Source organism: Lactiplantibacillus nangangensis, from assembly GCF_005405065.1.
Taxonomy (GTDB): Bacteria; Bacillota; Bacilli; order Lactobacillales; family Lactobacillaceae; genus Lactiplantibacillus; species Lactiplantibacillus nangangensis.
In genome coordinates this window covers 57672-115342 of sequence record NZ_BJDI01000002.1, presented here as the reverse complement: position 1 = coordinate 115342, position 57671 = coordinate 57672, and the positions used below count along the sequence as shown (strand labels likewise).

Genomic DNA, 57671 nt, shown 5'->3' with positions numbered 1-57671 from the left:
AATTGACGTGGTAAGACATCTTCCTTGTTTCCAACCAATAAGACGGGATTATCTCCCACAAACCGTTGTAACCCGGGAATGATACTACCATTCAGGTCAAAAATATCAACCACATAGACGACTAAGGCATCGGCTTCACGAATCGTGGCCAACAAATGGCGAAAATCGTCGTCAGTTAACTCAACTGGCACGATTTCGTTGTAGTGGCGCAACCGAAAACACCGTTGACAATATAAATCTTGGGACTCATTTGCCAACGACTTTTTCAAGGCTGAAGCCGGCGTGTAACCCGCTGCTTCGGGGTCGGTCGTTTGAATCGCCGCCCCACAGCCAATACAATATAAAGTTTCTTGAGTTGTTTCACTCACTATTTAAGTTCCTCCTGAAAATGCTTTTCTGGATACACATGGGCTAATCTTGCTTTGATAAAACGTTCAAAGAAACGATTGATTCGCGTATTCCACGCGTCCGTTTTGACTAACGGTTGGACCAATACACTTTGAACGCCGGCCGAATGAGCGGCCCACATATCGGTAATATATTGATCACCAACCATGATCACTTCATTTTTGCGTAGCCCAAGATTGTGCCGGGCCTTTTGAATCCCAAACGGTAAAGGTTTCAAGGCACGCGAAACAAATGGCAGTTCGAGTGCCGTTAAAGCCTTGGCAATCCGCTTTTCTGAATTATTCGAAACGACAACTAGTGGAATGCCCGCGTCTTGCAACGCGTGCAACCATTTTTTCAGTTCCGGGGTACCATCTGGATTATCCCAAGCAATAAGCGTGTTGTCGAGATCGGCAAACACCGCCTTGATGCCCTTTTCACGGAGTTGCGCTGCGGTAATATTATAAATTGCTGGTATCATCCAAGTTGGTTTAAATTGGTTTATCATCGTTTTCCCCTTCACTTCTGCTGTCATTGGTGCTGGTTATCAGCCAGACCTCACCTGCTTATTTTATCATACTCGTAACCCCTTTTAATAGCAGGGGTTGGGTCCCATTTTAATCAGAGTCCACCGATAAAATCAGTTATCTTTTAATAATAGATGCTTTTAAATAAATGTGCAACTTTTATTAATCAAGCCACTATACTAACCGCTAATATTTGCTATCAATACGACGTCCCACATCAACCAAAAGGCCACAACTATCAATTGCGAGGACTATACTTTTTTCGCAATTGTCAACCAGTTCACAATCATTTACCGAAAGCGTATATTTAAGCTGTAAAAATAAATATCATTATATTATAAGGAGGAAGTTTAATGGAGAAAAAAGAGACCGTTGATAAAGAAGCCGTCGTGAATGAATATGTTACAGACAATTTCTTTAGTAAGGGCCACTGGTGGACTAAGATTTGGCAAACGCTCATGGCAATTGTTTTTTGGATCTGTGTTGCGATTCCGGTCTACTGGACGATTTCATCAACCTTATTGATTAACAATACGCACTTCTTACATGCTTGGCGTTACCAAGAAGGTCGGACCCTCTTCTACTTTTTTGACCGGTTCTTTATCATCGCATTTATTATTCTAGCCGTTATTGTCATTATTTCGACGATTCACAATAATCACCGCGTCAAGGAACACGTTGAAAAAGATATTCAATATGATGAACCACAAATGCTGGCACGTAAGGCTCATTTGGAAGCTTTCTACACAGAACGCTTTGGTAACAAGGCCTACCGCGAAAACGTCCGTAGCTACCATGTTAAGCCAGAGCAAAATCTGGATGTTAATGAAATTCACGAGTTATATAAAGAGGAGGAGAAAAAGTAGATGGAAGTCCTCCAAACCTTAAAACCATTTGAAAGTATTTGGAACTTTGTGTTGCTCTTATTGGTTTCTTATCCGATTCTGGGCGCCTTTGCCTGGTTTATGGGTGTCATTTGTTACCAAACGGTTTACCGGCATCGTCACAAAGAATTCTATTACTTAGAACCTAAGAAGCAGCCATTCATCACCATTATGATCCCTGCGCATAATGAAGAAGTCATGATTGCCCACACGATCGACTACTTAATGAACAGTTTAAACTACGATAATTTCGAAGTGTTGGTCACCGATGATGGGTCAACGGACGACACGCCACAAATTTTGGCCGAGTTGCAAAAGAAATATACCAACTTGCGAGTCGTGACGATCGAAAAGAACCAAGGTAAAGCCCATGCCTTCAACGTCGGCGTCAGCTTCGCTAAAGGTGAATTTATTTTAAGTAATGATGCCGATTCGATTCCAGAACCAGATGCACTTTGGAAATACATGAATTACTTTGTTGGTGAAGAACATACCAACGTCGCCGCTGTTACGGCCAACATGGATGTCCAAAGCCGGAGTAAACTGATTGCCAAGTCGCAAACCGTTGAATTTTCAAGTATCGTCGGGGTCATCAAACGGAGTCAAGTCAGTGCCTTAGGGAATATGTATGCTTATAGCGGCGCTAACACGATGTATCGGCGTGATGCCTTGATCGACGTTGGCCTCTTCCGTCAAGACCGTGCGACCGAAGATATCAGTATTGCCTGGGATCACCAACTGAACGGTTGGACAACGGTCTTCTCACCAGACATTCTCTTTTACATGAACGTGCCTGAATCCTTGAAGGCCCTCTATCATCAGCGGAAACGTTGGGCGAAAGGTGGGACCGAAGTTTTACTCACCAACTTTGGCCGTGTCATGCGTCATCCAATTCGTTACTTGAAACAGATGGCTTTCATTTTGGATCAATCGCTGAGTATCATTTGGTCGTTATTCTTCTTTGTTTCAACGATCTTGTTCATTTTGTCATTTATCATGTTCATCTTTACTGGCAACTACGAACGACTTTATCACATGTTCTGTATGGCCTTTATCTTCGTCACCTTTGAAATGTTTGCGGGATTATTGCAACTCCTCTCCGCTTTAATCGTTGATGACCGGGGTCGTAAGTTAAAATATCTTATTTTCATGCCGCTCTACATGCTCGTCTACTGGCAAGTTAATGCCCTCGCCTTAGTGATGACATTAATTCCTGCCATCAAAACGATTCTGGGCTATGGGAGTGGGACTTGGGTCAGTCCTGTGCGAAAACATACGACCTGAGTTGAGAAAATTTATGAGCGTGCCTGTTAATCAGGTGCGCTTTTTTCATGTCATCATTTTATCTTGATGGCGGACACAAAAACGCTACCAGAAATAGTCACTTTTGGTAGCGCTTTCGTTTTCAATTGGAACTTGTGACCAAGCTCGGCCTAATTGTACATACCGAACAAGAATTGCACCCCACCCAAAATAAGAATGATGCCAAATATGAATCCGGCCCAAACTGCCAGTCCAACAAAATTTGACGTTGCAGCCGTTCCGCTGACTTTCAATTGCTTGAAATAGCGCTGTGAAGCCCATATTTGATAGCCACCTAAAGCCATCACACCTAATCCAATCATGAGTTGAAAAAATAAGTTTGACATGTGATCTACCCCTTTTTTCACGATTATAACGAGACAACTTTCAACCAATCTCAGAAACGATCATCAATGGCACGACTTTTGAGTGTTAACCGATGCATCTAGCCTAACTACACCACCATCTTCACACGTGGGTAGCACTAAAAACAATTATTTGAGACTTACTGCAAATTGATTATTCCGAGCCACGATCACGACTGAGTTGTCCGTATGCACGATCTAAAGTAAGCACCCAATAACTGACCGTCTATGATTGTCACTAAATACACGATATGATTACCTCATCAAATGAATGGTGAGGTTTTTATTATGGATAAACAGGATATTGTCAAAGTTGAAATACCACACAAAGTTAGGTCGGCGGCGCCACAGGCGACGGCGACCAAAGCAGTTCAGCTTCGTGTGGGACAAAATAAGTCGGTCATCATTTACAACAAAGCAAACAGTTACATTGTTGATGCGGTTTTAAAGGCGGTGTTCAACAATGCTCATTAATATGGATGCAGTTCATCAAACTTACATTGTTTGTAGAAAAACAGATTTACGCCGTGGTATTGTGAAATTCAATAGTTTCAAAATCAAATGGATTGTATTATATTAAAGCTGTACACATTTAAAACGTATCGGAGGGAAAAGGATGAAGGGATTAGGCTCATTGCATCAATACGTCAAAGATAACTACGAAAAGGGAAATTATCAGGCAGCGTCGGAAGCATACAAAACTTGGAAAATGGAAAACTCATATAGTCAAGAGCGAAATAATCAAGCGAGCTCAACTGATGATTACCAAGCAGGTTTTAATCAAGCTAAGTTTGATTATGAAAATGAACATCATTTTAAAAGGTTCCCCAGCAAATTTATTAAACTAATAAATTTGCTTTCTGATGACAAAGCGTCTGAAGTATCTAAATTCATAGAAGGCTACAACGCCTACAAAGAAAAACACTAGAAGAATAATATGTATAACTCAGCAAAACAATAGTACCATGCGATAATGGGGATTGAACGTAAGCACCCAATAACTGACCGTATTGAATAGTGAAAAACACCCTGAACTCTCTTTTTTTGAGAGCTCGGGGTGTTTTGTCCATGCATCTAAGCGACTATGCTTTGTTGGCTATCGCCGATTATTTTAGATCCTGGTTTAAAGTTCCATGGCAAATAAGCTTCTAGATCTGCCGAATTCGCAAATGTTGGAAGTTGCGGAATGTTTTTCAATAAATATTCAAGATAAGCTGACGGATCAATGCCGTTGGCCTTGGCCGACTCAATCAAAGTCATCCAAATCGCATTGGCTGGTGCTGAACAACCAATTTTTACGCCCGATGACCAAGGTCTTCATGTTTCTCTCCGACGCGTTGTTACTCCAGTCGACGGAATCATTATTAATGATTTGATTCAACGAGGCTCGTTGATTTCGAGCATAAACAACGGCCTTGCCTAATCGGCTCTTAGGTAAAACATCGACCGCATCAATCCAACGCCAAAAACGTTTTAATAGCTTTCGTTGTTGACTGCGGCGACGTCGGCGTCTTACTCGCGGTGATAAGTGTTGCCATTCGCGCTCATTGTGAAACATTTTATTGAGTAATGCTAATGGTGGGCTCATCTTAAAGCTCTTGCCGGAATTAGCGGCGTCATAGAATTTCCGTCTGACATGAGCCCAACAACCGACTCTGGTGACTGAATCACCTAGGATGTTATAGCCGGAATAACCGTCGCATTGAAGTGTTCCTGTAAAACCAGTATAAAGTGATTTAGCGAAGCTGCCCGCACGACTAGTGCCATAAGCGTAAAAGACACCTCGCTGTGCCTGGTGGGTAACACTGCGCATTACCCACATATAGGATTCCGCTTTGGCGATTTTTCCAGGTTCGTGTAACACCTCGATTAGTGTCTCATCACCTTGTAGACATGGTTGTTGAACCAGTTGCTGACGCAACTGCTGGTACAACGGCTCCATAAGTTGGCTAATCTTGATCACCCAATTAGCGATAGTTGTTTCGCTTAGATCCACGCCGAGACGCTTCCAATCTTGAAGCTGTCGATATAAGGGTACGCCTAGTTCAAACTTTTTATGTAAAATTTCAGTTATGACTGCAATTGATGCCAAACTATGTAGTATTAACGCTTTTGGAGCTTGTGATTGAATTAGATGAGCTAAACCATCCATTAATTCACATGAGGGGCATTTATATGTCGTCGTGTAGATTCTTTCTAAGTAGAGCTTGGCCGGCCGGAAGTGGAGTTCTTCACGTGCAAGTTTTTTACCGACGGCAACTAAGCCGTGTCCGTTTGGACACAGCTTAGTTGGCAGCTCAATGACAGTCTCTTGAACGGGAACGTTTGAATTTACGATTGCTTGCCGCGTCCGCTTAGCTTTCTTCGTTGGCTGTACTTGATTTGATTGGTTTTCTTGGCCAGTTTGCTCTGGTTGGCTAAAAACACTATTGTCCTCATCAAACAAGGAGGTTTGATCGGTATTGATTTTCTCTGACTTTTGACCAAATAGTCGCTTGGTCAAGTAGTCAATAATCTCAGCCTGTTCTTGAATCTTCTTTTTTAAGTCGGCAATTTCTTCTTCTGACGTCATAATATAACCACTCATTCTATGTTTTCTTGTTATTGAGTTTATCATAGTCTGACACCGGTAGAAAGCGCTTTATTTACTTTTGGCGGTTTGATTTTATGAATAGTCGAATCCAGTGACCATCCTCCCAATAGTCTTGATAATTGGAGATAGGTTAGCTTTCGGACTTCGTCTTGATTGACCGGCCACTGTAGTCGGCCGGCTTCAATCCGTTTATAAAGTAATAGAAAGCCATCTCCATCCCAATATAGCGCTTTGAATCGGTCTTTGCGGGTACCACATAAAGCCTGATTGTATGGATCTAAGGCAAATTGTTACTGTACGACGGCCGCCAACCCATCAATGCCACGGCGTAAATCTGTTTTTCCACAAACAATATAAGTTTGATGAACTGCATCCATATTAATGAGCATTGTTGAACACCGCCTTTAAAACCGCATCAACAATGTAGCTGTTGGCTCTGTTGTAAATAATAACCGACTTATTTTGTCCTACACGAAGCTGAACTGCTTTGGTCGCCGTCGCCTGTGGCGCCGCCGACCTATCTTTTTGTGGCATTTCAACTTTGACAATATCCTGTTTATCCATAATAAAAATCTCACCATTTATTTGATGAGGTAATCATATCGTGTATTTAGTGACAATCATAGACGGTCAGTTATTGGGTGCTTACGATCTAAAACCTTCCCTTATCAAAAAAACGCCATCCGAAGATGACGTTTTTTTCCTACAGACGTAGGATTAATATTCTAATTAAGCTGCAAGAGCTTTCTTAGCTTCTTCAACCAATGCCTTGAAAGCATCAGCATCGTTAACAGCTAAGTCAGCCAACATCTTACGGTTCATGTCGATGTTAGCAAGCTTCAAACCATGCATTAATTGACTGTAGCTAATGTCGCTCATACGGGCAGCCGCGTTGATCCGGGCGATCCAGAGACGACGGAAGTCACTCTTACGCTTCTTACGATCGCGGAATGCGTATTCGTATGACTTCATTACTTGGTCCTTAGCAACCTTAAATTGGATATGCTTAGCACCACGATAACCTTTAGCTAATTTTAAAACGCGCTTACGACGTTTGCGTGTTACAGTTCCACCTTTTACTCGAGCCATCTTATTTCCTCCTAGATTTAACTAAAACGTGTTAATTATTTTTGTAATAACTTGTGATATGTTTTGACCATTGGCTTTTCAATTACAGCCGTACCACGTAATTGGCGACGTTGTTTCTTAGTCTTACCATGGAAACGATGACTGGTGAAAGCGTTGGCGCTCTTAATGTTACCTTTAGCGGTTACTTTGAAACGCTTAGCAGCAGCGCGGTTTGTCTTTTGTTTTGGCATAATCAATAATCCTCCTAGAAATTACTTCTCAATTTTTGGTGCTAGCACTAAGAACATGCTTCGGCCATCCATCTTAGGATAAGCTTCAACCGAGGCAAATTCTTTCGTTGCTTCGATCATTCGGTTCAAGACTTGGCGACCAATATCCTTATGAGTAATGGCACGTCCCTTAAACCGAATCGAAACACGAACCTTGTCACCTTTTGACAAGAACTTTTCAGCATGTTTCAGCTTCGTGTCAAAGTCATTGGTGTCAATGGTTGGGCTTAAGCGAACTTCCTTAATGCTAACAACCTTTTGTTTCTTACGGGCTTCCCGTTGTTTCTTTTGTTGCTCGAAACGATACTTCCCATAATCCATAATTCTGGCTACGGGTGGTTTCGCTTTCGGTGCAACTAAAACAAGATCTAAGCTCGCATCTTCTGCAATCTGCATTGCTTCTTGTCGTGACTTGACACCTAATTGTTCACCATCACTGGCAATCAAACGTACTTCGCGAGCACGGATGCCGTCATTAACCATCGAATCTTTAGCTATGGTAATTCACCTCCGTAAAATTTCGAGAAATCCACAAAAAGAGCGGGCGCATAACACGCCCGCTCACTCCCGTTAATGGGAATAAATTCATTCGTTCATCTGCCCGATAACTTGACGTTACCAAGGCGAGAAGCGGGTGCTTCTGCTTTTTTTCTCAACTCCAATACTATATCAGAATTGAAAACTGGTGTCAACTAATTATTTGCTGGCGCCACGACTATAGTTCTTAACTTCTTCCGTGATCGCCCCGATAAACATGTCGACCCCTTCGGATTCAGTGCGTTCCTCACCGTATTTACGGACAGAAACAGAACCATTTGAGACTTCTTGATCCCCGACCACAAGCAAGTATGGAATCTTCTTAGTTTGTGATTCACGAATCTTGTAGCCCATCTTTTCATTCCGATCATCGATGCTGACCCGAATACCGTTTGCAGCTAAGCGACGACGAACGGTTTCAGCATAGGCACCATGGGCACCATTGTTAACTGGGATGATTGTCACTTGCTTAGGGGCTAACCAAGTTGGGAAAGCACCCTTGTAAATTTCAGTCAAGTAAGCGACGAAACGTTCCATCGTTGAAACTAACCCACGATGAATCATCACTGGACGATGTTCTTCACCATCAGAACCAACGTACTTCAAATCGAAGCGTTCTGGTAATAAGAAGTCTAATTGGATGGTTGACAAGGTTTCTTCACCACCAAGGGCCGTCTTCGTTTGAACGTCCAATTTAGGACCGTAGAATGCAGCTTCCCCTTCAGCTTCGAAGTAATCCAAGCCCATGTCATCCATAGCGGACTTCAACATTTTTTGGCTTTGTTCCCACATTGCGTCGTCATCGAAGTACTTCGCTTTGTTAGCTGGGTCGCGGTAACTCAAACGGAACCGGTAATCAGAAATATCAAAGTCTTTATAAACTTCAACCATCAAAGCCAAGATATTCTTGAATTCAGCTTCGATTTGGTCCATGGCAACGAAAGTATGACCATCATTCAGAGTCATTTCACGGACACGTGATAACCCAGTCAAGGCACCAGATTTTTCATAACGGTGCATCATCCCAAGTTCAGCAATCCGTAATGGTAATTCACGGTATGAACGAATGTGATGGTTGTAAATTTGAATATGTGATGGGCAGTTCATTGGACGTAATTCCAATTGTTCGCCGTCACCCATGTCCATTGGTGGGAACATGTCTTCACGGTAGTGATCCCAGTGACCAGACTGCTTGTAAACATCCAAGTTAGCTAAAACTGGGGTGTAAACGTGCTGGTAACCGTTAGCAACTTCCTTGTCGATAATGTAACGTTCGATTTGACGACGGATCGTGGCACCATTTGGCATCCAGTATGGTAAGCCATTCCCAACCTTAGGATCAACGAAGAATAAATCAAGTTCATTCCCAATGACCCGGTGATCGCGTTCACGCGCTTCTTGGCGTTTCTTCAAATCTTCATCTAAGTCTTTTTGCTTTAAGAAAGCTGTCCCGTAAATCCGTTGGAGCATTGGATTACTGGACTTACCTTGCCAGTAGGCCCCGGCAACCGACAAGAGTTTGAAAATCTTAACTTTACCAGTTGAAGCTAATTGGGCACCATCTGATAAGTCAACAAAGTCGCCTTGCTTGTAAACGACCACTTGGCCATCATTTTCAGCGGCCCGGTCGTTAACCAAATCTTGTTGGTAAGGATCGTCGCCAACTAAGGTTAAAGCATCAGCCTTGGATAAGACCTCACGTTCGATTGGCAAATCTTGTTTGATGAGGGCTTTCATCTTTAGGCTGATGGCTTCAAGATCATCTTCACTAATTTGTTTGCCGTCAGCATCTGGATTGTCGGTATCGAAGAAGAAGCCATTGGCATTACCTTCACCACTCCCAAAATGAACCTTAGGAAATAGTTGTTTGACCGCATGAGCTAGAACTTGGGCAGTCGTTTGACGTAAAACTGCCATCCCTTCATCACTGTCAGCGGCGATAATTTCAATCGCACCATCAGTGGTTAAAGGTTGACGATAATCAACGACTTGATCGTTGAACTTCCCAGCAACTGACCGTTTAGCCAATGAGGGACTAATTGATTTTGCAATTTCTTCTGTGGTAACGCCAGCATCAAATTGCTTTTCGGCGCCATCAGGGAACTTTACACTAATACTTGCCATAAATTGACACACTCCTTCAAAATTTACCCATTCACCAAAACACCGCGCTGGGACGACAAAAAGTCCCTAATGCCAGACTAAACTAGCATTAGGGACGTGATTGACGTGGTTCCACCCGATTTTTCAGTACAATAAAATGCACTGACTCATTAGCGCTAATAACGGAAGCGTTCCGGCTCAATTGAGCATGTTCACAAAAGTGGTATCTCAAATAATCTGGTCTCAAGCTTCCAGAACTAGGCTTGGGTCTCTGTAATCCATGAAAATCGAGCATGTCTTTTGCATCTGTTTTTATTAAACCACTTTCGGCCTAAATGTCAATACTAATCGGTGGGATTTAAGCGGCGATTCCGACCAATCATTTCGATCTCTGTTGATAAATAACGAACTCGTTGCATGATTCGTTGCGCCTTGATAGGTTCTTCGTCACCCTTTTGTGAGATGGTTAGATAACCGTCCTGCAATTCTTGCATTGAAAAGTTAGACGAAAAACAAGTTGGTAACTCCTCTTGCATCCGAAATTCCAAAATAACGCCGAGCACATCGTCACGAATCCAAGTCGACGAGGCATCCGCCCCAATATCATCGATCATCAAAATTGGTGCGCGTTTAATCGCATCAACCTTATCACCAGAAGTATTGTTACTAATGGACCGCTTCATTTCGACCGCAAAGCTTGGAAAATGAATCAACGTCGTCTGAAATCCCTTGGCCGCCAACGCGTTGGCCATCGCACCTAACAAGTACGTCTTCCCAACGCCAAACGACCCATACAGATAGAGACCGCGATGGAACCGTTTGGGCGCCTGCGTGTAAGCATCAATAAAATCTAACGCTGACATCAGTGCCGTCGCCCGGTCACCATCTTGGTCATAGGCTTTCAAATCGGCAGTTTCAATATTTTTAGGCATACTGATTGACCGCACCCGCTGCTTCAATTCGCGTTGCGCTTGGGCTTCTTGATGTTGTAGCGTTGGTTGATAGGCAATATCGATCAGATGATTGCTCATAACCAATTCTGGCTCATAGCCTGGAACTTGGGTCGGTTCATGTCGCGCCAATTTACGCTTTTCCTGACAAAATTCGTACAGTTTGGTTGCACTGCGCTCCATCGCATCACTAGAGAGTTCCTGCTGATGAGCAGCTAAAAACTGACGAACATCCGAATCTTGAAATACCTCAGTCATGAGCGCTTGATATTGATGATTTAAATTACGCTTATTCATCAAGATTTTTAAAGTCTCAGAAATATTCTCCATATTTTAGTCTCCCTTCTCGGCATTTGAGTCCAGCTTGGCCAAACGCTCCGCCAATTGTTTGCGTTGTGCCTCAGTAATTTGATTTCCAGTTGTCTTGGTCGTCCCATTAGCTTGCTTTTGTGCCCACTTAGGGACGATTTCTTTGCGCGGTGTTCGCCCATTGCGAGCCCGTGTTGGCCGTTTAGGCGCCGACGACTTAGGCTGTTGCCGTTCACGAACGTACGCTAAGGCAGCTTCAGGCGTCATCAAATCATGTTGTTGCCAATCATTGGCAACTGTTTCTAATAAATTCTTATTTAACGCGGCTAAGTTGCGATTTTCAATCAAATAGTACACAAGCATATTGATCACGCCATTTGGAAGCACGCCTCGATTCACCAAATCGTGAATGAGCCGATTTTCGCCACTCGTGACAAAGCCATGCTTTTGCTTTTTCAATTCATCCAAGAACTCATATGGCGTCGTCTCATTCGCATAGGCCACCAACTGTTGCTCAGATGCTGACAGCTTTACCGTCGCGGCAGGCACAGACACACTCGCCGCAGTTGCCCGCGTCGCCAATTGGTCTTTAGCATCAGCGGTTGGCCGCTCATAACGACGCGCAATCAATAACTTCAATTGACCTTCATCGAACTGACCAGTCGTTAAACTGGCCACTTCACTGATCAGCTTAGCCATTTCAATCTCACTGATGCCGTAGACCCGGCTTTCCGTCATGATTAATTGCCGCGCTCCGGCGACCTGTTTCAAATCAACATAATTTTGTCTCAAAATCTGACCCAGCACCTGCCAGTCAAAAGCTTCATCCGTCAAATCCGGCATGACTGGTGGTGTGGCAGCCGAAGTTGCTTGCTCGGCACGAACCGTCTGAATTTCAGTCGGCACATGGGTCACTTTCTGACTATCAATGTGAAAGACATCTAGTAAATTAGCAGAAACATTCTGAGCCTGCTCAACATTGACTACCGGTGGCGTAAACTGGTCGGCCAATTGTTGATACCGCAACTCACCAACTGTATCTAGCAGCAACACACTTAACAGATCATCCGCAAAAAACTTCGTGGCCGACATCGGTGACTGCAACAAATAGAGATAGACTTCGCCTAAATCATCTTGTTGAAAATACGTTTTCAGTAATGCCGTTGCTTCGAGCTTTTGCCGCGCCGCGACCATCGTTGGTAGATCAACGTTTAGAATGCCAAGTAGTTCGGTATGGCTGCGCCGATTGCTTAGCTCCGTGTTGGGTGACTGCAAGCCGCGTAACGCCGCGAGCAGACTGTAGGCGACCGGCCCAATCAACGGTAAATAGAGTTCAGCCAAGACGGCCTGTTCGGCAGTGCTTAACGCCGGCGCTTGCGGCACAACTAGCCCTGTTTTAGGCGTTAAACTCAACTCATTTTTAGGCATGTTGCTCACCATTCTTCATTAATTATCTTTTTTCGTTTTCGGCGCGCGATGAGCCGACTTCGCTGGTGTTTTCGCCAGCTTGACTTTATCGCGTTCCATCATATCTTGGAGTTCATTTAAGAAGACGTGCATATCCTTAAATTGCCGATAGACACTGGCAAAGCGAATGTAGGAAATTTCATCGATATCCGCAAGTTGTTCCATGACGTATTCACCGATAACTTGACTGGAAATTTCATTTTCACCCAAGGAACGGACTTTATTTTCAACGTCATCCACGACTCCTGTCATCGTTTCCATGCTGACTGGCCGTTTTTCCGCCGAACGAATAATACCGCGTAAAATCTTCTCACGGTTAAATTCTTCGCGGGCGCCATTCTTCTTGATCACTAATAATGGTGTCGCTTCGACCCGTTCAAACGTTGTGAATCGGAACCCACAGTTCTCACATTCCCGCCGACGTCGAATGACGCGACCATCATCAGTGGGCCGACTATCAACTACTCGCGAGCCATTATGATGACAATGTGGACATTGCATAGACTTCTCACCTCATTTTTAACTAATCTTCTAAAAGACATCAGTTTTAATTAATCATTGTTTTCAGCCATTTTAACACGGCAGTTCTTGTTTTATCAACGTTTTCCCCGTTATCGATCACGACATCCGCCCGTTGGACCTTTTCAGCGAGTGGCAATTGACTCATCATCCGCGCCCGCGCATCAGCTTCAGATAAGCCGTTACGTGCCATCAATCGTGTCAATACCACGGGTTCAGGTGCTGCCACAACGATGACTTGATCACAAATATGATCCCAGCCACCTTCATATAATAAGGGCACATCTAAGACGACTGCCGCGGGACGGTTGGCACCCGCCGCAACAATGGCAGTGAACATTGCTTGCTGGATGGGCATCCGGGTGATTTTTGTCAATGCGGCTAACTTATCTGCATCGTGAAAGACCTGTTGCCCCAACCACTTGCGGTTCAAACTGCCGTCTGCCAGTAAAGTCTTCGGGCCAAAATGAGCAGCGAGCTTGGCGGTGGTCGGTTGTCCAGGCCCTTCAACTTGCCATGCAATCTTATCCGCATCGACAATTGGCAGTCCAGCTGCTGCTAACATGGCCGAAACGGTTGATTTACCGGTGGCAATCCCACCAGTTAAGCCAATAATTTGTGTCATTGGCACACCTACAACTGCTGCTCATGGGGGCAAAAGTGCGTGCCGCGTTGCGCGACTTTGATTTTTTCAATCAACGTGCCACAACGTTCGCACGGTTCGCCCTCACGACCATAAACGTGCAAGTGATTTTGAAATTGACCCGTTTCACCGAACGCATTTGAAAATGAATGCACTGTCGTCCCGTGCCCTTTAATCGCCAGCGCCATTTCATCAATGATATTTTGTCGCAATTCAGCAATTTCGTCATCGGTGAGTAAATTAGCTGGCCGCATCGGATGAATTTTACTCATCCAGAGCACTTCATCCGCGTAAATATTGCCAATCCCCGCAATCTTACTTTGATCTAATAAGAGTGGCTTGATCATCTTTTTGGACTTTTGAAAAACTGCCGTCAAATAATCAATTGTCAACTCACTCGCAATTGGTTCTGGTCCCATCGTTTTCAAGCCACCGACTGTCATTTCTTCACCAGTCGGGACTAAGGTCATCCGTCCGAATTTACGCGTATCGTTATAAAGCAAGTCACGATCATCGGTCAAATGGAACACAACGTGCGTATGTTTGGTGCGACCTGTATCTTTCGGCATCACACTGTAATTGCCTTCCATTCGAAGATGTGAGACCATCGTGAGCCCGGCACTGAATCGGAATAACAAATACTTGCCACGTCGGTCAACCGTTTCAATCGTCTGATTTTTGAGTCGCTGTTTAAAGCTGGCCAAATCGTTGTTAATAATCTTCGGCCAATAGACATCAATGCCGGCAATCGTGGCGCCCTTAACTAATCGATTCAAGCCACGCCGAACCGTTTCAACTTCTGGTAATTCAGGCATTCTCGTTCACTTCCTATTTTGCATCGTACCAAGTATCGCCAAAGTGGCTTTCCACTTTCAACGGCACTTCCAGCTTCACGGCAGAATCCATGACAGCTGGGACCAATTTTGCTAACGTTGGGATTTCTTCTTTAGGGGCTTCAAAAATCAATTCATCATGAACTTGCAACAACATGGTTGCTTTCAAACCCGCCGATTTCAGTTTGGCCTGCATATTGATCATGGCGATCTTAATAATATCAGCCGCACTCCCTTGAATTGGGGTATTCATCGCAGTTCGTTCAGCGAATGACCTTTGATTGAAACTCTTCGCATGAATGTCTGGCAAGTAGCGCCGCCGATGTGAAATCGTCTCAACATAGCCTTGTTCATGGGCTTGCGCGACCACATCAGTCATATACTGCTTTACACCAGGATATTCTTGGAAGTAAGCATCAATAAAGGCTTTGGCTTGCTTCCGTGTGATTCCGATATTTTGAGACAAGCCGTAATCACTGATTCCATACACGATCCCGAAGTTGACCGCCTTCGCTTGCCGCCGAATATTTGGGGTCACTTCTTCCGGTGACTTCAAATTAAAGATTCGCATGGCTGTCGCCGCATGAATATCGTCGCCTTCTTTGAACGCCGCTTGCAAATTCTTATCATGGGTAATGTGCGCCAGGACCCGTAATTCAATTTGCGAATAATCAGAGGAGAAGATTTGCCAACCTTCGTGGCTAGGCACAAAAGCTTGGCGAATCTTGCGGCCCTCTTCCAAACGAACCGGAATATTTTGCAAGTTAGGATCGACTGATGATAGCCGACCGGTCTGGGTCAAGGTCTGCAAATAACGCGTATGCACTTTTTGATCTGAAGAATGGATGGCATCCAGCAAGCCCACCACATAGGTCGATTGAATCTTTGAAATTTGACGATATTGTAAAATATTTGCCACGATTGGGGCTTCTGGTGCTAACTTTTCAAGCACGTCGACCGCCGTTGAATAACCGGTCTTGGTCTTTTTAATGACTGGCAACTTCATGTCTTCAAATAGGATCTTACCAAGTTGTTTTGGCGAATTGATATTGAACTCTTGACCAGCTTCATGATAAATCGTTTGTTCAATCTCACTGAGCCGTTCCTTGAACTGACTACCCATTGCTTGCAATGTCTGGCTATCGACGGTGATCCCGGCGATTTCCATCTGCGCTAAAACAATGGCCATCGGTTTTTCGATATCATCGTATAACGGCGTTTGTTCGTTTTCATCGAGCTTCTTCATTAAGTCGGCATGTAAGGCCGCAATGGCAGCCAATTTACGTGCCAAGTGACTAAAGAATAACTGATCATCATCCGGAATCGCCCGTTTCACACCTTTGCCATAGACTTCCTCATCCGTTGGCAGATCAAGATAACCATGTTGTTCTGCGAGGCTACCCAGATCGTTGCTATTATCATTCGTATCGAGTAAATATGACACGAGTAAGAGGTCAAAATCGACCGCATTTAAGGTGAGTCCTAGCCGATTAAGGCCAACAATCGTCCGTTTCATGTCAAAGACATTCTTTTGAATGGTCTCACTGGCAAGAATCTCAGCCACAGCTGGTTGTAATAACAATTCAACGTCCCGGCTGATAAACCAATGCCCCTCATGACCAATCGCAAAGCCCGCAAACGCGGAGGTATGGTAATTGGCGGTCGGCATTTCAAGATAGAATTCTACGGCTGTCTTGAATTGCACTAGTTCAGCCAAATTGGCTTTCGTTAACACCGTATAGTCAATTGGTGCCGCTGGTTCATCATTGGCTACTTTTAGTTTTTTCAAGAAAGATTGAAAGTCCATCGCTTGATAGAATTCCGCTAACTGATCAATGTTTGGCCCCTTGTATTCAAGATCCGTCACACTGACCGTAATCGGCGCATCCCGCTTGATGGTTGCCAGCACTTTAGCGCGGGTGGCTAATTCATGGTCTTCAATCAAGTGTTCCTTCATCTTGCTCTGTTTCATCGCGTCCACGTTTTCGTACACGCCTTCAATTGAGCCGTATTCTTTCAATAATTTCAGGGCAGTCTTTTCACCGACCTTAGTCACACCAGGATAATTATCAGAAGTATCGCCAGTCAACCCTTTCATATCAATGATCTGGGTTGGCGTAATGCCTAATTTTTCTTGCACATGTTCTGGCGTATAACGTTCAACTTCAGAAACCCCTTTAACGGTAACTGCCACGGTCGTCTGATCTGTGGTTAATTGGGTCAAATCACGGTCCCCGGTGACGATGGTCGTGGTATAGCCAGCGGCATCCGCTTGACCGGCCAGCGTCCCAATAATGTCATCAGCTTCGTAGTCTTTTAATTTGTAGTGTTGGATCCCATAAGCATCGAGTAATTGCTCAATGTAAGGCATCTGTTCAGAAAATTCACTAGGAGTCTTCGCGCGACCGCCTTTGTAGTTATCAAACATGGCCGTTCGAAAGGTCGTCTTCCCAGCATCAAATGCAACCAACATATCGGTCGGTTCCACAGCCTTGATCATGTGATCAAGCATCGTGTTAAAGCCGTAGACGGCATTCGTATGCAACCCATCCGCATTCACAAAGCGGTCAAGTTGATTGTGCAACGCGAAAAACGCCCGAAACGCCACGCTATTGCCATCAATCAATAATAATTTTTTAGCCATTAATTTGCGCACTCCTTCAAGTCGAGTTATTTATTTAATTGTACCAAACTATTGCAGTCAACGGGACTCAGACGATTAAAAAACAAGGGCCCGACAATTGTCAGCCCTTGTTTTTCAAAACGATTAAATTCTAATGATTAGTTCCGGCTAGAACCACCGGCAAAGATTTGGACGAAGTATAAGAACAAGTTAACGAAGTCCAAGTAAAGCGTCAAGGCACCACTGACTGCAAGTCCAGTCGAAGAAACTTGATCACCATATTGAAGATACATATCACGCATCTTGTTCGCATCCCACATTGATAATCCGGCAAAAATCAAAACACCGATAAATGAGAAAACATAACTGATCATGGTACTTTGTAAGAACAAGTTAACGACTGAAGCCACGATCAACCCAATCAAAGCGGCAAATAAATGCGTGCCTAAACGCGACATGTCCCGCTTACTAGTTGTCCCAATGACAGCCATCGTTGCAAAGACCGCACCGGCTGAAATAAAGGCACCGGTAATCACTGCCCCAGTATATAAGGCTAACATGACAGACATTTCAACCCCGAAGACAACAGCGAACAGCATCAACAAGGTGAAGCTCATCGCTGGGTTTCGGGTGGCATTCTTTTGAATCCCACCGATCATGGCAAACATGCTGATCATGAAAATAATTAACGCAATAATTGGGTGTTGACCAAAGAGTGCATTAACTTGCGCTGCAAAAACATTAATCGATAAATAAACTGAAACCGCCGAAACTAAAACGGCTAAAGTCATGTATCCGTACATTTTAGTTAAGAAACTCCGTAACCCAACTTGGGTGTTAATTGTACGTGGTTGCGGATCTTGCTGATAATTATTCATAGAATCCCTCTTTCACCTAAATTTTAACTACAACCCTTCAAATTCCGAGTTGAAGGTCGCGACTGGTGTCTCATAGCTTGCACGTCACTAGTAGTTGCCAGTGACGCCACTTAGGCTAATTTTTCAATTGACGAGTCTATCCACAATCTCAAAGACATTCCAATCAGTCACCTCAGCTTTCTTGTCATCTAGTGTATCAGATTAGTCAAAGAAGGTAAAACAGTTTGGTCATGAGAAAAATATAAGTTTTTCTTAGTTTTTGAAATCGGATTCAGAAGTTTACTTCTACAACGACAATTACCACTCGTGCACAAACTATTTTTGATCATCTTGTTGCCAGTTTTTAGCAATTTCTGTCATTGCCTCAACAGATTTGGCCTGTGCTTGGTCACTCATTAAATGGCCAAATTTATCGGCAGCTGGTGCTGACTTGGCTGGGGCAATATGGGGTTGCGTCGCTGTCTGATGCGGCTGCTTTGGTTGCGGCGTTGTAGTCGCAACTAAATCCCCCTGGACGGGCGTGACAGGTCGGCCGGGTAAGTTTGCCGTAGCATTTTGGACTGGAACTGGCTGCCCTTTAGTCATTTGATCCATGGTTTGATTCAACAACTGATCAACTAAATTATTACCAGCCGTCGTCGCGTGCCCTTTGACCCATTTGAACGCTAAATTGGTAAACTGACTTAAAGCGGTATCGATGAGCCGCCAGAGTTCACTATTGGCAAGTGGCTGATTGCCAGCACGCCGCCAACCGCGCCGCTTCCAACCGTGTAACCAGCCCTTTTGAATCGCATCTAAGACATACTTGGAATCCATGATAACTAAAATATTGGACGTGGCCTGCTTAGCGGTTAACAAATAGCTTAAGGCTTGCAATAACGCCATGATCTCCATCCGGTTATTAGTAGCGCCCCATTCACCAGAAGTCCCGGTAATCGTCCGACCACCCATGGTGATTTGGAAGGCCCAAGCCGACTTATCCGTTGGCTTCACTTGGCCGCCTTGAACATTACCGGTATTACGGTTCCCGCCATCAGTATACACAATGATATCCGCCGCCGGCATGGCCGCTGAAGTTGACGTCTTTGACGACGACCTTTTAGGGGCTGATTTTGGGGTTGATTGCCCAGTTAAATAGGCGTCTGCTTCACTGCGGCTAGTAAAACTTTTATATTGAGCCCCCGAAAAATGATTGATTTGCGCCTGACATTCTGCCCAAGTCAGATAGATTCCTGGTTTACGGCCGACCCTGACGGCATAAAATTTACTTTTTGGCATCCTAATCCCTCACTTTTGTCGAAAAAAGCATTTAGACGGTGATCATCTAAATGCTTTTTCAAATTCAATTACTTTGTCTTTAAATCAGTATAAATCTTTTCGTATTTTTGAATGTCGCCGGCACCCATAAAGACGACAACCGCATCATGATAAGCCGTCAAAGCTGACATATCATCCGTGGTGATGATTTCACCGCCATTTGACAATTTGTTTGCCAAATCTTGTGAAGAAACATCGCCGCTCTTTTCACGCGCTGAACTAAAGATATTCGTTAAGAAGACATGATCCGCCTTACTTAAACTCGTGGCAAAGCCGTCCATTAACGCCTTAGTCCGTGAGTACGTATGTGGTTGGAAAACGGCCAAAATTTCCTTATCTGGGTACTTTTGGCGAGCGGCGTCCAAAGTTGCTTTGATTTCAGATGGATGATGCGCATAGTCATCAATCATGGTCATGTCGCCAACCTTGGATTCAGAGAAGCGCCGTTTAACGCCACTGAAGTTCAATAATTCACGCCGAATTTCGTCCAAATCGACCTTTTCAAAGTAGGAAACGGCAATCACAGCCGTACTGTTTAAGACGTTATGTTCACCAAACAATGGAATTTCGAATTCACCTAATGACTTGTTTTTATAAGTCACTTCAAACGAAGACCCTTTAGTCGTCCGTTTGATATTGATGGCTTGGAAATCATCGCGATCCTTTGTCCCATAATAATAGATTGGTGTCTTGATGTCTAAATGACGTAAGCTTTCATCGTCACCCCAGGCAAAAATCCCCTTCTTAACTTGGCTCCCAAATTGTTCAAAAGCCGACTTCACATCCGCTAAGTCTTTGTAATAATCAGGGTGATCAAAATCAACGTTAGTCATGATGGCATAGTCTGGATGATAGGCCACAAAGTGACGCCGGTATTCATCCGCTTCAAAGACGAAGAAACGTGCATCTGGCGTGCCTTTACCAGTCCCATCACCGATTAAATAACTCGTAGGTGCGATATTACTTAACACGTGTGAGAGCAAGCCAGTCGTTGACGTCTTCCCATGAGTCCCAGCCACACCAATACTCGTGTAGCCTTCCATGAGTTTACCTAAGAATTCATGGTAACGATAAACTGGTAAGCCCATTGCGCGCGCCTTTTTAATCTCAGGATGTTCATCCGTGAAGGAATTCCCAGCAATGACCGTCAAACCGGCATGAATATTGTCTTCAGAGAATGGCAACATCTTAATTCCAGCAGCTGCCAAACCTTTTTGTGTAAAGGTATATTGTTCAATATCTGAGCCTTCAACTTGGAAGCCTTTATCGTGCAAAATCAAAGCTAATGAGCTCATGCCTGAGCCTTTGATCCCAACAAAATAATAAACCGTCTCTTTATCCATGATTCTAATAATCTCCCATGTTTAGGATTCATCAACTAAGCGGTGAATCGTTAATTTTTAATTATGAATTAGCTTGTAATTTAGTTAAATCTTCCGCCGTGAAATAAACATCACGGGGTTTGGAACCTTTGGCCGGTGACACGTAGTTGCGATTCTCTAAATCGTCAATGATGTTCGCTGCTCGATTGTAGCCGACGGAAAAGGTCCGTTGTAACTTCGAAGTTGAAACGGTCTCCTCATTCGCCAAATAGGCCAACACTTCCGGCATCAACTCATCTTGACTCTTAGCCGCTTCTTCGTGTTTCATCAAGCTGTCCGGCTGAAACTCATAATGTGGCGCGGCTTGTTCCCGCACGAATTGCGCAATATCATCGATTTCGCTCTCAACGTAGGTCCCTTGCAACCGAATCGGCGTACTTTGGCCATTGCCGAGGTACAACATGTCCCCGCGACCAAGTAACCGTTCCGCGCCGCTCGTATCTAAGATCGTTCGTGAATCGATTTGACTCGCGACCATGAAAGCAATTCGCGTTGGAATGTTATTTTTGATCAAACCAGTGACAACATCGACACTCGGCCGCTGCGTGGCAACCAACAAGTGAATGCCGGCAGCCCGCGCCTTTTGCGTAATCCGTGCGATATAGTCTTGAACTTCACTTGAGGCAACCATCATCAAATCAGCCAATTCATCGATCACAATCACGATATATGGCATCTTCAAGCCGTCCTCGTGATGTTCAACTGCCATCTCATTGAATTGTTCAATATTTCGAGCGCCACCCGCAGCCAATTTCTCATAGCGATTGTCCATTTCATCAACGACCCATTTTAGGGCAGCTGAAGCGGCTTTCGGCTCGGAAATGACTGGCGCCAACAAATGCGGTACTTTGTCATACGGCGCGAGTTCGACCGCCTTAGGATCAATCAATAAGAGTTTAACTTCTTGCGGATTGGCCTTATAGAGCAATGACACTAAGATACTGTTGATGAAAACTGACTTACCAGAACCAGTGGCCCCAGCAATCAGACCATGCGGCATCTTCCGCAAATCAGTGACTTGTGGTTGGCCGAACAAGTCGACCCCCAATGCCACCGTCAATGGTGATTTACTCTCTTTAAATTTCTTTGAATTCAAGACTTCGGATAACATGACCGGTCGAGATTTCTTATTTGGAATTTCAATACCGACTGTGTTGCGACCAGGAATCGGCGCTTCAATCCGAATATCTTTCGCCGCCAATGCCAGCTTCAAATCATCATTTAAGTTCGTGATTTTGCTGACTTTGACGCCGCGAGCTAACTTCACTTGGAACTGGGTCACCGTCGGACCAACCGTCCAGTCAACCACATTCGCATCCACACCAAACGCATCCAAGGATTCGTCCAGTGCACTCGCTTTACTTTCAATCCAATCATCCATTTCGGATTCATCTGGCACGACTGGGGCTTTAAGCAAGTCTAACGGTGGAAAATGATAAGCTGCTAATTCTTTATCAGCTAAAACAGGCGCAGCCGACGTCCCAGAATGAACAGCCGAAACTGGTTCAGCATCCTGACTGGTGGCACTCGTTGGCGCTGCTTGACTAACTGGTCGTGGTACAGCCGACATTGACGTCTGTGACCGTGGGCGACTGCCAACCGGCTGATACAGTTCATCGTCATCATTGGCCGCGATTGCAGCAGTTTTCGTTGGCGCTGATTCAGGCTTATCTTTGAATAAGGCCAAATCAGCTTGGGCGTTATGTTCTTCTGTCATAATCGCATCTAGCGAAAGTCCGAGCCCGCGACTCGCTTTGGGCTGTTCAGATTCTGCTGATATTTCAGCTTCACTGGTTACAGCAACTGAATCAGCCTCAGAAGTCGATGCTAAACTAGCCAATTCAACAGCAGCAGAAGTTGCCGCAGCCGAGTCATCAGTCACACTGGCCTGTCTTTCGACTTCAACCGCAGACGACGGCTCAACACTTGTCACACTGTCGTCAACTTCAGGCGCACTACTTGCCACACTAGCCACTTCAGATGGTGCTGCTGACACAGTCGTTGCAGAATCAGCGCTGGTTGGCGCCGACGATGGCGTAAAGACTTCAGTCGGTGCTGTACTAGTCACCGATTGGGGCGCCGGAGCCGCACTAATTGGCGCCGTTGGTTGAAAGACTTCGGTCGGTGCTTGGCTGTCATCGGGCTCTGGCACAAAGCGCTCAGTTGGGGCCGGCGCAGTTAAATTGACCACCTCGTCAACATCATCGGTCGCAGTCGTAAATAAGAAATAGCTCTCAACTGGTTTATGCAAGGTCGCTTCAATTTCCAAATAGTTCGTTTGATCAGGTGGAAACGTGACGCCAACCGCCGCATTAGAGCGTGTTAGTTGGGCTGGAATCCGGGTGGGATGAAACTCGCCATGGGTTCCGCCATTAAACGGTTCATTTGAGGCTGGCGCACTCACCGTTGACTGTGGCCGCGCAACGGCCGAATAAGCAGCGACTGAACTGGGCGCCGCTGACACGGCGGCTGAAGCCGGCTGTGACGCTGCACTGGTTGATTGACTGGCCGCGGCCGAAGTCGGTTCTTTAGTTATAAAATCTCGATATTTCCGGTAAAATGCCGGGCCATCATAATGGTTCATTTTCAATCATCCTATTTTTAATGTTCAGCTTAAGCCGTAAATAATGTTTGCGCACGATCAAAGTCAAAGGGTTCGCCAACTTTTTGATAGTCCGCCGGTAAAATCAAGGCACCGGGATGTTGGGGCGCATTTGGCAACTTTAATTCACGTCCGGAAACGATCATGCCGTCACTTTCAACCCCACGAAGTTCACCTGGCCAAATAATCAAACCATCCGGCATCATGGCACCAATTTTAGCCACCACGACTAAAATGTCGGCTTGCATGTTTGGTGACCCGCTGACGATTTGTAGCGTTTCGCCCTCCCCTACTTCAGTCTTGGTCACTAATAAATGATCAGACTTGGGATGGGCTTCAGCACTTTCAACGTAGCCAACAACAAATTTGTCAGCTGTATCTAATTCTAGATCAGGTTCAAAATCAGTTGCTTTTAATAAATTATTTAATTGATCAACTTGGTCAGCTGTCAAGTGAACTTGACCATTGACAGTTAACTTTCCGAGGGTCTTTGAAACTTCAAAAAAGTTGTAACCGAGCGTTTCGCCGGTTGCGGTGTCACTAATCCGGGTGACATTTTGATGTGTTTCGATTTTTTGATCAGCTGTATCTGGTCGTAAAATAGCGATCAATGTATCGCCTAATTCGGTTGGATTATAACTTGTAATTAACATTTGAAACCCCTTTACTCTCATTCTAAGCGTTCAATTAAACATTATAGCCTATTTTAGTGGATTCTTACTGATTAATTATGACTTTTATTTGTAAAATTAAGGGCTACTACAATAGAATAACATAACTCGTCCAACCGTTGATGTATCACGGTTATAAAAATCATCGTACGTACTATCTACAGATATTTGCACCCAAATCTATAAGTATTTTTGGTTAGAGAGGAGTTGATAAACATTATTTAACCTTACACAGATTATTTCTAACGAATAGAAAGTAATTTTCTTTATCGTGTACTTTATGAATAGTTTTCCTTTCAACCCGTAATCTAGAAACATCTCTACAATCACTAATTGCCTAATTATAATATTTAAGAACCAATCAAATATGCTTGTTGACCATCTTATACGAGAACTGTACAATTAAAAAATGCTTTTTACTAATTTCAAATAATAACAATTGAAAAATAGTCTATTAAATCTCCAAAATAACGATACAAAAAACGTATTCGATTTTTATCGACCAAAAACTTAAGTCGTAAAAAGATGAAATTATTTTTGGAGGAAATATCATGACAAAGCGTACATATCTACATAGGGTGACAAACATATTGTTTGTACTATTTTTTACGGTAGCATTATTGGCCGGGTGCTCACAAAAGAACCATTCTGAGACAAAATATTATGATAAGGATTTTATATCGTCCCTGGAAAAAGGACTCCAGAGCCGCTGGGATATCAATAAAGCTTCAAGCTCCAAACCTTTAAAATCTAAAGAAGCATTAACAAAATCTGTGAACGCAGAGTTTAATACCGTTAAACCATATAAGAATAAAAGGTTTAAAGATGACAAACTCCACGAACAAGTTATTACATATCTCAATGCACTGGAAGATCAAAAAAAAGCACTTGAACACTTTGAGAAATCAAAATACATCACCGAATGGAACAAAGCATATAATACTAGAACAGAAATGCTTTTGAAAATCAACTCAAAGTACAAACTAACCGTTGCTTCCAAGTATCAACCAGATTTAGACAAGCTTATTCGTAACGGAGATGCCGTTGTAAATAAGAACAATAAAAGAGATGCCGTGAATATCCTAATTAAAGCTTTCAAGTTTGAAAAATCACATGATAATGGCTATATTGGAAAATACACTGCAATAGTTAAAAATACATCCGGTTATGCATTCAAAACATTTAATGCAAAAGTTAAGCTGATAGACTCCAATAAAACAGTTGTACAAACACGACACATAAGTGCAGATGCATGGGACAAGGATCAAACGAACCAATTTGAATTCACCACTGACAAAGAATTTAGCACCTATGAAATCGTCTCTGATTTTATAGAATAATTTTGAAAATAATTATATGTCTACCGATATGAGCATTCCACCTATATGTGCAACACAAACTATTCATTTTAATTTTTTCATTCGGTAATTTTTAACTTATAAACTATGAAATATTGTTAGTATCAAATTAATTAACACCGAACGGATGTATAATCCAATATATCCATCTGCATAAAGATAAAAGCGTAATCGAAATGATACAAAATTTCTTAATTTTAAAATTTTTTCAAACTATCCTTTCGACCAATGATACTAAAAAATGGCTCTATGTTCTCGACTTTTATTTGTATTATCGTCAATCATTGGTATACTAATTTTGAACAAAAAAATCCCACATTCAGTTGGTCGAAAGGAGCACGCAACATGAATAAACAATTACAATACGGCGGCTTGTTAGCTGTTGGGATGGCCGGTCTCGCTGGTGGATTCTCCGTTGGCGGGCTATTGAAGCGGTTGCGCCGACCAACCCCCAATCAGATCTTAAACCAAGTCAAACGGGCTTTCTTAAAGGAAGCACCCATTGAAGGCTCTTGGATTGAAATGAAAAAAGCCCCACTACAAAAGTTCGCCTTACGAACCGATGTCTATTATGGCGGTATTACCCGTTATGAAGACGGCCAACTCGTTCAATACGAATTTTTAGCAGATGCGAATACCGGTAGTATTTTAGATATTTATCGACTCTAATCAAAAAATGTTCACCCGTAATTGTGGTGAACATTTTTTATTGTGCTTAGCTATTAAAATAGTGATTCAATTTTCAAATTTGGCTAGTATTTCAGCCGCTAATTGAATCGCTGGTATCACAGCACCAGCTCCCCATTTGCGCGGGTCATGTCGTGTCAAATCAGCTAAAGAATCCGCGGTATAAAGTAGCTGACCAAACTCAATCTGCCGAAATTCCGCGCACGCTGCCAAAGCAGCACACTCCATTTCAACCACCTCGCAACCAGCCAATTTCACACTAGCAATTTTGGACTGTGTTTCACGGAAAATGGCATCAGTTGTCCAAGTTTTCACTTTGCTGACTGGCACGTGCCGCCGTTGTAACCCCTTTTGAATCGCTGCGACCATCGTTGGTGCAACGGAAACCCACTCACTCGCAGGCAGATAATGAAAAGAAGTTCCTTCATCACGTAACGCTGCCGTTGGAATTAAAAATGCATTTTCCGGCAAAACAGTCAAGACGCCACAACTGCCAACACTTAGAACTTTCCGAACACCAAACGCAATTAAAGACTCCAGAGTCATGACTGCGCCGGGTGCGCCAAGTGGTGCTTGCGCGATCACCATCTCTTCACCCTGCACTCGAACTTGATAAACCCGAGCAGCCTTTGTGATTGTGTCAAAGTGTGCAATCTCAACGCCATGATAGTACGTCACAATTTGTTGAAAATGGTCATCATCCGTCAATAACAACAGCGCTTTTCCGGGTAGTTGAAAATCGCCTTCAGAACTTGGGTCTAGCACCGCTTCAGAATCTTTATCAAAAGTCATTAAAGTTAACTCGTCCTGCATATGCTCATCTCCAAATTGCATGCTACCAGGCATAAGCTTCCGGCGCTGAACCACCAGGACCAGGGAAAATATCATCTAGTTTCGCTAAGGTTTCGGGCGATAACTCAATCTCGACCGCATGCACGGCATCTTCCAATTGTGCCACACTACTTGGCCCGATAATCGGCGCCGTGATTGCTGGATTTTGTAACAGCCAAGCTAAAGCGACGTTGGAAGCTGATTCTCCCAGTGACTGGCACAATGCTTCATAAGCTTCAAATTGTTGTCGCTGTGCTGGTGAAAGTTTGGCGGCTTTTTCCGCCCGTCGTCCAGTTTTGACTGTCAACGCGTGATCGGCCAGCAAGCCGCTCGCCAGTGGGCTCCAAACAATGACTCCCATACCTAAATCACGCGCGGTTGGTAGTAATTCTAGTTCCGGCAAGCGTTGCGTCAAGTTATATAAATGCTGTTCGCTCACTAAGCCTAAAAAGTGCCGTTTTTCAGCGGCCACGGCCGCAAAGGCTAAGTGGCGCGCGCCAAAATTGCTCGACCCCGCATAATAAACTTTACCTTGCGCCATGACATTTTCATACGCTTGAAACAGCTCATCCCAGTTAGCGGTATGATCAATATGATGCATCTGATATAACTCAATATGATCCGTTTGCAACCGTGCCAAGGATGCGTCCAAACTTCGATACAGTTTATAAGCCGACACTCCGGGCGCATCGTTGGGACCGTCCAGTTCATTTTCCATATCGTTATAAAATTTAGTTGCTAAGATTACTTTTTCACGCCGGTGATTACCTTGTGCGAACCAACGACCCACGATTTCTTCCGTCCGACCATGATGCCCAGAGCCACCATACTCGTTCGCCGTATCAAAAAAATTGATGCCTAGTTCCAAAGCCCGGTCCATAATGGCATCCGCAGTCGCTTCATCCGTCCGAGTGCCAAAATTCATCGTCCCGAGCACTAACCGGCTCACACGCATCCCAGTTTTTCCTAATTGTGTATACTTCATCTGTTAAAAGCCTCTTCTTATTTCATTGATACTAATACCTTATCACAGTAGCAATGAAAGCGTTACCCATTTTTGTGGTTTCAAGATTTAAATTCCGCGACAGAGCCGAAACTGAGCTAGCCACAAAAAAAGAGACCCAATTTCTGAGTCTCCGTAAATCCCTTAATCTGCCGTTTTTGCAGCTGGGAACGTTGCAATAATTTTATAAATTGGCCCGAATTGACTGAATTTTTGTTCATATTCGGTTTCAACATTTTCTTCAGGCGTTACAGCCGCATGCAAATCCAACCAGACTTGTTCGAATTGCATCCCAAAGTTATTCATACTGGTCAATGAGAATTCAAACAAGCCCCGATTATCGGTCTTAAATTCAACTTGCCCATTGGGTTTCAAAACTTCTGCGTAACTCGCCAAAAATGACTTGTACGTTAAACGCCGTTTCGCATGTCGTGACTTTGGCCATGGATCGGAAAAGTTCAAGTAGACCCGATCAATTTCATTGGGTTCGAAAAAGGCCGTGACAGCTTGACCATCCGCATGAGCTAATTGTAAATTAGGCAATGGTTCATCGACCAACTTACGCAAAATCACCGCAATAACTGACGTTTGAATCTCAATGGCAATATAATTGATTTCTGGGTGGCGTTTAGCCATTTCAATGATGAATTGACCCTTACCACTCCCAACTTCAATCTGAAGCGGCTGAGGGGTCTTAAAACGGCTTTGCCATTTTCCTTTAAAATCAGTTGGTGTTTCCGTGATCAATTCTGGATGGGCATTAATTAATTTTGGTGCCCAAGGTTTGTTCCGTACCCGCATGTGCTTTACGACTCCTTTTATTTCTGCATCTCAACAAAAACGCTGCGAATTCCGCCTGGGACTCGCAGCACCTTGTTTAAACCTACAATTGATATTGTGATAACTCTTCTAAGAAGATAATTTCATGATTCATTTTATGGTATTGATTACGATAATAATTATCTTTAATATTCAGCAATAAATTAATTTTCGCATACCAGATAACCCGTTTTTGCAACTCAGCAGTCATCGTTTCACCATATTCGGCGAACCAATCTCGCCAAGCATCCAATGGCACATACTCGCATAATAACATGCTAATATCCGACGCTGGATCAGCGAAGCGTGCCGAATCCCAATCAACCAAATATAACTGGCGATGGTCTGATAACAACCAATTCTTATGATTCAAGTCACCATGACAAACTCGGTAATCTTCAACTGGTAACGTTGGTAACGTCCCCTTTAAGCTGTTCAAAACATCAGCCATCAAAGGATGGTGCCGCAAATCATCTGGTAATTCACTCAAATACTGCCGAATAAAATCATGTGGGCGGACCACTTGACCGCCAACTTTAGTTAACATTCGATGAAGCAACTTGGAATTGTGCACACGTGCCAATAAATGCGCCACTTCAGGCAGTCGCATTTGTTGCTTCGTTAAAGTTTGACCATTGAGCCATTCTTGAGCGGTCAAAGTATCTCCGCTCGAGATTCGTTTTGTCCAGATTAATCGCGGGGTAATTTCTTCCATCGAAAGCGCCGCTAAAAACGGTGACGCGTTTCGTTTCAAAAATAATCGTTGTTGATTTTTTTTGCCCATGAAAGCTTTATTGGTATTGCCATATATTGGATAGACATCCCAGCCATCATCAAGTTCGAAATCCATCAGCCCCACTCCTCTCAAAAAAATTATTTAACCGGCTTAATCTAATTCACTTAACAATCACATTCTAAAGACCAAAGTCGGCCGCGTCAAGTCCTTTTTAATCGTTGTGCCAACAACGTTTTAAGCTAATCGTAACTTGGCATACCAAGCAACTAAGAGATAGATTTCAATTACATTGATCACGAGTAAAATCCCGACTTGTGCTAACGATGCGTTGCTTAACCAAAAGGCAATTAAAAAGACGACACCGGTCAAACTTAAGACAACTGTCAGTAAGCGTTGAAAGTTACTAAATCGCTGTTTTAAGTCGATCGGGTAAATGTGCGTAAACACAATATTATCGTATCGCTTATAAAACGGCAACAATTGAAACCCAATTAAGTAGATAAAAATCACGTCTAAGGCGATTGCTAACCAGCCATGACCGCTAAAATACAGCAAAATTGCCCCGATAATCGTTAGCCGTGACACTAAGCCACTGAATTCAGTTCCCCGGACCATGCCACGGGCAAATAAATAACTGAACGCCTGTGATTGCTTTTGTGGCGCCCACTTGACGAGCCAATCCAAATAACGCCGCCGTTTGACGGTCCCTTGAACCATTGGCACATCCGTAAACAGGTTAAAGAAACGATAGATGCCAAGCATCCGATTGGCTTCCAATTTGATGTCATCGCGCCAAGCAATCACAGTGTGCGGCCAAACTTGTGTGTGCCACCAACGAACGCCACCTGCCAGAACTAACGCTAAGATCGCCCCTAACCATGGGGAAACAAACAAAGTCAACATCATGATCACTAAGGCTAACACCCAGTAACCAAGTTGTGACCAGCGGCGTTGCGCCAACGTTAAGCGATACAACCGCGTCACGCTACCGGTTAACTGGCTGTCTTTTAGCGCCAGCTGAGTCACTAACAAAACGAGCAAACTCAACCCTGACAAACGCGCCACAATCATCAAGATCGGCACCGTTAATCCCACCAAAACGACTTGGACCACCTGGGCTAGCCACCAGCTGTAATGCCAAGCATGGACCAAATATCCATGCAAGTCGTGTTCACGCGGCAACAAGAAAACAACATCCGCGGGTTCAAGTAGCGTGGCCACGCGTCCCACCGCCAGACCCAGCCATAAGATTAGACCGACGATGGCGACAATCCAAGTATCCTGTACTGAAACGGTCTTTAGCCAATTCGAGTAGGCTAATCCCAGACCACCAACAAAAAACATCAGCGCAATCACAAAATGATCGTTAAAAACTAAGCGTAGATACCGTAACATTTGCCGCAAATGGCGAGATAAGCGTATTTGGTATAACTCATTCATCCCGGGTCACCCCAGTCAAGCTGAGATAAATATCATTCAAAGAGTCGCCGGCGTCTGGATAAGCAGCCTTGATTTCGTCAAAAGTCCCCTGCGTTTGAATTTCGCCCGCATGTAGCAGGACAAAGCGGTCACAGAATTTTTCGGCCGTATCCAACACGTGGGTTGACATCAAGACCGATGCCCCGCCCTGTTTGACTTCCGCAATCAACTGCAACAAGTCGTGAACCGCCAACGGATCAAGACCAAGGAAGGGTTCATCGATGATAAATAACTTAGCGTTGGTGATGAATGCGCAGACGATCATGACTTTCTGTTTCATCCCTTTTGAAAAATTTGCTGGGAACCAATCCAACTTATTATCTAAACGGAAAATCTTTAAGAGTTGATTGGCGCGTTGCCAAGCCGCTGTCTGGTCTAACCCATAGGCCAGCATTGTCATTTCTAAGTGCTCTTTTAAAGTTAATTCTTCATATAATACTGGCGTTTCCGGAATATACGCCAACTGTTGTTTGTAAGCCTGGGCGTCACTCGCTAATGTAACGCCATTTAGCGTGATCGTCCCCTTCATTGGTGTTAACAGTCCAATAATATGATTAATCGTCGTGGATTTACCCGCACCGTTCAACCCAATCAAGCCGACTAGCTCACCGGGTGCGACGTCAAAACTAATATCTTTTAAAACAGGTAGCTGAGAATAACCGCCAACTAAATGGCTAACTGATAATGCCATTACACTAACCTCTTTCTGTCTGGACTAAGTGAAATCTATTATATCATAGGCCTAATGCCCCGCAACTTAACTTTCTAGTAAGGTCGGTCAACTCACTAAAGCGCCCTCATTTTTAAATTGGTTAGTGTATAATGGAACTAAATTTTAAAAAAGAAGGTTATCTTATGGCAGCTTTTGAACCAATCCTTGATGACGATTGTCTTTTCTGCAAGATTATTAAAGGCGATATTCCAAGTTACACGATCTATGAAGACGATATGGTCAAGGCATTCCTTGATATTTCACAAGGCACTCCTGGTCATACCTTAGTGATTCCGAAGACTCATGTGCAAGATTTGTTTGCTTATGACAGCGACCTCGCTAGCGCCGTCTTTGCACGGATTCCAAAGATTGCTCGCGCCGTCAAAGCCTCAGATGATGCCATTATCGGCATGAATGTGGTTAATAATAATGGCGCCGTGGCCTATCAATCTGTTTTTCATTCTCATTTTCATCTGATTCCACGTTACAGTGACAAAGATGATTTCCGAATGATTTTCAAAGATAATTCAAAAAAATACGACGAAACCGACTACACTCGGCTCCAAAACGCCATCAAAGCGCACATTAACGATTAGGAGGTGCCTACTATGGCCAAATTTTTCCGTCGCAGTATGGCTGGTTTAGGGTTAAGCCTAGCCGCATACATGTTGATCAATCGTAAAACGCCCAAAGACGTCTATACTGACGTCAAAGACTATGTCCAAGAAGTCCTCGACGCGGCAGACAATCTACAATCCGCGCGTGAAGACTTCTCCGACGCTTCCAGTGATTTAGGCGTCCAACTCGCCCACGCTGGTGAAGTGATCGATGACATTTCGACTGAAGTGGACAAATTTCAATTTAAGATTGAACCGCATTTAGCCCTTATGAAGAAACACGCCGACCATTTACAAAAGACCTTAGATGACCTAGCACCAAAGGAATAAGCTCAAATCGTTAAGCCAAATTGGTGCTTAACGATTTTTTGTTTGGAAGATTTAGGATTAAAGTGTCAGAAGCGTCTAAAATCCAGTAATACTAGCGTTGCTGATGTCTAAACTGGACTCGTATGGGCTGTCAGTCAAAATCGGTATACTATGTTGAAAGGTCGGACTTCTACCTCAATTAAAAGCCGACACAGCACACCAATCCTGACTGACGCCACTAAATCTAAAAAAACTGATTAATTATTAAAAGTAGTTGGCTAGCTGTAGGTTGTTGTTGAGTGCATCGGGTGTGTGGATGGCGTTTGACCGGCGCTTTTCCGGTCTTACACCACGGACCGTTCGGAAGATTTGCGGATTTAGCGAAACTTCCAAACGAGGGTCAAGACGTTTTTCAGGCTTGACCCGGTCCCCGCCCGCATGCACTCAACAACAACCGGAAGCGGCAACCATCGACTTTTAGTTTACTGACTTTACATTCGGCTTTCATTAACTTTGATCAATGATTATGGTAAATTTTATGAAGACCGTGTGAATTGTCTGAAAATTTTGTAAAGATTTCCATCACCCTGCAGAAGCGAACAGAGTTATGGTATAGTAGTCTGGTAAGTCTGCTAGAGCAGAACTATTTAAGAATAGGATGTGTTAGAGGAATGAAAAAATGGCTTATTGCGCTCGCCGGTGTTTTAATGGTCTTTACCTTAGCCGGTTGCGGTAGCAAGACAGTTGCATCGACTTCCGGTGGTAAAGTCACCGAAAGCGAATATTACAGTAGTATGAAAGGCACTTCATCCGGTAAGCAAGTCTTACAACAGATGATCTTGAACAAAGTGCTTGAAAAAGACTACGGTAAAAAAGTTTCAGATAAGACAGTTACTAAGCAATACAATACTTACAAATCCCAATATGGGACTTCATTCTCAACCGTCTTATCACAAAACGGTTTAACGACTAAGACTTTTAAGGAACAAATTCGTTCGAACTTGTTATTAAAAGAAGCCGTTAAAGACAAAGCTAAGGTTACCGACGCTGCTTTAAAGAAGCAATGGAAATCTTACGAACCTAAAGTGACTGTTCAACACATCTTGGTTGCCAAGAGTTCAACTGCTGACGACGTCTTAAAGGAATTGAAGAAGGATTCTAGCGAAGCCAACTTTACGAAGTTAGCTAAGAAGTATTCAACTGATTCCAACTCAAAGAGCAATGGTGGTAAATTATCAGCCTTTGATAACACTAACACCAGCTACTCTTCTAAGTTCTTAACTGCTGCCTTCAAGTTGAAGAATGGTGAATACACCACTTCTGCTGTTAAGACCAGCGACGGTTACGAAATTATCCGGATGATCAAGAACCCTGGTAAGGGTAAGATGTCTGATCACACTGCTGATTTGAAGAAACAAATCTACGACAATGATATGAGCGACTCAACTGTCTTGCATAACGTTGTTGCTAAAGTTCTCAAATCTGGGAATGTTTCGATCAAGGATAAAGATTTGAAAGATATCTTATCTTCATACCTTTCAACCTCATCTTCTTCAAGTTCTAACTAAATTAATTAGTGCCTTAGTCTTTTCATGAGATTATGAACGCTAGCTTAAAGGTCCCGTAATTACAAGATGTAATTACGGGACCTTTTTTAGTTTCACGAACTTAGTTAAGTCCTACTTGTCAGTGTCTAATTCACCTTTTGTATCATCATGCGTTGGCCGATAGAAGTTCCGACCGTCCATCGCAAAGATTCGTTCCGTAAAGCTGCCCGGTTCGGCATGTTCGATCGACGTCTGCATCATTTGAATCGACGCATCGAGTTCGTCTAATTCATGTAAGATTTCGGCTTCCATCACATGTGGCCGCACTGGTGACCCATATTCCAGTAAGCCATGGTGCGCCAAAATCATGTGCCGCAAAATCAAGACTGATTCCGCTTGGTCATCAATTTTCAATTGTTGGCAAGCCTTGACGATCTGCTCATCAATCAATACAATGTGACCAACCAAATTTCCGGCCAACGTATAAGTTGTTGAGACGGGGCCAGACATTTCAATCGTTTTACCCATGTCATGCAAAATGGCCCCAGCGTACAGCAAGGACCGATTGACATGCGGATACTCGTCAGCGACTGACTTGGCTAACCGTAAGATGGATAACGTGTGAAAGGCCAAGCCGCCTGCAAAGGCATGGTGATTCTTTTTTGCCGCTGGATAGCTGAAGAACGCGTCATGGAAATGGCTTAATAAATGTCGAACGATGCGATTCCAGTTTGGCTCCGTAATTTCAAAGACAAACTGATTAAGCTCCTCTTCCATGGCCGCCACATTCATCGGCGCGTGTTCCACAAATTGTTGCACGTCTTGTGGCTCACCCGGTTGCGTGAGGCGCATCTGTTGAATCTTGATTTGGGGGTTACCCTGATAGTTTTCACGCTTCCCCTTTAAATGGACAATTCGTCCCGCTTGAAAATGCGCGACATCTTGCTCACTTGCATCCCAAAACTTCCCCGAAATTTCACCTGAAGTATCTTGAAAATTAATGGCTAAGAACTTTTTACCATTTTTAGCGATCCGTACTTCGGCGTCTTTTAATAAGAAGAAACCATCAACAGTTTCATCCAGCTGATAATCGAATAATTTTTTGGCCATTTAAAACCCCTCCAAGTTTAAGTTAATTGCTGAATCTTCTCTGCGGGCAATTGTGTTAGTGCTGCGGCTTCAACTGTAAAGTATAGCAGTTGATGATCAGCCGCGACTTGCTTGAGCAGTTGCCAAGCAGCCTGCCGACGTTGATCATCAAAGTTCACCAACCCATCGTCAATCATGATTGGTAACTGCGCTTGTGTGCCTAAATGAACAATCAAGGCTAACCGCAACGCGAGATAAAACTGTTCTTTCGTGGCTGTCGATAATTCTGCCACTGCAAAGTCCGTACCATCCGTCGCCGTCAGCATCAGTTCATCCGCGACTAATTTGATTTCATTATACCGCTGTCCCGTCAGTTGCGCGAAATAGGTCGTGGCTTGCGTTAAGATAGCTGGTAATTGTTGGTCAGTCAGTCGCCGTAACGCTTGATCGATCCAAGCCGCACCAAGTTGGCGCGTGACCCATTGCCGCGCCATCACCGTAATATCCGTCTGTGCATTAGCTTGTTGTTGGCGTAAAGCTGTATAACGCCCATCTTCTGTCAGTCGTTGCAATTGCGTCTGAGCTGTCACCAAGGTCGCCGCTTGTTGCGTTAATTGAGCCTGTCCAGCTGCGGCTTGTTGTCGAGCCACCGTGATGGCCTGTTGGAGCTCTACCAATGACCCATAATTTTGTAAGTCCGCTAACTCTGATGCTGGTAATTGGGTCTTTAGTTGTTGCAAACTAACCGCATTACTTGCCGCCGTCGTTTGCGTTGCAATCGCATTGGCTAAGGCGTCTACATCCGGATAACCATTGCTCGTTGCCAAAGCTTGTAATTGCGCCTGGACTACTTTACTTTGGGTCGTTAATTGTTGGACTTGTCGTTGCGTGTACGCAAAATCAGCGCCAGATAATTGTTCTGTTTGCAGTTTTTGCCGCATCTTTTCAAAGAATGCCGTGACTCGGCTGATACTGGCTCCCAAGTGTTGTTCGTCAACTGGCACCCAATCAGCCGCGAATTGATACGCCGACAAAGCTTGCCAAACAGTTGCCGCTTGCGCCGCTAACTGTTGTTGCGCCGTCGTTACGGCCGTTTGCGCCCGCTGAATGGCGGCTAAGGCGGTTAACGCTTGTTGGGCACCCTGCTGATCCAAATCCGGCGATAATCCTGCCGCACTTAAGCTGGCCGTCCAATCAGTATTCTGAGTTGGCGTCGTCCCCTGGCCGTTACCGAGTTGTTCCCAACCAAACCAGCCTAGTAGTCCTAAACCAGCCAACATTAAGACCCATTTGAACGCACCTAGCGGTAAAATCACCCCCGCAACTAAGCCGAGGCCCCCAGCAAGCAAGCGCCAATCAAAACCGGCAATTTGACGTGTAGCTGAGCCTGACTGCTGCGGCCGTGTTCTGGTACTTGCCGCATTGTCTGTGGCCAGCCGTACTTTTAAGGCGTCAATGCCAGCCTGCCGATTAGGCGATAAACTAGCACTCAGTTCTGGATGGGCCGCCAGCTGTTCATCATAAGTCGCTTGTGTTTGTTTCACTTGACTAGCCAAGGTCTGATAACGGCCCCAGTTTTGTTGTAACGCTGGCAATTGGCGCTCTAAATCGTCAAACTTTTCTTGGTGCGCCACATAGAACCCGAGGACGCCCTTGGACCCTTCATCGACCGGCTGCTGCGTAAGTTGTTGGCGTGCACTAGCCAAACTGTGTTGCAATTCGGTTTGGGTTTGCGATAACGTGGCGAATTTTTCTGATGTCCCAGTAGCTAAAGTCGTCGCCGGCTTGGATGTCGCTTGCAACTGTTTAAGTTGCTGATAAACCGGCCATTCATTCCGCAAATTGGCTAACTGCTGTTGTTCGGCAGTCAGACTAGCCAACTGACGTGTCAGGCGACTCTTATCAGCCGAAAGTTGTTCTATCTTAGTTTGTAGTTGTTGGTATTCCGGATAACGTTGTTGTGCGGTCTGCACTTGTTCTTTCAGCACTTGGTACTGTTGTAAAACTTGATTTAAAGCCGGTTTGCGACCACGTGGTTTATACAATTCATCCGCGGACTGCCGCAGTTGCGCCGCCGTTTCACGCCAAGCAGCACTTCCGAGGGTTCCCACTTGTTGTAGTTGCCGGTTTAATTCTGTCGCACTTAACGTTTTGAGTGCCGTTAATTCCGCCTGATTAAACGTAAACAGCTGTTTGTAACTTATTTCATCGTAAGGTGCTAACCATTTTTCCAATAGTGCCAGGGGTTGAGGTTGCTGTGTGCTGAGATTGAACAACGTTGCAGGTTGATCGCCAAGCCGCGTTAACCGGTACGTCTGCCCCTCAACCACTAATTCCAAACTACCGCCATACTGACTCGTTTGCTTGGGTTCATAACGGGCTAATCGCTGTCGGCGGGAAGGAAAGCCAAACAACATACCCAGAATAAATGCCCGGAGTGTCGACTTGCCTGATTCATTGACGCCATAGATGACCTGTAAACCAGCACCAAATTCAAAACTGGCATTTTTAAACTTACCAAAACCGGCAATTTCAATTTTTCTAATCTGCATCGTCTGGACCATCCTTTTGCCTAGTGAGCTGATAATGATCAGTTAGCAACGTTAAGACTCGTTGCTGCCATTGCGCTGACGTCATGTCTTCCAACAAAGCTGCCGTCAAAAATGGTTCGTCCAATAAACGGTCCGCTAACACCGCAACTTGTTCGGTCGTCACAACATTTTGCCCCACTTGTTCCCAAGTTTCAGCTGCGCCATCAAAACTTAAAGCGGTCGATTCAGTCGTCGATGGCCGTTGCAACGCCACTGGCCACCAATTTTTGCCATCAGTAGCTGCCTGCAATTGGTGTAGTAAGGCCCCTTGCGACCAAGCTAACTCAGCATCAGCGGTCAACTGACACGTCGCTGGCAACTGAATGTTCACTAGCTGTGTGGGCGTCGTCATCGTTGTGTTGAGCTGATCCGTCAGTTGCGTTAATAGTGCTGACCGCGAGAGTTCGCTAGTCAGTGTCGGCGTCCAATCTTGCCAAATAATGGTTGCTAGTGATTTAAAAACTGGTTTCAACTGATGATCTGCAGTACTCGTCACCAATAAACAACCCTTTTCACCAGTTTCATTGCGCTGACGACCTTGTAAATTGCCCGGATACTCAATTGGCGGCATCGCATTTAATTCTTGCCGTTGATGGATGTGCCCCAATGCCCAATAATCATAGTGCTTCTGCAATAGTTCGCCCACACTAAATGGCGCATAATGGTCACCGGCTGTTCCCGTTTGACCATGCCACATACCAATCTGATAGTCGGCATCAGTCATTTTGAGTGGGAATTGCCCGCCCATGGACGTGGTTAACCACCGTTGCGCATAGCTAAAACCAGTAATTGCAACTTTAGTTTGTGCCGCCGTGGTCAACGTCACCGTTTCAACTTGTGACCCAAAGGCATGGACATTCGCCGGAAAATGCCAATCGGCGTCATCTGGCTGGTAATCGTGGTTCCCAAAGGATAAAATTACTGGGATCTGTGCAGCATTCAAGCGTTCCAATTGCACCATCAATGCGGCTTGGGCTTGCACACTTTGTTGCGCTCGATCAAATAAATCGCCGACCAATAGGACAAAATCCACTTTTTCTGCGAGTGCCAAATCAACCAATCGTTCTAAACTCGCTAACGGTGCCGCTAATATTCGTTGTTGTAACTCAGCTGGTAAACCAGTTAAGCCTTGAAACGGTGTATCCAAATGTAAGTCCGCTGCATGGATAAATTTCATTTTCTCCTCCTTACGAAAAAAGAGACAATCACGAAAAGTTTCGCCATTGTCTCTCAGGACCTTAATTGAATTAGTCGCGATATAATTCTTGAACAGGTTTTGTAATGATTTGGTTCAAATCATTCATGAGCTGGTTCAAATTTCGTTCCTTACCCATCAAAGCTTTAATTGCATCGACATTGCCAACTTTGTCTGCTAAATCGTGGGCCTTTTGAACTTCATCATCGGTGAGTTCTTCGCCATTCATTTGCTTTTGTGATAATTGCATCTGAATTTCTTGGAAATCTTTAAATAAGTCAAAGGCAGCTTTATCGGTTTTCATTGCATCATAGGTTGTCTTTAATTCTTTGAATTCCTTGGTTTCGCGTAATTGTTGTTCTAACGTGTTTGCAGTGTCATAAATATTTACGGCCATGATTAAGTTCCTCCTCGAGTATGTGTCCTCATTATTTTAGCATTTTTGAAAGCCCTTGAATAGCACAAGCACTAGTTCCCAAACATTTTCTTTGCCTGTGAGAACCAATTCTTGGCGGTATCTTTGACGGCCTTACCGACTTTACCAGCACTGTCCTCAACATTGTTCCAAATTGCAGATGAACTTCCCGACGACGAGTTAGCTGAGCCTTGCTGTGCCAAGGTCGACGCATCCTGGGTTCCAAAGCTCGTCCCTTTTGTATTCGGTAAAATGTTGGTCATTTCATTCTTAAAAAGTGACGAGAGTTGATTTTCAGACAAACTCTTCAAGTAATGGGTACTATTAGTCGTATCAAAGCCAATCCAGGTCGTGACGACCACGTCTGGTGTATAAGCAATCATCCACTGGTCTTTCGTACCAGAGCCAGTGGCATAATCAGCTTGGGTACTCCCAGTCTTCCCAGCAATCGTGTAGCCATATGGTTTCGCGGCTGCCCCAGTCCCACTGTTATAGACACCCAGCATCATACTAGTCATTTCTTTGGCAATCTTAGCTGACATGATCTGCTTTGAACTCGTATTCGTGTTATCAACGATCGTCTTGCCACTAGCATCGACAATTTTAGTAATAAAGTGGGATGTCGTTTCCTTCCCGTTATTAGCAAACGCCGTATAGGCACTCGCCATTTGCGTTGGGGAGACGCCAGTAGTCAAACCACCCAAGGCCAGTGCTAAGTTATCGTCACCCTTTGTCACGGGTAAGCCAAACTTTTTGACCGACTGATAACCCTTATTAACACCAATCTTATTGAGCAACCACACTGCCGGAATATTCATACTCTGAGCTAATGCCGAATACATGGGTACCGACGTGGAATAAACATTATCATAATTTTTGGGGGCATATTTATTGCCACCAAACGTTTGTTGCTTGTTAGAGAGGTTTGAATCATAGGTATAACCAGCCGTCAACGCGGGCGTATAAACGGCCAACGGTTTGATGGTCGACCCTGGTTGGCGCTTGATCTGCGTGGCTCGGTTGAAACCGCGGAAAACGTGTTTACCACGCCCACCGACCACGGCGAGCACGCCGCCAGTCGACGGATCAACCGCGACTGACGCACCTTGGACCTTCGTGCCATCCTCAGCGTCTGCTGGGAATAAGGTACTATCCTTGAACGAATTTTGCATTTGTGTTTGGTCATCCTGGTCTAACGATGTATAAATCTTATAACCACGATTCATAATATCAGACTCAGTCAACCCATATTTATTAATTGCTTCACTAATCACGGCGTCAAAGTAATAAGGATAATTATAACCACTTTCATAGTGATAATTATCCGTTAAGTTCATCGCTTTTTTCGAATACAGTTGATACTCGCTTTGACTTAACTTCTTATTATTAACCATGTTATTCAGGACGACATTGCGTCGGGCAGTCGACGCTTTCGGATGAGTGATCGGATCATAGCCACTTGGTGAACTCAGCATCCCAGCTAAAGTTGCGGCTTGATCCACACTCAGTTCTGAAGCATGCACCCCAAAGTAACGTTCGGCAGCATCTTCTGCACCCCAAACACCATGGCCAAAGTAAGCATTGTTCAAATACATCGCCAAAATTTGGCTCTTACTATAGACGTTTTCGACTTCGATCGATAAGAAAATTTCGCGTAATTTCCGGGTAAATGTTTGCTGCTGAGTTAAGTAAGCATTCTTGACTAACTGTTGCGTCAAAGTACTCCCACCGCCACTAATATAGTCGCGACCCAACAACTTGTTCATGATATAGAGGACACCTGCACGGCCAATTCCTTTAATTGAGAAACCATGTTCACGATAAAAGTTGCGATCTTCCGTTGAAATAACAGCATTCTGCAAATTCGTTGAGATGGCATCCAAATGAACATATGTCCCTTTTTGCGAGTACAGTGATCCTGCCTTCTTGTTATCCTTATCGAAAATCTCAGTTGTTTTTTCTAATTCAGCCTGTAAATTACCGACCTTAGCTGTTTTTGCTTCGAACGTTAAATAAGCACTCACGACCAAGATGGCACTTAAAATGACAATAATCAGCCAACGTGTCAATTGTAGTCGGTGCCATTGATATCCAAAAGCAGCTGAAAAGCTTTGCCAGTAAGGCTTTAGCCACTGACCAACGACGTGAAAACCATCTTTGATGGTGGCCCAAAAACCATTTTTCTGCATAATCTTCCCCTTGTTCAGTCGGACACCAAAGGACCCAGCACGCACCACCACTTTGCTGTGGATGCCTCGACCTGACTTAATCGTTGCAATTATTGTATCATAAATCCGATTAGGCTAAGACTATCGGCAAAACCTTGATAAAATCTTCAAAAACAATTACAACTGATTACTCGCCGTCTCCGGATGTCGCTAGTTTTGCAGCTAACTTTTTTCGACAAAAAAAGTTTGAGACCCGTTTGTCTCAAACTCTTATTTACGACGAACACCACGCCGATTTGCATTTAGTTCATTTTGTTGTTTCTTAAACTTTTCAAAGGTTGCGTCACGTTGCTTTTGATTCTTACGTTCCGACCGCTTTTTCGTATATTTCATCATTCCACCGCCTTCCATATACCTTATCTTTAACTCAACTATACCTTGAAAAACAGTCGAATGCAAAAAAGACACCTAGTAAACGGTGTCTTTCAGTTATAAGTCATCATCAGTTTGCACATGCGCCATAATCAACGACTGTAAAGATTTGGCCACTTCAACGCTGGGGCTCACAATAAAGATCGTATCATGTCCCGCCAAAGTCCCCGCAACTTCTGGCAAATTCAAATCATCAATAATTGCAGCTAACAAGTTCCCGTTACTAGGCAATGTATGGATGATTGTCATAAATTCAACCCGGTCAACGCCAGTCACCACATCGTGTAGACTTTCAAATAAACGATCCTGCTCATTTTGATTGCTAGCTTTAAAAATCGTATAACGTGACCGCCCACGATCATCTGGTGACTTCACAATCTGCATCTCACGGATGTCCCGCGAAATCGTAGCCTGCGTCGCGGCGATACCCTCGGCCTTTAAGCGGGCCATCAAGTCTTCTTGCGTGGCAATTGGATATTGGGTGATCAATTGCTCAATCGCCGCTTGTCGATCAGTCTTTTTCATTCACGAAACCTCCCTTGATAATTATGAGCCTATTATAGCAAATATTCACTGGGCAAACTACGCTTCCACGCAAAAAAGCCAATTTATACGTTGTCCGTTTGTATAAATTGACTAATAAATTGCATAACTATTAATTTTTAATCGTCATAACGCCGTAAAAAGGCACTCAATAAAGTTAACCCGCGTTTAAGCGTAGCTGTTTGCGTACAATAGCCTAAGCGCACGTGGCCGGGCAAGTCAAACCGCGACCCCGGCACTAGCAACACGCCAGTCTCCGCTAAAAGTTCCCGACAGAAAAGCTCATCCGCAACTGGCAAGTCTAACTTGAGACATGAAACTGAAATGCCATGGGGTGCAATTAAGCTAGCACGGGGTTCTTGCATCACCCAATCAGTATAAATTTTAAGATTGCGATTAACAATTTCGCGATTGCGCGCTAGAATCTCCGCCCGGTGTTGCAAAATCAAGACCGCCAACTGATCGTTGAACACGCCACCACAGATCATCGTATAGTCGCGATACTTCCGAAAAATCTCAGCGAGTTCCATTGACTGTGTTGCGGTCCAACCGATCCGGATGCCGGGTACCGAATAAGTCTTTGATAAACTGTTGATAGCAATGCCTTTTTCATACAAGTCCGCAATGGACACAAATGGCGTGCCATCCAGTGGCTCATAGACTTCATCCGCCAAAACATAGGCGCCAACTTTGCGTGCCAACGCAACAACTCGTTTCAATAATGCCTCATCCAATAGACTCCCAGTCGGATTCACAGCATTGTTCAGCAAAATCATTTTCGTATCCGGCCGAATCAAGCTTTCTAGTTCCGCAATATCTGGCAGCCACTGTTGCGACTCATGTATATGCCAATAATCAACAGTTGCGCCTAATGACTTCGGAATATCATAGAGCTGCTGATAGCTCGGATACAAGGCAATCACGTGATCACCGGGGTTTAGCAAACTATAAATGGCCAAATGATTAGCCCCAGTTGCCCCATTTGTCTGTAAGATATTTGCGGCTGGGACGTGTTGGTATAACTCACTGGCCAACTTTTTAAATGCCGGTGACCCTTCGATCCAACCGTAATCCAAGCGCGATTGGTTTAACTGCTGATAAAATTGCTGCCCGTGGTGACCATCTAAATCAACGACCTCTTGCATCGTCAACGCGGCAATCGAGCTTTGACTGATGTCAGTCGTCGCCGTTTTTTCAGTCTCATTTAACCAGGCTTCCACGCCAAAACCGGCAATTTGCATGTGCTAATCGTTCCCTTCTACTCAAAAAATCCAATACGACTAGCATACCGATTGTGGCGCTGGTCTGCAACTATATTTTAGTCACGGCCGTCGCCAAAAGCTTGACACCATATAAAATAATCACGATGCCACAGACGCGATTCACCCATAGCAGTACTTTGGGTTGCATTAAATGTTTAAATTTACTAATTAACCCTGTCAACCCAATGAACCAAACAATTGACGCGATAATGACCCCTAACATGAAAAAGTGGGTCAGTTCAGCTGGTAGTGACACGCGAAACGCGCCTAATAAAACCGAGCCATCGATCAAGGCTTGTGGATTTAACCAAGCAACGGAGAAAGCGGTCACCACAGCAGCCTTATAAGAAAAGGTCGTTGCCATGGTTCCCATCTCCACTTGCTTTTGGTGGACTAAGCCCCAGCCAATGTAAAAGACCAGTAAACTTCCCACCAATAACACGGCCAATTCTAGCCACGGCGTCGTTTGTAATAGTTTACCAACCCCATAAAAACAAGCTATCGACAGTGACGTATCAAAGAAAATCACAATTAAGGCAACTTGTAGTGCCCGCTTCAGTGGCTGTTCAATTGCCGTCGAAACAACAAATAAATTTTGCATCCCAATCGGCGCAATATACGCGATGCCAAATAATAATCCTTGTAAAAAGACTTGCATTAAATTTCCAGCTCCAATCCAACCAATTCAGTCATTGAAAATACCGTATCACTTAACTGGCTTTAACTCATGAGATGATTATAATGGAGTTAATTAGGTTTGTCCCCAACCAATTTTAAACTTTCAGCCCAACCATTTAGGAGGTCCACATGTCAGAAATCCAACTGAACTGGCAGCCTGATAAAACTGCTAGCACACCAATTTATCAACAAATTACAACCTACTTTCAGCACGCTATCGCTAGTGGTGAGTGGCCGATGGGAGCCAAGCTACCCGCACAACGCAAGTTAGCCGCGCAGTTTGGCGTCAATCGTAGTACTCTCATCACTGCCCTCGACGATTTGATTGCCGTCGGTCTAATTACGAGCAATCCCGGTTCTGGAATGACCGTTTCAGGAAATCACTGGTCCAGTTTACTTGCCGAACACGTTAACTGGTCGCAATACGTCAAAGCCGGACAATTTAAACCGAATACGTCGGCGATTCAAAAGATCAATCAATTTGAAACGGACGCCGTGATTCGACTCAGTACCGGTGAGCCTGCCCCTGAACAGTTTCCACGCGAGTTATTCCAAAAAGCCTTGGCTAAACTAGGCAACACCCTCACCAGCTTGAACTATACCGAGCCAGCTGGAATTCTTGCGCTGCGTGAACAATTAGCACGCCATCTCGCAAAAGTTGGGATTCACACGCAACCTGAAAACATTTTGATCACCTCAGGGTCACTGCAAGCCTTACAGCTCGTTTCCGTTTCCTTATTTCCCAAAGACGCCACAATCTATACGGAAGCCCCAACTTATGTGAAGTCGCTTCAAGTCTTCCAGTCCGCCAACACCCATTTATCGGGGGTCCCGATGGATAACCAAGGAATGGCTTATTGGCAAATGACGCCTCCCGCGAAAGACTCGCAAGCGATTATGTATACGATCCCCACTTTTAACAACCCAACTGGTATTGTGATGAGTGCCGACCGCCGCCAACAATTGCTGACGTATGCTCAAGAACACCAGATTCCTGTCTTGGAAGATGCCGCCTATCAAGACGTTTGGTTTGAACAACAACCCCCACAACCGCTAAAAGCATTAGATACTGCCGGAAATGTTATCTATTTCGGAAGTATTTCAAAATCGTTGGCTCCTGGCTTGCGACTCGGCTGGACAGTGGCGTCTAAACCCGTCATCGACCGTTTGACCGACGTCCGCATGCAAACCGACTATGGCGCCAGTTCACTATCCCAATTAGTGCTCGCTGAAATATTAGCTGATCCGGACTATGATAATTATCAAGCTCATTTTCGGGCCGTACTCACTAAGAAAGCGGCAGCAGCGCAAGCAATTTTACAAAAATACTGGGGTAACGGCATCGCCACTTGGCAAGCGCCAACTGGCGGCTTTTATCTCTGGATTCGTTTGGCGGATCGGATCAACATTCCAAAACTCTTTGATTTAGCAACTGCACAAAATGTCCTCTTTAATCCCGGCAATATTTACGATTTCAAACCCAATCAGTACATCCGACTGAGTTTTTCGTATGAATCCACGGCTCGCTTTGAACGTGGCATTCAGATTTTAACCGACTTGATCCAGCAAAATTTCCCAGTGGGAGGCGCAAAACATGCTAGCGAAAGAACAACTGATTCGTCAGTATTTTAATTGCTGGCTCACCAAGCAATTTCCAACCTTAACGACTTTTTTCACTAACAACTGTCACTATCGGGAATGTTACGGGGCAACTTACCATGGCATCGATGAGTTGCAACAATGGATTGACCATCAGTTGCCCCATCAGACCGTCCTTGCCTGGGACATTCAGCGATTAGGTTGGTTAAATGATAACTTGGCCGTGGTCGAATGGTACTTTAAAGCAAGCGAAGCTGACACCACGACCGATTTCGATGGTGTCTCGATTATTGAATTTAGCACCGACAAAATCACCAAATTGACAGAATATGCGACCAAGCACGCCACTTTTCGACCATTCACTGCAAATGTTTGAATTCGATTACAATATTCGGTACACTTAGCGCAAAATAACCCTGATGGAGGTTTCCAAATGAACAAAATCGTTCCCAGTCTCTGGTTCGCCGACAACAATTGTGAAACAGCGATTAATTACTACGTCACCGTCTTTCCAAACTCAACCATTGAGTCTATTACTCACTATCCTGATAGCACGCTTGATCAGCATTTCGAAGGCATGACCGGTAAAGTATTGACCGCCATCTTCAATCTGAATGGGCAACGGTTTATGGCACTAGACGGTGGTCCCAGCTTCAGAATTAATGAAGCCATCTCATTCACGATCGAATGCGCTGACCAGCAAGAAATTGATTATTATTGGGAAAGACTCTCACACGTTCCCGAAGCTGAACAGTGTGGCTGGGCGAAAGATCAATTTGGCGTCTCCTGGCAAATCGTGCCAAAGCAAATGGCCGAACTGACTCAGACGCCTGCTCAGATTCAAGCGATGTTGCAAATGGGCAAAATAGACATTGAAACTTTAAAAAACGCACAATAAAAGCAATCAGGCACATTCGGTAAATAAGCTGAGTGTGCCTGATTGCTTTTATTGTGGTAGCTTGTCTACTACAACTAATAACCATTCCAAATCTTCTAAGATAGTTGTCACAGATAGCTGATTACTATTCAGCGGCTAAAGCCGTAATTGGATTCAAGCGAGCCGCGCGACGAGCCGGTAAAATTGCGGCTAGCCAAGCAATCAGTAACGCAATGATGAAAATACTGATCACATTGCTAAACTGAATCTGAACCAAATTGTACCCTGCAATTCGATACAACACGTGGTTGAATGTACTACCCAATCCATAAGCTAGCCCGGTTGCCAGTGTTGCACTAAACACCCCCAACATCAGTGCTTCACTAGTAAACAACCGCCGAATATCGCGTCGACTTTCACCCAATGACCGTAGAATTCCAATTTCTTTCATACGGGCACTGACCGACATAAACATGGTCACAATGATCATCAACGCTGAAACTAATAACGAAATACCCGCAATCGCCGCCAGCACGGTGGTGGCTAAATTAACGTAAGTATTGACTGTATCCAAGGCTGACGAAATACTTGTTGCGGCAAATTGTTGTTTGCCAGCCGTCTTCAAGCGATTAATGGCACTCACGACCGGTTCATTTTGACGACGGCCATTGATCCGGACCGTCACAAAAGTTGGTTGCGTGTTGACTTTCGCCGCGGCACGCATGGATTGCATCGTCTGGTAATTGACGGCATTGAGCCCGGCACCAGTCGACGCATCCGCAATCCCAGCCACGGTCAATTGACGTTGAACGGTAACTAGCCGATTCTGATTATTCAAAGTGTGATAAGCGACCGTCACTTTTTGTCCAACTAATTGCCGCCAGTTTTTCGACGACCACTTCTGCGCAATCGAACTCTTATCAATGACAATTTGATTGTTACCCGCAAGATGCCCAGCTTTCAAAGTTGACGGTTGGTCGGTACTCGTCCAAGTCGTTAACTGGGGTGCCGAATAGCTGGTCTTACCAATTGTGATCATCGCATCACTCGCCGCAATCCCAGGTTCCACTTTAACCACATGCGACACATCTTTCAATTCGGTCACCTGCGCATTTGAAAAGGTTGGCATGTGCGTTGCCACACTGCCGGCCTCACTCGGATCAGCTTGTGCCGCAAATTGTTCCTCTTGGGCCTTCGCACTGTCAACGTAGCGCATCACCGTAATGGATTGCGGATCGACCAAGGCATTTATCTGATGGTTAATATAACCTTTCAGCCCATTACCTAAGCCATTAAATAACATCACAGCAAACAAGCCAATCGCCGTGCCCAACACGATTAACGTATTCCAACTCCAAGTATGCCGCAAATGCTTAAACGCCGTACTGAGTGAAATTCGCCAAGGCAACGTGCGCGCGGCTAACTTTGCCCGATGCGTTGTCGGTTTGGCCGCAGCCTGAATGACTTGATCATCGGTAATTTTGCCATCGGTTAATTGGACGATGCGCGTCCCAGCATGGGCAACCGTCGTTGAATGAGTCACACAAATGACTAACCGTCCATTGGCCGCAATTTTTTGTAAGATTGCTAACACTTCTTTAGTATTTTGGGAATCCAAGGCACCCGTCGGCTCATCCGCAATAATAATCTGTGGATCACTCGCCAGCGCCCGCGCAATCGCAACACGCTGCTTTTGCCCACCGGATAACTGACTCGGATATTTTTTGAGCTGGTCAGTCAGCCCAACTTGATTGAGCAAACCACGCGCGCGTTTCATTCGCGCCTGATGTGAAAGTTTGGTCATATCCAGTGATAACATGACATTATCCAAGACGGTCAAATGACTGATTAAATTATAAGCTTGATAAATATAACCGACAGTTTCACGGCGATAACGATCCAATTGGCGATCATGATGATGATCAAGTGGCTGACCATGAACGCTGACACTCCCGTCAAAATCACGATCCAAGCCGCCGATAATATTCATCAAAGTTGATTTACCGCCACCTGATTCTCCCAAAATTGTCACGAACTCACCCAAGTCAAAACTCAAATCAATCCCTTTTAACACCGGATAAGCGGTTTTGCCAATATAATATGATTTATGAATCGCCTTTAATTCCAAATAACTCATGTTGATGCCCCCACTTCGTTGCTTATCACCCCAACTTATCGCCAGCTTAGCACGCCGTCCCGTGGAAGTGGTCACGATCGTTTTAGTCACGAAAGTTTCCGAATCAAAGCAAAAAAGCCCACATCAAGTGGACTTGGATTTTAACACGATTAATTCAGTATTAGCTAGCCGATTTTGGGCTAGTTTTGACACTTTTTTGACGTCGAGGTTGGTCACTAAGCGCAGTCGGTAAGGCTAATTGAATCGTGAACCAGCCCGCTGTCAAATCTGCGGTGAGCTCGCCACCCATCGCCGTGACTAATTGCTTGGATAAATAAAGGCCTAAACCGCTAGATTCCGGATTCGTTCGACTGCTGGAAGCCGTGTAAAATTGATCAAAGACGTGCTGAATTGCCAACTGGTTTGTGGATTTGATGTCATTTTTCACCCGTAAACAGGTTTGTTGACCACTGAACTGATAGCTGATTTCGACTTGATGGGCGGCATAACGTAGGGCGTTTTGAATGATATTTTGTAGCACCCGCGTCAATAACTCCGGATCCCCCTGCACCCGCCTTAACACCGACTCACTCGGAAAAGTCACTCGTAAGTGACGCTGATCAAATTGGTCAAAAAAGCTTAAAAATTCACTTTCGACTTGCTCATTCAACGCCAACGGTACAATTTTCAGCTGTTTCTGCCGACCTTCCAACCGTGTCAGATCATAGAATTCATCGGTCATCGTCATCAGCTTCGAAACACCTTGTTGTATCATCACCAAATAGCGTTGCCGTTTGACCGGATCAGTGGTCTGTTGCAGTAGCTGCACGTACCCGTTAATGGCTGTCAATGGGGTTCGTAAATCATGTGATAAACCAGTTATGGCTAATTGGAGTTGCCGCTCTGCTCGCCGACTATGACTATTTTCTTGTTCAAACGCTGTAACCATCGTATTTAACGCCGTAATTAAGTTGATCAAGTTACGCTCACGAAATGTTAAAAATAGGCGACCACCATGGCGGGCGTGATCCGGTAACTGAGGAACTGCGGCAGTTAGGCGTCGAATCTGGCGCTTTAATAACCACAAATAACTAACCAAACCAAGGATTATCATTCCAGCAACAATCAGCAAACCGACCATCGGTACCTCCTCCTAGACTAATTTAAATCCAATGCCCCAGACCGTTTGGATATAGTGCGCACCAAACTTGTTCAATTTTAACCGCAAATGACTAACATGAACATTCACCGTTTTATCGTTAGCCAAATAGGCCTCCTGCCAGACACTCTCATACAAATTCGCCCGACTAAATACTTTATGCGGATGTCGAATCAAAACGGTTAAAATGTCAAATTCATGACTCGTTAGCGCTATCGGCGCATCGCCGACCGTGACTGCCCGCGTCTCTAAATTGACACACAAATCCTGATAACGCAAAATCGTTTGCGACGTGGCTGGTTCGGTGTGATGACGCAACTGAATTGCTATTCGCGCCAATAGCTCATCAATTTCAAAAGGTTTCGTGATATAGTCGTCCGCCCCATGGGTCAACAAATCTAACTTAGAAGCTTGATCGACTTTAGCTGACAACGCAATCACCGGCACCATTGAAGTCGTGCGCAATTGCCGAATCACTTGCTCACCCGGTAATCCAGGCAACATCAAGTCCAATAAAATTAAGTCGACTGGTTGTTGTTTAAAAACCAGCAAGCCTTCCGTACCAGAATAAGCACTGAGCACCTGATAGTGATGACTAGTCAAGGTCTCAGTCAATAAAGCATGGACCGCCGCATCATCTTCAATAATTAAAATTGTCGCCAACTCCGCACCGCTTTCTTAAAAACTCATTTAATATCCGACCGCTTAAACCATTGATAACCGATCAAACTGGCAATTAAAATGGTAAGCCAGCTCACCAGTAACATCTTCGGTACCAAGTCTAACACTTGCGGGCGCGTGAAATTAACATAAAATAGATAGCTTTCAGTGAACCACCAAGTCACCGATTCTAACCCGTTAATCTTCTGAAAAACGCCTGGTACTAAGCCCATGCCAATCGTATATACAAATGACCAGATGAGTGCTGACCCGATTTTCTGTGTCATAAAACTGATGGCCACATACACTGCAACCCCCGCAGCCAACAAACTAAATAACGTCACTAGTACTAGCCAAAAATACACGCCATAACTTGTGACACCTGCCATTTTACCAAAACCAAAAACCAAGCCATAGCCTACCATACTCATTCCCGTGACAACGATTACGGTCAGCGCGGTAAGCCCAAGTGCGACAGCTAATTTAGTCAAATAAAACTTCAAACGACTCGTGCCAAGCGATAAGGGGTTGCGAATCGTGCCAGTCTCAAATTCCTCACCAATATAAAAACTGATAAAGGCACAAAACAGGAGTAAAATCAGTAGGTTACTCTTCAACGACATCAACACAGCACTGGCACCATTGACCACTTGATCAACCTGCAACGTTAAGCCACCCTGATAGTGATTCTTAGACAGACTATTCAACAATTGAAAAATCGGTAAAATGATGACTAAGCCAACGACCAACCAAAATTTGCGACCACCTTGCAACTTCAAACGTTCAGCTCTCAATAAGTTTAACATGCCTTACCCCTCCGTTACGCTCATAAAATAATCTTCTAACTTCTGATTGGTCATCCCAATCCGCTCAACGGCAATATCGGCTGCAACCAATTGTCGCGTGAGTTCCGGTACTGAAACCGCAGCAAAAATCTGTAAGCGATGCGCATCACTAACTGTATAATCAGTGATCGCCATTTGATCAAGGACCACGACCGCCTGCTTGGCATCATCCACGACCAAGTCAACGTAGCGGCGCGTCTTTTCTGCCAATTCCGCCTGGGATAATTCTTGAATCAATTGACCATGATGCAAGATGCCATAATCAGTTGCGACTTGTGATAATTCATCCAAAATGTGACTTGAAATCAAGACGGTGATACCTTGTTCTGAAGCCAAGCGTTGAATGATGGTCCGGATTTCAATAATTCCAGCTGGATCTAATCCATTGATTGGTTCATCTAAAATCAACAACTCCGGATGACTAATCAAGGTTTGCGCAATTGCCAAGCGTTGTCGCATCCCTAAAGAAAAATTTTTGACCAACTTTTTGCCGGTATCACTCAATCCCATTTGCCTCAGTAAGTCGGTAACTTCAGACTCGCCAACGCCCGCATTAGCCGCTTGAACTGCCATGTTCTGACGAGCAGTCAATTCTGGATACAACGCCGGGGTTTCAATTGATTGTCCAATTTTGCGCCGCCCCGCCTGGAGACCAAGCTCATCATGTTGACCAAATAAGGTGATCTGGCCCTGATCATAATGCGTCAATCCCATAATTAGTCGCATAATTGTTGACTTACCGGCCCCATTCTCACCAATCAAGCCGTAGATCATGCCTCGCTTTATCTCCAAGCTGACATGATCAATCACAGTTCGGCCCGCATACTGCTTAACAAGGTCTTGTATTTTTAAGATTGTTTCTGTCATTTTTCTCACTCCTCATCATCGATACTTATACTTTACCGTCGAAGTCTAAATCAATTGACTAATAAGTGTAAAGAAAACATAAAGTTAACCCAAACAATGTCTGCCCAGTTGGTTGTCACCATTCGACAAAAAAGGGCTCGGAAATTTTTAAACTGATTTCCGAGTCCTATTTTAAAACCTAACCAAATTGACGTGCTAAAAAGTAATCTCATAATCAAATTGAACTTTTTTATAATAATCAAGTTCAATAAAATCCGTTGGTCGAACTTCACCGGGGGCTTTGTCAAAATACACTACGCCAGCTAATTTCAACATCGTATAGACAAACTGTGAGCAGAACATAATATTGGGCCGATAGGAGTGTTTGGCAACCAGTCCGACCATATTATAAGCACTGCCTTCACGGTTGATTTCGGCAATTTTGTCAATCATCGCTTGCTTTTGAGAACGGGTGACCGGCAAGCGATAGACTAAGACCGACGCATCTGGCTTCTGATGAAAGAATTCCAAATTTTCGGCATTCATCCCTGGTGGATAAACATTATCGCCACCGTTGTAGCTCAGAATCGTCGCCAAGTCATGATCAAATGCCAACGACACATGGTTATACTGTTTCTGAGTAAAAGACGAGATGATTTCACTCGCAGGGCTCCCAGTGTTGGAAACCACAATATAGATGCCTTCATCAGCTAAAGTGGCCGTGGCATCTTCAAAATAAGCTGGTGTCAGTGTTCCATGGTTGATATAGCGGGTCGCACTGTGCCGTGGTAAATCGCTTAGAACGGTTTTTAAGTGGTCAATCGACATACTCTGCGACATTTTTGACATTTGTCGCAGACTCTTTTTGACCCGATCCCGGTTGCGCCGTAGTTCTGCAAAACTAATGGCACTGGCATCTGCGGCGGATGGCATATAAAAATCATCTTGATGTTGCACGATCACAAACCGTTCCACCAACAAAGGTAATAATAGTAACGCTAACGCCACTAGCTTAGTGGGATAATATAACGCCGTCCAACCCCGCATCGGAAATAAGACCATGGCGTTAAATACTAATTGAAATACCATCACACCGATATAAGCCGCACTCAATCCCAACTTGACCCGCCGTTGTGAATTTGTGAGCCACGTGCGCACAATTAGGCCGCCAGCGAGACCCACACTGGCCAAGGTCATCAACGGCATTGTCGCAAACACATACAATAACCCTAATAACGCCACGACAATCCCCCGATTAACCCTAACTCGATGTAAAATATCATTCATCGTTTCATCGCGTCGCTTTCCTGTTTCTGCCAAGACAATTATGCCAAGGTGTTTTAACTATACGTAAGCGATTGCAACCTGTCAACTCAAAAAAGAGCGACCTCGTCACTTAAGACTAAGTCGCTCTAATTTTATGGCCTACATTTCGTCAGGTGCTTTAACCCCTAAGAGTCGTAATGCTTCCTTCAAGACGATGCTAACACTCTTAACTAAAGCTAAGCGCGCAGTTAAATCATCATCTTCAACTAAAATCTTAGTATTACCATAATACTTGTTAAAGGCTTTTGCCAAATGGATCGCATATTTCGCAATAATTGATGGTTCATATTCGTTGCTTGCACGAACGATGGTTGCTGGGAATTCACTCAACAACTTCAAGGTATCCCAAGCAGCTGGGTCACTCAGAGCTTGCCCGTCTGCAGCAAGCACGGGACTACCAGCTTTCCGTAAGATACTTTCAGCCCGAGCATGAGCGTACTGAACGTAAGGACCGGTTTCACCTTCAAAACGGACAACTTCTTCCAAGTTGAAATCAAAACTATTCATCCGTTCATTCTTCAAATCATGGAAAACGACCGCACCAATCCCGACAGCGTCAGCGACGGCATCTTTGTCGGCCAAATCAGGATTTTTTTGATCGATTTGTTGATGAGCTAAAGCCACCGCATCGTCCAAAACTTTATCCAATAAGATGACTCGACCACTGCGCGTCGACAACTTCTTCCCATTTGAAGTGATTAACCCGAATGGAATATGATGAATTTCATCGGACCAATCAAAGCCCATTTCTTTCAAAACAGCTTTTAATTGCTTGAAATGGTTCGTTTGTTCGTTCCCAACCACGTATAGCGATTGGACGAAATCGTAAGTCCGCTTCCGGTATAACGCAGCTGCTAAATCACGCGTGATATACAACGTCGCGCCATCTGACTTCTTGATCAAGGCGGGGTTCAAATCGTATTTACTTAAATCAACAACTTCAGCACCTTGACTCTCATGCAATAAGTTTTTTGATTCAAGAATATCAACGATTTCATCCATCTTATCATTGTAAAAGGCTTCCCCTTTAAATGAATCGAATTCGATATCCAAACGTTGATAGATTTTTTTGAAAGCTTTCAATGACTCTGAACGGAACCATTTCCACAAAGCTAAAGCTTCTTCGTCGCCGTTTTCCAACTTTTTGAACCATTCACGGGCTTCATCGTCCATTTCAGGATGTTCAACGTCTTCTTTATGGAAACGAACATAATATTTCAATAAATTATTGATGGGGTCAGCCTTAACTTCAGCTTCGCTCCCCCACATTTTGTAAGCCGTGATCAACTTACCAAATTGCGTGCCCCAGTCACCTAAGTGATTAATTTTAACAGGCTTATAGTCAATTTTTCTCAAGATATTCGCTAACGAATTCCCAATGACCGTTGACCGTAAATGCCCCATTGAAATTGGCTTAGCAATGTTTGGTGATGACATATCAATCGGCACTTGGCCAGCATTGCCTAACTTGGCATCACCAAAGTGACCGCCAGCTGTCATGATCTGGTTTAAAATATCGGCTGAAAAGTCAGCTTTCTTCAAGAAAAAGTTAACGTATGGTCCCATTGCAACGACTTTTTCGAAACCAGCTTGATCAATTTTCTCAACTAAGTCCCCAGCAATCAATTGTGGGGCTTTGTGCATGGTTTTAGCCAACGTAAACGTTGGAAACGCCAAGTCCCCTTGCTTAGAAGTCTTGGGTTGTTCGATCTTAGCCAAAATATCGGCTAACGTTAAATCTGGCAGTGCTGGTGCTAACGCAGCGGCCACTTGTTGTTTGTAATCCATGTTTTCCTCCTAATAGTTCACAGGTGGTTACCGGACAAAAAAAGTCCCCTACACATTAAACAAAACATGTAAGAGACGAGAATTCCCGCGGTACCACTCTAATTGATATAATATCCACTTATTATTTAAATTGTAGTCTTCAAAAGCGCGCTTCAATCAGTCTGCTGACCTGGCTTGCATCACCCCAGATTCGCTGAACAGCTTAACCAATCTACTTTTCTTTCTCATTAGACGAGTTTTTAACAAGCGTTAGTATAACAGAGTTTAACCAGTTTGACTAGTCACAACCCCAAGTTCTAACGCGAGTAATCATTGCTTTCCAATCGTGGCCAGCTTAATTAACGGTTGGATCATCAAATGCTTGATAAGCCTTGCCAAATTGGGCTTGAAAGGCCGCCCATAGTTTCGGATCACGTCGTTGGACCATTGACCCCGTCGGATAATCGTCCTGATTTAGTAACTGAACAGTCGTCAGCGGCCAGTACTTGGCAATAGTTGTCTTTAAGTGTGCTTCGGTTGGATGTGTTTGCGCATAGGCTTCCAGAAAAGCCGCTAACTTTTTCGATTCTTGCTTGAACGCTTGGCATTCCGACATTGCCGTCGTCAGTTCTTGACTTGCCGCTCGGCGATCCGCTTCTTCGATGCCATTAAATGAGATCTCCCAAAATAGCCACGCCATCCCTTCCCAGAAAGGCCCCATCGTTTCGACGCGGACCGGCATCGCCAGCAGTTCTGGATAGGATAAGAATTCAATGCCGGCAAAGAAATGATCGCCTTCACCAGCGTCCTCCGGGTCAAAAATCACTGGGTCCCAGGTTTCCCCGTCAACAGCTGTTGGCGAGTACCGAACTAATAAGTACGACTTCGTCACTGCCGCCGCTGAATAACGCTGCATCGTCTTGATCAGGTATCTTAAGTAAGTTAGGTAGTCAAGTGCCGCCCAACCTTCAGTCAACTCAGCCGTTGCCAAGGTCTTCGCCATCATCACCAGATGGTCATCGCTCAAGGCAGCGGTCAAGACGGCTGGCCAATCATAGAAGCGTGGCAATTTGGCTGCCAGAGTCAGCGTCGTTGGGGTCGTCAAACAAAACTGAGTCAAATTGCCAGTCTGTGCGGATGACAATGGTGACCAACTGATGGCATAAGTGACCGTTTGATGATTGGTCACGACCGTCAAGCGAGTGAGATCTGCTGCCTTTGCAAGTCGCGCTGTGCTAGCATCGGCCAGTTCTGTCGTGGCCAATTGTAAGTGAAAACCAGCAAGACTGACCCCATCTGGTCTCGCGCGATTCGGGACTAACGTTAAATCTTGGATCGCGGTGCCTCGAATACCGACTGCCTCACCAGTTTCAAATGTGAGTGTCACTTGCACGATTGGTTCCAAATTAACCGTTGCGCCCACCATTTTAAGTTGCTGCACCAACGTTTGCATCTCAGTTGCTGATAAGCATTGTGTTGTCTCGGTCATGACCTATTCCCCCAGATTCAGTCTTTAGTTGAATTTAGTGTACCGCTCGTAGGCCCGAGCGCAATTAATTGCGTCTACAAAAAAATCGTTTTTGAGTCAAAACGATTTTTGTTAACAAATTCAATTGGTCCTACTACTAATCAGCAAATCTTATTCGAGAATTTCAAGATCATATCCTGATGTGGAATGCCATCTTCTAGGTAAACTGCCGAAACTGGCGTAAAGCCAAAGGAACGATAAAACCGGTCTAAATAATGCTGCGCTTG

General features: G+C 44.4%; 57 protein-coding genes, 1 pseudogene and 2 other annotated features (2 of these 60 cut by a window edge). Of the genes and pseudogenes, 12 read left to right on the top strand and 46 right to left on the bottom strand.

Annotated features, from left to right (window positions below):
• Both yqeH and FFM70_RS02135 read right to left on the bottom strand, forming a co-directional pair.
• Nucleotides 1-368: the beginning of a ribosome biogenesis GTPase YqeH gene (yqeH, locus tag FFM70_RS02140; RefSeq protein WP_137615207.1), read on the bottom strand. Its footprint begins 769 nt before the window's first position; only the first 368 of its 1137 coding nucleotides appear in the window; it begins with the start codon at nt 366-368; the stop codon falls past the left edge of the window.
• Complete coding sequence (locus tag FFM70_RS02135; protein WP_137615206.1) at nt 368-895, bottom strand: YqeG family HAD IIIA-type phosphatase; 528 nt, start codon at nt 893-895, stop codon at nt 368-370. Before FFM70_RS02135 ends, yqeH begins: the two co-directional genes overlap by 1 nt.
• Nucleotides 896-1267: 372 nt before the next feature.
• Here FFM70_RS02135 and FFM70_RS02130 point away from each other — a divergent pair, with 372 nt between their 5' ends.
• Both FFM70_RS02130 and FFM70_RS02125 read left to right on the top strand, forming a co-directional pair.
• Nucleotides 1268-1780 (top strand): hypothetical protein, encoded by a 513-nt coding sequence (locus tag FFM70_RS02130; protein ID WP_137615205.1) that lies wholly within the window; start codon nt 1268-1270, stop codon nt 1778-1780.
• A complete protein-coding gene (locus FFM70_RS02125; protein ID WP_137615204.1) occupies nt 1781-3082 on the top strand; it encodes a glycosyltransferase family 2 protein in 1302 nt (433 codons plus the stop codon).
• 149 nt (nt 3083-3231) lie between these two features.
• Here FFM70_RS02125 and FFM70_RS02120 read toward each other — a convergent pair whose 3' ends face one another.
• Nucleotides 3232-3447 carry a hypothetical protein gene (locus tag FFM70_RS02120; protein ID WP_137615203.1) on the bottom strand — a complete coding sequence of 72 codons (216 nt, stop codon included), beginning with the start codon at nt 3445-3447 and terminating at the stop codon, nt 3232-3234.
• A gap of 306 nt (nt 3448-3753) precedes the next feature.
• Between FFM70_RS02120 and FFM70_RS02115 the strand changes: the two genes are divergently transcribed.
• Nucleotides 3754-3939 carry a hypothetical protein gene (locus FFM70_RS02115; RefSeq protein ID WP_137615202.1) on the top strand — a complete coding sequence of 62 codons (186 nt, stop codon included), beginning with the start codon at nt 3754-3756 and terminating at the stop codon, nt 3937-3939.
• 142 nt (nt 3940-4081) lie between these two features.
• The gene (locus tag FFM70_RS02110; RefSeq protein WP_137615201.1) at nt 4082-4393 is read left to right on the top strand and encodes a hypothetical protein; all 312 of its coding nucleotides are present in this window, start codon (nt 4082-4084) and stop codon (nt 4391-4393) included.
• A 146-nt stretch (nt 4394-4539) separates the two neighbouring features.
• Here the strand turns inward: FFM70_RS02110 and FFM70_RS13925 are convergent, their stop codons facing one another.
• The 19 genes and pseudogenes from FFM70_RS13925 to ytpR all read right to left on the bottom strand — a co-directional run bounded on the left by FFM70_RS13925 (nt 4540) and on the right by ytpR (nt 24232).
• Complete coding sequence (locus FFM70_RS13925; protein ID WP_223877419.1) at nt 4540-4725, bottom strand: transposase domain-containing protein; 186 nt, start codon at nt 4723-4725, stop codon at nt 4540-4542.
• Entirely contained in the window at nt 4712-6037 is a 1326-nt protein-coding gene (gene tnpC / locus FFM70_RS02105) for an IS66 family transposase (protein WP_223877418.1), read from the bottom strand. The genes FFM70_RS13925 and tnpC overlap by 14 nt, the downstream gene beginning before the upstream one ends.
• A 41-nt stretch (nt 6038-6078) precedes the next feature.
• A pseudogene (tnpB, locus tag FFM70_RS02100) lies at nt 6079-6321 on the bottom strand (IS66 family insertion sequence element accessory protein TnpB); the annotation flags it as partial.
• A gap of 115 nt (nt 6322-6436) precedes the next feature.
• Entirely contained in the window at nt 6437-6622 is a 186-nt protein-coding gene (locus tag FFM70_RS02095) for a hypothetical protein (RefSeq protein ID WP_171002277.1), read from the bottom strand.
• Nucleotides 6623-6787: 165 nt separating this feature from the next.
• The gene (gene rplT, locus FFM70_RS02090; protein ID WP_137607420.1) at nt 6788-7147 is read right to left on the bottom strand and encodes a 50S ribosomal protein L20; all 360 of its coding nucleotides are present in this window, start codon (nt 7145-7147) and stop codon (nt 6788-6790) included.
• Nucleotides 7148-7182: 35 nt separating this feature from the next.
• On the bottom strand, nt 7183-7377 hold the full coding sequence (gene rpmI / locus FFM70_RS02085) for a 50S ribosomal protein L35 (protein WP_024623797.1): 195 nt from the start codon (nt 7375-7377) through the stop codon (nt 7183-7185).
• Nucleotides 7378-7398: 21 nt separating this feature from the next.
• Nucleotides 7399-7899, bottom strand: coding sequence for a translation initiation factor IF-3 (infC, locus tag FFM70_RS02080; protein ID WP_171002276.1), 501 nt, complete (start codon nt 7897-7899; stop codon nt 7399-7401).
• 43 nt (nt 7900-7942) lie between these two features.
• Nucleotides 7943-8068: a sequence feature (ribosomal protein L20 leader region), on the bottom strand.
• A 44-nt stretch (nt 8069-8112) separates the two neighbouring features.
• On the bottom strand, nt 8113-10077 hold the full coding sequence (gene thrS, locus FFM70_RS02075) for a threonine--tRNA ligase (protein ID WP_137615198.1): 1965 nt from the start codon (nt 10075-10077) through the stop codon (nt 8113-8115).
• Between the two features lie 323 nt (nt 10078-10400).
• The gene (dnaI, locus tag FFM70_RS02070) at nt 10401-11336 is read right to left on the bottom strand and encodes a primosomal protein DnaI (RefSeq protein WP_137615197.1); all 936 of its coding nucleotides are present in this window, start codon (nt 11334-11336) and stop codon (nt 10401-10403) included.
• Between the two features lie 3 nt (nt 11337-11339).
• On the bottom strand, nt 11340-12743 hold the full coding sequence (locus FFM70_RS02065; RefSeq protein WP_137615196.1) for a replication initiation and membrane attachment family protein: 1404 nt from the start codon (nt 12741-12743) through the stop codon (nt 11340-11342).
• Between the two features lie 18 nt (nt 12744-12761).
• The gene (gene nrdR, locus FFM70_RS02060) at nt 12762-13283 is read right to left on the bottom strand and encodes a transcriptional regulator NrdR (protein WP_137615195.1); all 522 of its coding nucleotides are present in this window, start codon (nt 13281-13283) and stop codon (nt 12762-12764) included.
• A 46-nt stretch (nt 13284-13329) separates the two neighbouring features.
• A complete protein-coding gene (coaE, locus tag FFM70_RS02055) occupies nt 13330-13926 on the bottom strand; it encodes a dephospho-CoA kinase (protein ID WP_137615194.1) in 597 nt (198 codons plus the stop codon).
• Between the two features lie 8 nt (nt 13927-13934).
• Nucleotides 13935-14759: a bifunctional DNA-formamidopyrimidine glycosylase/DNA-(apurinic or apyrimidinic site) lyase gene (mutM, locus tag FFM70_RS02050; RefSeq protein WP_137615193.1), complete on the bottom strand. Its 825-nt coding sequence runs from the start codon at nt 14757-14759 to the stop codon at nt 13935-13937.
• Between the two features lie 13 nt (nt 14760-14772).
• Nucleotides 14773-17421, bottom strand: a complete 2649-nt coding sequence (gene polA / locus FFM70_RS02045) for a DNA polymerase I (RefSeq protein WP_137615192.1) — start codon at nt 17419-17421, stop codon at nt 14773-14775.
• Nucleotides 17422-17558: 137 nt separating this feature from the next.
• The gene (locus tag FFM70_RS02040; RefSeq protein ID WP_137615191.1) at nt 17559-18278 is read right to left on the bottom strand and encodes a Bax inhibitor-1/YccA family protein; all 720 of its coding nucleotides are present in this window, start codon (nt 18276-18278) and stop codon (nt 17559-17561) included.
• Nucleotides 18279-18593: 315 nt separating this feature from the next.
• Nucleotides 18594-19556: a ribonuclease H family protein gene (locus FFM70_RS02035; protein ID WP_137615190.1), complete on the bottom strand. Its 963-nt coding sequence runs from the start codon at nt 19554-19556 to the stop codon at nt 18594-18596.
• 68 nt (nt 19557-19624) lie between these two features.
• Entirely contained in the window at nt 19625-20938 is a 1314-nt protein-coding gene (gene murC, locus FFM70_RS02030) for a UDP-N-acetylmuramate--L-alanine ligase (protein WP_137615189.1), read from the bottom strand.
• Nucleotides 20939-20999: 61 nt separating this feature from the next.
• Nucleotides 21000-23561, bottom strand: a complete 2562-nt coding sequence (locus FFM70_RS02025; RefSeq protein WP_137615188.1) for a DNA translocase FtsK — start codon at nt 23559-23561, stop codon at nt 21000-21002.
• A 29-nt stretch (nt 23562-23590) separates the two neighbouring features.
• A complete protein-coding gene (gene ytpR / locus FFM70_RS02020) occupies nt 23591-24232 on the bottom strand; it encodes a YtpR family tRNA-binding protein (RefSeq protein ID WP_137615187.1) in 642 nt (213 codons plus the stop codon).
• Nucleotides 24233-24801: 569 nt separating this feature from the next.
• On the opposite strand from ytpR, the gene FFM70_RS02015 reads away from it, so the two are divergent.
• Both FFM70_RS02015 and FFM70_RS02010 read left to right on the top strand, forming a co-directional pair.
• Nucleotides 24802-25590: a hypothetical protein gene (locus FFM70_RS02015; protein WP_137615186.1), complete on the top strand. Its 789-nt coding sequence runs from the start codon at nt 24802-24804 to the stop codon at nt 25588-25590.
• 363 nt (nt 25591-25953) lie between these two features.
• Complete coding sequence (locus tag FFM70_RS02010) at nt 25954-26277, top strand: PepSY domain-containing protein (protein ID WP_137607406.1); 324 nt, start codon at nt 25954-25956, stop codon at nt 26275-26277.
• Between the two features lie 66 nt (nt 26278-26343).
• Here FFM70_RS02010 and FFM70_RS02005 read toward each other — a convergent pair whose 3' ends face one another.
• The 6 genes from FFM70_RS02005 to FFM70_RS01980 form a co-directional block, all read right to left on the bottom strand.
• A complete protein-coding gene (locus tag FFM70_RS02005; RefSeq protein ID WP_223877416.1) occupies nt 26344-27087 on the bottom strand; it encodes a nucleoside phosphorylase in 744 nt (247 codons plus the stop codon).
• Nucleotides 27088-27130: 43 nt separating this feature from the next.
• The gene (locus FFM70_RS02000; protein WP_137615184.1) at nt 27131-28111 is read right to left on the bottom strand and encodes an aldo/keto reductase; all 981 of its coding nucleotides are present in this window, start codon (nt 28109-28111) and stop codon (nt 27131-27133) included.
• A gap of 162 nt (nt 28112-28273) precedes the next feature.
• Nucleotides 28274-28930, bottom strand: a complete 657-nt coding sequence (gene trmB, locus FFM70_RS01995; RefSeq protein ID WP_137615183.1) for a tRNA (guanosine(46)-N7)-methyltransferase TrmB — start codon at nt 28928-28930, stop codon at nt 28274-28276.
• An 82-nt stretch (nt 28931-29012) separates the two neighbouring features.
• The gene (locus tag FFM70_RS01990) at nt 29013-29798 is read right to left on the bottom strand and encodes a phosphotransferase family protein (protein WP_137615182.1); all 786 of its coding nucleotides are present in this window, start codon (nt 29796-29798) and stop codon (nt 29013-29015) included.
• Between the two features lie 120 nt (nt 29799-29918).
• Nucleotides 29919-31124, bottom strand: coding sequence for an ABC transporter permease (locus tag FFM70_RS01985; RefSeq protein ID WP_137615181.1), 1206 nt, complete (start codon nt 31122-31124; stop codon nt 29919-29921).
• The gene (locus tag FFM70_RS01980; protein ID WP_137615180.1) at nt 31117-31854 is read right to left on the bottom strand and encodes an ABC transporter ATP-binding protein; all 738 of its coding nucleotides are present in this window, start codon (nt 31852-31854) and stop codon (nt 31117-31119) included. Before FFM70_RS01980 ends, FFM70_RS01985 begins: the two co-directional genes overlap by 8 nt.
• A gap of 164 nt (nt 31855-32018) precedes the next feature.
• Between FFM70_RS01980 and FFM70_RS01975 the strand changes: the two genes are divergently transcribed.
• The 3 genes from FFM70_RS01975 to FFM70_RS01965 all read left to right on the top strand — a co-directional run bounded on the left by FFM70_RS01975 (nt 32019) and on the right by FFM70_RS01965 (nt 34369).
• Complete coding sequence (locus tag FFM70_RS01975; protein ID WP_137615179.1) at nt 32019-32471, top strand: HIT family protein; 453 nt, start codon at nt 32019-32021, stop codon at nt 32469-32471.
• A 12-nt stretch (nt 32472-32483) separates the two neighbouring features.
• Entirely contained in the window at nt 32484-32822 is a 339-nt protein-coding gene (locus FFM70_RS01970) for a hypothetical protein (RefSeq protein WP_137615178.1), read from the top strand.
• Nucleotides 32823-33472: 650 nt separating this feature from the next.
• Nucleotides 33473-34369 (top strand): peptidylprolyl isomerase PrsA, encoded by an 897-nt coding sequence (locus FFM70_RS01965; RefSeq protein ID WP_137615177.1) that lies wholly within the window; start codon nt 33473-33475, stop codon nt 34367-34369.
• Between the two features lie 111 nt (nt 34370-34480).
• Here the strand turns inward: FFM70_RS01965 and FFM70_RS01960 are convergent, their stop codons facing one another.
• The 9 genes from FFM70_RS01960 to FFM70_RS01920 all read right to left on the bottom strand — a co-directional run bounded on the left by FFM70_RS01960 (nt 34481) and on the right by FFM70_RS01920 (nt 44701).
• Nucleotides 34481-35458, bottom strand: coding sequence for a 3'-5' exoribonuclease YhaM family protein (locus FFM70_RS01960; RefSeq protein WP_137615176.1), 978 nt, complete (start codon nt 35456-35458; stop codon nt 34481-34483).
• A 17-nt stretch (nt 35459-35475) separates the two neighbouring features.
• Nucleotides 35476-37989, bottom strand: coding sequence for an ATP-binding protein (locus tag FFM70_RS01955; RefSeq protein ID WP_137615175.1), 2514 nt, complete (start codon nt 37987-37989; stop codon nt 35476-35478).
• Nucleotides 37979-39205, bottom strand: a complete 1227-nt coding sequence (locus tag FFM70_RS01950; protein ID WP_137615174.1) for a metallophosphoesterase family protein — start codon at nt 39203-39205, stop codon at nt 37979-37981. The genes FFM70_RS01955 and FFM70_RS01950 overlap by 11 nt, the downstream gene beginning before the upstream one ends.
• A gap of 70 nt (nt 39206-39275) precedes the next feature.
• Entirely contained in the window at nt 39276-39620 is a 345-nt protein-coding gene (locus FFM70_RS01945) for a YlbF/YmcA family competence regulator (protein WP_137615173.1), read from the bottom strand.
• A gap of 71 nt (nt 39621-39691) precedes the next feature.
• Nucleotides 39692-41827 carry a transglycosylase domain-containing protein gene (locus FFM70_RS01940; protein ID WP_137615172.1) on the bottom strand — a complete coding sequence of 712 codons (2136 nt, stop codon included), beginning with the start codon at nt 41825-41827 and terminating at the stop codon, nt 39692-39694.
• Between the two features lie 249 nt (nt 41828-42076).
• Nucleotides 42077-42202: a hypothetical protein gene (locus FFM70_RS14020; protein WP_263390597.1), complete on the bottom strand. Its 126-nt coding sequence runs from the start codon at nt 42200-42202 to the stop codon at nt 42077-42079.
• Nucleotides 42203-42295: 93 nt separating this feature from the next.
• Nucleotides 42296-42763 (bottom strand): arginine repressor, encoded by a 468-nt coding sequence (gene argR / locus FFM70_RS01930; RefSeq protein ID WP_137615171.1) that lies wholly within the window; start codon nt 42761-42763, stop codon nt 42296-42298.
• Between the two features lie 137 nt (nt 42764-42900).
• Nucleotides 42901-44022, bottom strand: a complete 1122-nt coding sequence (locus tag FFM70_RS01925; RefSeq protein ID WP_137615170.1) for an aminotransferase — start codon at nt 44020-44022, stop codon at nt 42901-42903.
• A gap of 70 nt (nt 44023-44092) precedes the next feature.
• Entirely contained in the window at nt 44093-44701 is a 609-nt protein-coding gene (locus tag FFM70_RS01920; RefSeq protein WP_137615169.1) for a LysE/ArgO family amino acid transporter, read from the bottom strand.
• Between the two features lie 149 nt (nt 44702-44850).
• Here FFM70_RS01920 and FFM70_RS01915 point away from each other — a divergent pair, with 149 nt between their 5' ends.
• Genes FFM70_RS01915 through FFM70_RS01905 form a run of 3 tightly spaced genes read left to right on the top strand, consistent with a single transcriptional unit; the run spans nt 44851 to nt 47218 of the window.
• A complete protein-coding gene (locus FFM70_RS01915) occupies nt 44851-46353 on the top strand; it encodes an aminotransferase-like domain-containing protein (protein WP_137615168.1) in 1503 nt (500 codons plus the stop codon).
• Nucleotides 46316-46696: a nuclear transport factor 2 family protein gene (locus tag FFM70_RS01910; protein ID WP_137615167.1), complete on the top strand. Its 381-nt coding sequence runs from the start codon at nt 46316-46318 to the stop codon at nt 46694-46696. The genes FFM70_RS01915 and FFM70_RS01910 overlap by 38 nt, the downstream gene beginning before the upstream one ends.
• A gap of 57 nt (nt 46697-46753) precedes the next feature.
• On the top strand, nt 46754-47218 hold the full coding sequence (locus FFM70_RS01905) for a VOC family protein (protein ID WP_137615166.1): 465 nt from the start codon (nt 46754-46756) through the stop codon (nt 47216-47218).
• Nucleotides 47219-47342: 124 nt separating this feature from the next.
• Here FFM70_RS01905 and FFM70_RS01900 read toward each other — a convergent pair whose 3' ends face one another.
• The 9 genes from FFM70_RS01900 to FFM70_RS01860 form a co-directional block, all read right to left on the bottom strand.
• Entirely contained in the window at nt 47343-49334 is a 1992-nt protein-coding gene (locus FFM70_RS01900) for an ABC transporter ATP-binding protein/permease (RefSeq protein ID WP_137615165.1), read from the bottom strand.
• A gap of 160 nt (nt 49335-49494) precedes the next feature.
• Complete coding sequence (locus tag FFM70_RS01895; RefSeq protein WP_137615164.1) at nt 49495-50454, bottom strand: sensor histidine kinase; 960 nt, start codon at nt 50452-50454, stop codon at nt 49495-49497.
• Nucleotides 50455-50466: 12 nt separating this feature from the next.
• Entirely contained in the window at nt 50467-51135 is a 669-nt protein-coding gene (locus FFM70_RS01890; protein WP_137615163.1) for a response regulator transcription factor, read from the bottom strand.
• Nucleotides 51136-51158: 23 nt separating this feature from the next.
• Nucleotides 51159-51938: an ABC transporter permease gene (locus tag FFM70_RS01885; protein WP_137615162.1), complete on the bottom strand. Its 780-nt coding sequence runs from the start codon at nt 51936-51938 to the stop codon at nt 51159-51161.
• A 3-nt stretch (nt 51939-51941) separates the two neighbouring features.
• Nucleotides 51942-52844 (bottom strand): ATP-binding cassette domain-containing protein, encoded by a 903-nt coding sequence (locus tag FFM70_RS01880; protein ID WP_137615161.1) that lies wholly within the window; start codon nt 52842-52844, stop codon nt 51942-51944.
• A gap of 195 nt (nt 52845-53039) precedes the next feature.
• Entirely contained in the window at nt 53040-54143 is a 1104-nt protein-coding gene (locus FFM70_RS01875; protein ID WP_223877415.1) for a hypothetical protein, read from the bottom strand.
• Nucleotides 54144-54248: 105 nt separating this feature from the next.
• Nucleotides 54249-55937: an arginine--tRNA ligase gene (gene argS, locus FFM70_RS01870; protein ID WP_137615160.1), complete on the bottom strand. Its 1689-nt coding sequence runs from the start codon at nt 55935-55937 to the stop codon at nt 54249-54251.
• Between the two features lie 68 nt (nt 55938-56005).
• Nucleotides 56006-56174: a binding site (T-box leader), on the bottom strand.
• A 97-nt stretch (nt 56175-56271) separates the two neighbouring features.
• Nucleotides 56272-57405, bottom strand: a complete 1134-nt coding sequence (locus FFM70_RS01865) for a hypothetical protein (RefSeq protein ID WP_137615159.1) — start codon at nt 57403-57405, stop codon at nt 56272-56274.
• Between the two features lie 140 nt (nt 57406-57545).
• On the bottom strand, nt 57546-57671 hold the final stretch of the coding sequence (locus FFM70_RS01860) for a GNAT family N-acetyltransferase (protein WP_137615158.1). It continues 333 nt past the right edge of the window; 126 of the gene's 459 nt are visible here — the last part of the coding sequence; its start codon lies off the right edge, out of view; the stop codon is at nt 57546-57548.

Excerpts from the sequence above, each read along its gene's own strand:
- FFM70_RS02120 (WP_137615203.1), bottom strand. The coding sequence starts at position 3,447 with ATGTCAAACTTATTTTTTCAACTCATGATTGGATTAGGTGTGATGGCT.
- tnpC (WP_223877418.1), bottom strand. The coding sequence starts at position 6,037 with ATGACGTCAGAAGAAGAAATTGCCGACTTAAAAAAGAAGATTCAAGAA.
- trmB (WP_137615183.1), bottom strand. The coding sequence starts at position 28,930 with ATGCGGGTACGGAACAAACCTTGGGCACCAAAATTAATTAATGCCCAT.
- FFM70_RS01915 (WP_137615168.1), top strand. The coding sequence starts at position 44,851 with ATGTCAGAAATCCAACTGAACTGGCAGCCTGATAAAACTGCTAGCACA.
- FFM70_RS01905 (WP_137615166.1), top strand. The coding sequence starts at position 46,754 with ATGAACAAAATCGTTCCCAGTCTCTGGTTCGCCGACAACAATTGTGAA.
- argR (WP_137615171.1), bottom strand. The coding sequence starts at position 42,763 with ATGAAAAAGACTGATCGACAAGCGGCGATTGAGCAATTGATCACCCAA.
- FFM70_RS01920 (WP_137615169.1), bottom strand. The coding sequence starts at position 44,701 with ATGCAAGTCTTTTTACAAGGATTATTATTTGGCATCGCGTATATTGCG.
- FFM70_RS01960 (WP_137615176.1), bottom strand. The coding sequence starts at position 35,458 with ATGGCCAAAAAATTATTCGATTATCAGCTGGATGAAACTGTTGATGGT.
- FFM70_RS01940 (WP_137615172.1), bottom strand. The coding sequence starts at position 41,827 with ATGCAGAAAAATGGTTTTTGGGCCACCATCAAAGATGGTTTTCACGTC.
- FFM70_RS02005 (WP_223877416.1), bottom strand. The coding sequence starts at position 27,087 with ATGACTTTTGATAAAGATTCTGAAGCGGTGCTAGACCCAAGTTCTGAA.
- FFM70_RS02040 (WP_137615191.1), bottom strand. The coding sequence starts at position 18,278 with ATGAATAATTATCAGCAAGATCCGCAACCACGTACAATTAACACCCAA.
- FFM70_RS02115 (WP_137615202.1), top strand. The coding sequence starts at position 3,754 with ATGGATAAACAGGATATTGTCAAAGTTGAAATACCACACAAAGTTAGG.
- FFM70_RS02095 (WP_171002277.1), bottom strand. The coding sequence starts at position 6,622 with ATGGATAAACAGGATATTGTCAAAGTTGAAATGCCACAAAAAGATAGG.
- FFM70_RS02135 (WP_137615206.1), bottom strand. The coding sequence starts at position 895 with ATGATAAACCAATTTAAACCAACTTGGATGATACCAGCAATTTATAAT.
- FFM70_RS02010 (WP_137607406.1), top strand. The coding sequence starts at position 25,954 with ATGAATAAACAATTACAATACGGCGGCTTGTTAGCTGTTGGGATGGCC.
- FFM70_RS02130 (WP_137615205.1), top strand. The coding sequence starts at position 1,268 with ATGGAGAAAAAAGAGACCGTTGATAAAGAAGCCGTCGTGAATGAATAT.
- coaE (WP_137615194.1), bottom strand. The coding sequence starts at position 13,926 with ATGACACAAATTATTGGCTTAACTGGTGGGATTGCCACCGGTAAATCA.
- FFM70_RS01990 (WP_137615182.1), bottom strand. The coding sequence starts at position 29,798 with ATGGATTTCGAACTTGATGATGGCTGGGATGTCTATCCAATATATGGC.
- FFM70_RS02025 (WP_137615188.1), bottom strand. The coding sequence starts at position 23,561 with ATGAACCATTATGATGGCCCGGCATTTTACCGGAAATATCGAGATTTT.
- FFM70_RS02065 (WP_137615196.1), bottom strand. The coding sequence starts at position 12,743 with ATGCCTAAAAATGAGTTGAGTTTAACGCCTAAAACAGGGCTAGTTGTG.
- FFM70_RS13925 (WP_223877419.1), bottom strand. The coding sequence starts at position 4,725 with ATGACTTTGATTGAGTCGGCCAAGGCCAACGGCATTGATCCGTCAGCT.
- polA (WP_137615192.1), bottom strand. The coding sequence starts at position 17,421 with ATGGCTAAAAAATTATTATTGATTGATGGCAATAGCGTGGCGTTTCGG.
- FFM70_RS01975 (WP_137615179.1), top strand. The coding sequence starts at position 32,019 with ATGGCAGCTTTTGAACCAATCCTTGATGACGATTGTCTTTTCTGCAAG.
- FFM70_RS01965 (WP_137615177.1), top strand. The coding sequence starts at position 33,473 with ATGAAAAAATGGCTTATTGCGCTCGCCGGTGTTTTAATGGTCTTTACC.
- FFM70_RS02035 (WP_137615190.1), bottom strand. The coding sequence starts at position 19,556 with ATGCCAAAAAGTAAATTTTATGCCGTCAGGGTCGGCCGTAAACCAGGA.
- FFM70_RS01985 (WP_137615181.1), bottom strand. The coding sequence starts at position 31,124 with ATGAATGAGTTATACCAAATACGCTTATCTCGCCATTTGCGGCAAATG.
- ytpR (WP_137615187.1), bottom strand. The coding sequence starts at position 24,232 with ATGTTAATTACAAGTTATAATCCAACCGAATTAGGCGATACATTGATC.
- FFM70_RS02110 (WP_137615201.1), top strand. The coding sequence starts at position 4,082 with ATGAAGGGATTAGGCTCATTGCATCAATACGTCAAAGATAACTACGAA.
- FFM70_RS01900 (WP_137615165.1), bottom strand. The coding sequence starts at position 49,334 with ATGAGTTATTTGGAATTAAAGGCGATTCATAAATCATATTATATTGGC.
- argS (WP_137615160.1), bottom strand. The coding sequence starts at position 55,937 with ATGGATTACAAACAACAAGTGGCCGCTGCGTTAGCACCAGCACTGCCA.
- FFM70_RS01865 (WP_137615159.1), bottom strand. The coding sequence starts at position 57,405 with ATGACCGAGACAACACAATGCTTATCAGCAACTGAGATGCAAACGTTG.
- FFM70_RS14020 (WP_263390597.1), bottom strand. The coding sequence starts at position 42,202 with ATGATGAAATATACGAAAAAGCGGTCGGAACGTAAGAATCAAAAGCAA.
- FFM70_RS01885 (WP_137615162.1), bottom strand. The coding sequence starts at position 51,938 with ATGTTAAACTTATTGAGAGCTGAACGTTTGAAGTTGCAAGGTGGTCGC.
- nrdR (WP_137615195.1), bottom strand. The coding sequence starts at position 13,283 with ATGCAATGTCCACATTGTCATCATAATGGCTCGCGAGTAGTTGATAGT.
- dnaI (WP_137615197.1), bottom strand. The coding sequence starts at position 11,336 with ATGGAGAATATTTCTGAGACTTTAAAAATCTTGATGAATAAGCGTAAT.
- FFM70_RS01945 (WP_137615173.1), bottom strand. The coding sequence starts at position 39,620 with ATGGCCGTAAATATTTATGACACTGCAAACACGTTAGAACAACAATTA.
- FFM70_RS01925 (WP_137615170.1), bottom strand. The coding sequence starts at position 44,022 with ATGCAAATTGCCGGTTTTGGCGTGGAAGCCTGGTTAAATGAGACTGAA.
- FFM70_RS01955 (WP_137615175.1), bottom strand. The coding sequence starts at position 37,989 with ATGCAGATTAGAAAAATTGAAATTGCCGGTTTTGGTAAGTTTAAAAAT.
- rpmI (WP_024623797.1), bottom strand. The coding sequence starts at position 7,377 with ATGCCAAAACAAAAGACAAACCGCGCTGCTGCTAAGCGTTTCAAAGTA.
- FFM70_RS01880 (WP_137615161.1), bottom strand. The coding sequence starts at position 52,844 with ATGACAGAAACAATCTTAAAAATACAAGACCTTGTTAAGCAGTATGCG.
- FFM70_RS02000 (WP_137615184.1), bottom strand. The coding sequence starts at position 28,111 with ATGAAGTATACACAATTAGGAAAAACTGGGATGCGTGTGAGCCGGTTA.
- mutM (WP_137615193.1), bottom strand. The coding sequence starts at position 14,759 with ATGCCTGAATTACCAGAAGTTGAAACGGTTCGGCGTGGCTTGAATCGA.
- FFM70_RS01970 (WP_137615178.1), top strand. The coding sequence starts at position 32,484 with ATGGCCAAATTTTTCCGTCGCAGTATGGCTGGTTTAGGGTTAAGCCTA.
- FFM70_RS01895 (WP_137615164.1), bottom strand. The coding sequence starts at position 50,454 with ATGGTCGGTTTGCTGATTGTTGCTGGAATGATAATCCTTGGTTTGGTT.
- rplT (WP_137607420.1), bottom strand. The coding sequence starts at position 7,147 with ATGGCTCGAGTAAAAGGTGGAACTGTAACACGCAAACGTCGTAAGCGC.
- FFM70_RS01910 (WP_137615167.1), top strand. The coding sequence starts at position 46,316 with ATGCTAGCGAAAGAACAACTGATTCGTCAGTATTTTAATTGCTGGCTC.
- FFM70_RS01950 (WP_137615174.1), bottom strand. The coding sequence starts at position 39,205 with ATGAAATTTATCCATGCAGCGGACTTACATTTGGATACACCGTTTCAA.
- infC (WP_171002276.1), bottom strand. The coding sequence starts at position 7,899 with ATGGTTAATGACGGCATCCGTGCTCGCGAAGTACGTTTGATTGCCAGT.
- FFM70_RS02015 (WP_137615186.1), top strand. The coding sequence starts at position 24,802 with ATGACAAAGCGTACATATCTACATAGGGTGACAAACATATTGTTTGTA.
- thrS (WP_137615198.1), bottom strand. The coding sequence starts at position 10,077 with ATGGCAAGTATTAGTGTAAAGTTCCCTGATGGCGCCGAAAAGCAATTT.
- murC (WP_137615189.1), bottom strand. The coding sequence starts at position 20,938 with ATGGATAAAGAGACGGTTTATTATTTTGTTGGGATCAAAGGCTCAGGC.
- FFM70_RS02125 (WP_137615204.1), top strand. The coding sequence starts at position 1,781 with ATGGAAGTCCTCCAAACCTTAAAACCATTTGAAAGTATTTGGAACTTT.
- FFM70_RS01980 (WP_137615180.1), bottom strand. The coding sequence starts at position 31,854 with ATGGCATTATCAGTTAGCCATTTAGTTGGCGGTTATTCTCAGCTACCT.